Source organism: Anaerobacillus alkalilacustris (genome assembly GCF_001866005.1).
GTDB lineage: Bacteria > Bacillota > Bacilli > Bacillales > Anaerobacillaceae > Anaerobacillus > Anaerobacillus alkalilacustris.
This window is the reverse complement of record NZ_MLQR01000020.1, coordinates 57,672-115,342: the sequence shown is the minus strand read 5'-3', so window position 1 is coordinate 115,342 and position 57,671 is coordinate 57,672. Positions and strand designations below refer to the sequence as shown.

The window sequence follows — 57,671 nt, the reverse complement described above, 5'->3', positions numbered from 1 at the left end:
GAAATTTTTTCTTCATAAATAATATCCATTCCAATTTCGTTCAATTGCTGAAATTGTCTTGAAGGATTTTGGCTAGTCGAGCTGACGCGTATATAACCGATTTTCTGCAAAATTTCACCCCGTTTTTGAGACAAGTCTTATGAGACACTCTTAACTATGATTTTATCAGTCTACTATACTTGTATCAATAGAGTACACTCTATTGATATCTAATTGAACTAATAAATTGAAAAATACAGAAACGGGATGATGCTGAATGAAAATTGCGAGAGGTAGAGAATTGTTTACACCGGAACAGAGACAGTCTTTTATGCAAATCCCTGAAGATGAATGGATATTGGGGACCTACTTCACTTTTTCCAAACGTGATTTAGAAATAGTTAATAAGCGAAGGAGGGAAGAAAACCGTTTAGGGTTTGCCATTCAATTAGCTGTTCTTCGGTATCCCGGTTGGCCATACACTCATATCAAAAGCATCCCAGATTCGGTCATACAATATATATCGAAACAGATTGGTGTTAGTCCATCCTCGCTTGGTCATTATCCTCAAAGAGAAAATACACTTTGGGATCATTTGAAAGAAATTCGAAGTGAATACGACTTTGTAACTTTTACCCTGAGTGAGTATCGAATGACATTTAAGTACCTTCATCAATTAGCTTTGGAAAATGGTGATGCCACTCATCTACTGCATGAATGCATAGATTTTCTAAGAAAAAACAAAATTATACTGCCTGCTATCACTACACTTGAAAGAATGGTGTGGGAAGCAAGGGCAATGGCTGAAAAGAAGTTATTTAATACGGTTAGTAAATCTCTTACAAATGAGCAAAAAACAAAGCTTGAAGAGATTATTACTTCGCAGCATCCATCTGAATCTAATAAAACGATATTGGGTTGGTTAAAGGAACCACCGGGTCATCCCTCACCCGAAACATTTCTAAAAGTAATAGAACGACTCAAATATGTACGAGGAATGGAATTGGAAACGGTACAAATTAGTCATTTGCACCGCAACCGCCTGTTGCAGTAGTCTCGCTTAGGTTCTAGATATGAGCCTTATGCATTCCGTGACTTTCAAGAAAATAAACGATATTCGATATTAACCGTCTATTTATTACATCTTACTCAGGAGTTAACGGATAAGGCTTTTGAAATTCATGACAGACAAATACTCAGTCTGTTATCAAAAGGCCGTAAGGCTCAAGAAGAAATTCAGAAACAAAACGGTAAAAAGCTGAATGAGAAGGTTATACACTTTACGAACATCGGACAAGCTTTAATCAAAGCAAAAAAGGAAAAATTAGACGTTTTTGAGGTTTTAGAATCCATTATTGAATGGAATTCTTTTGTTTCTTCGGTGAAAGAGGCCCAGGATCTTGCACGTCCTGCCGACTATGATTATTTAGACTTACTGCAAAAACGGTTTTATTCACTAAGAAAATATACGCCAACGTTATTAAGGGTATTGGAATTTCACTCCACAAAGGCAAATGAGCCACTTTTAAAGGCTGTTGAGATCATCCGAGGAATGAACGAATCCGGAAAGCGAAAAGTACCTGATAACTCACCTGTGGATTTTATTTCAAAACGTTGGAAAAAGCATTTATATGAGGATGATGGCACAACAATAAATCGTCATTACTATGAAATGGCTGTTTTAACAGAACTTCGGGAGCATGTTTGGGCGGGAGATGTTTCCATTATTGGCAGCAAACAATATAGAGATTTTGAGGAATATCTGTTTTCGGAAGATACATGGAATCAAACGAAGGAGCATATGAGATTATCAGTCAGTTTATCAGTCGAAGATTATATGATAGAGAGAACCAAGAGCCTTAATGAAAGATTAAAGTGGTTAGCTGCCCCTGCCAATTCCAACAAGTTAGACGGCGTTTCTCTTGAAAAAGGAAAGCTTTCACTTGCACGCTTAGAAAAAGATGTTCCAGAAGAAGCAAAGAAATTTAGCGCAAGCCTTTATCAGATGCTACCAAGAATAAAATTAACTGATTTACTCATGGATGTGGCTCATATAACAGGATTTCATGAGCAATTCACTCATGCTTCCAATAATCGAAAACCAGATAAGGAAGAAACAATCATTATCATGGCTGCCCTTTTAGGAATGGGAATGAATATTGGCTTGAGCAAGATGGCCGAAGCCACATCCGGACTTACATATAAGCAACTAGCCAATGTAGCTCAATGGCGCATGTATGAAGATGCCATGAATAAAGCCCAAGCCATATTAGTAAATTCCCATCATAAATTAAAGTTGTCCTCTTATTGGGGCGACGGTACAACATCCTCGTCAGATGGTATGAGAATGCAGCTAGGTGTTTCATCACTTCATGCTGATGCAAACCCACATTACGGGACTGGAAAAGGAGCCACCATCTACCGTTTTACTAGTGATCAATTCTCTTCTTACTACACAAAGATTATTCATACAAATTCAAGGGATGCGATTCATGTTTTGGATGGATTATTGCACCATGAGACGGATCTAAACATAGAAGAGCATTATACAGACACCGCCGGTTACACAGACCAAATTTTCGGACTGACTCATTTATTAGGATTTAAATTTGCTCCGAGAATAAGAGATTTATCTGACTCAAAATTATTTACCATAGATAAAGCAAGTGAGTATCCAAAATTAGAAGGTATTTTACGTGGACAAATAAATACAAAGGTCATTAAAGAAAATTATGAGGGTGTTTTGCGATTAGCTCATTCAATTAGAGAAGGAACAGTCTCAGCATCTCTTATTATGGGGAAACTAGGCTCCTATTCAAGACAAAACAGCCTAGCTACAGCATTACGTGAGATGGGCCGAATAGAAAAAACAATCTTTATTCTAAATTACATTTCGGATGAATCTTTAAGAAGAAAAATACAAAGAGGATTGAATAAAGGCGAAGCCATGAATGGATTGGCAAGAGCTATTTTCTTCGGAAAACAAGGCGAGCTTCGGGAACGAACCATACAGCATCAATTGCAAAGAGCCAGCGCCTTAAACATAATTATCAATGCCATCAGTATCTGGAATACTTTACATCTAACAAAGGCAGTAGAATATCAAAAACGGTCAGGTAGTTTTAATGAAGAATTATTGCACCATATGTCACCTTTAGGTTGGGAACATATTAATTTACTAGGAGAATACCATTTTAATTCAGAGAAAATGGTCTCATTAGATACTTTAAGACCACTAAAGCTTTCTTAACGTTGTTAAAAACGGGGGAATCGTCAGGGAAACGGGCTTAGCGTTGTAAATCCGCATTTTCCTGACGCTACCCCTATTAAGACACTGAAGTTTATACGATATTAGATCATCACCATAAAACTCGAAAAGGCCACGGTATCGCATATGAAACTCTGAGCTGATGGTCATCTTCTTTTTCATTTCTTCATGTTCATTCGGATTGTTAACAGATATTGACCAGACCCTTGTATGTGTTGGACAACAAAACTCTTTATACTTACCACTACCACAATCACAGATTATTAACTTTTTCATTTCTAGCACACCTTTCTTTTAACTTTGTGTTGGAAGTTCGAATGAGGTATTACATTAGAGGCTGCAAGCGAGGTTTGTTTGATTATATCAATCCTTAGAAAATAATGTAAATGACTTTACATGAAATTTCTTTATTTCGTCGAAATCGTACAATGAAAACGAAATCATTTATTCCTAATCAGTAAAAAAACTTACCAAACAATGGTAAGTTTTTTTACTGATTAGTTTCTTATAACGAAAAATTTAAACGTTCAATTGCTTGTTTTCGTGTATGATCTTGCACATGGGCATATACTTGCGTTGTTGCAACCGATTCATGACCAAGTAAACTTTGAACCGTCAACACATCAACACCATTCTCAATTAATGCAGTCGCAAATGTATGTCTTAACTTATGTGCGGTTATTGGCTTGTCTCTTAAAATAGGAACGTCTGCTTTTGCTCGCTCAATCGTACGTTGAATCATTTTCTGTAACGCACTTAAAGTCACTGATTCTGTATATGAATTTGTTTTAAAGTCATAGCCGATAATTAGTGAATCGCTTGAATTTTCTCTTTTTGATGAAGAGGGAAGTGACGATAAATAAAATTCGATCGTCATTATCGTTTCACACGTAATTGGAATTGTTCTCTCCTTATTTCCTTTTCCACGTACAGTTAACGTTTGGCGCTCAAACTGTATATCTTTCATTTTTAAAGCAGTAAGTTCAGAAATTCGTAGTCCTGTTGTTGTTAACAAATAAAATACAAGATAGTCACGTTGCTTTAGTTTTTCATGGTAAAGTTGTTTTCGCCGACTTTTATCAGGTTGTTCAGTTTTTATATATTCTAGTAATTGTCGCACTTCTCGTTGTGTTAAAAATACAGGTTCGCGTTTTCCTATTTTCGGTCTATTCACATTTGTAACTGGGTTAGTTACTGTTTTTTCTGTTTCAATGAAATAATCAAATAACGATTGTAATGCTGATAGTTTTCTATTAATCGTCCGCGCTTCATTTTCAACTTCTAAAGATAGATAACTTACATAAAGTTGTACAGAGGACGTTTCTAGTTTTAAAAAATCTTCTAAATTAAGTTTAATAATATCTTCAAGTTTACTTTCAGTTTGTTTCATTACATATGTAAAAAAATCACAAAAATCATAAATATAACGTTGAATCGTTGCCTTTGAATATCCAAGTGTAATTCTACTAATTAAATAATCTTGAATAAAGAACGGTAAATACTCAACTCGGTTATATTCATTTTTCAATGCTTTATGTTGGAAATGATTCGTATTTTTTTCTTCCGATCGAATCGCATTTAATTTTGCAAACAATGACACTATTATCACCTCAAGTCTAGTTTATCGTAAAATTAACGTTCTGTGAAATAGTTATTTCACAGAACGTTGAGGTCGTGTTTGTAACTATGTAGTAAGTGGCGTTAATAGGTGGGTTGGTTTTTTCTATGGTTTCAACAAATTAGGGGAGCTGGTGACCATGAAGGTTTAAAAAGTAGCCAATTTTGTGGAGATAGCGGAACCACTGAATTTGAGCCCATAAATTCATTTTCCAATCCCCTTCTTAAATCGTCATTGATCGTTGTTTTTTAAACTAGCTATTTTATGGATACAAGATAGAACAAATAGTGAAAGGGACAAATTGTAAAATATAAGAATAATAGGTTAGATTATATTACTATAATCATGATTTAAGGTAAAATAATGATATGATATAATTAAAAGGGAGGTGAATGAACATGGAAGAATTGCTACTAAAAATTTTAGATGGACAAGCAAAAACAGAAAATCAGTTAAATAGCCTACGATCTGAAATGAAATGTGAACTCCATAACATAAAAGGAGATATCAACAATATTAAAGATGAAATCTTTATTATGAAAGGCGATATGAGAAATTTACAGACCGATTTTTCTACTATAAAAGGCGATATGAGAAATTTACAGACCGATTTTTCTACTATAAAAGGCGATATGAAGAATTTACAGACCGATTTTTCTACTATGAAATGCGATATTAAAGAAATTAAAACAGCGGTTTTCCGCATCGAAAAGCATCAGGAAGAAACAATTGTTGGCATGTTACTGCATGTAAAAAAACAAGTAGATCAAAAAGATTACCAAATAAAAGTATTAAACCAGAGATTATTTGATGTTGAAGTCAAGACTGAGACTTCTCAATGATTTTATTAGTAAGTACTGTTATTTACCATTTTCACTCTTACGAAAAAAATTCAAGCTTAATTAATAAAATGTTTTATTCCTCGTACTCTCTTCATTTAAACCGAACCCACCAACCTAAATTCAATATTTATTTCATTGTTTATTAATGTATAATCTATATTCACAATTAAGGATGTGTAAATGCTTAGGTTCAAACAAATTTAAGAAAAATTATTAAATTTGACCCAAGAATGAAGATAATTTATTACTTTTCATGTCTAGGTAAGTTCCTTAAGAAATCCCTCGAATAAAAAAATAACTCACTCTCCTTAACAGTTCCTAGATTTCCTTAATTAAGTTAGTGACAAGCACCAACCATACATTGATTGGTGCTCTGAATGATGATTAGACCTCCCTATTGACTTTATACCCCCTTAGGTATAAAATGAAAATATCACAAATGACGAGAGGAGTAGTTATCCAGTGATCAAAAAATATTATCATTTGATTTTATTATTTTTACTATTAGGGTTATTTTTTGGCTATAAGCAATTCCAAACGATAGGAATTGCGCAAATTAATACTGATCAATTAGCTGAAATGCGCATGAACGATGATCAAGAAGATATAGTTTATATTGATGTTCGTGAGCCGCATGAATTTAAAAATGGACATATTAACGGCATGGTGAATGTTCCGCTAAGTCAGTTAGAAAATAACTATGACATAATTCCTAAAGAGAAAACAGTTGTTATCTTTTGTCGTAGTGGAAACAGAAGTTTGCAAGCTGCTAATATATTAAAAGATATTGGTTACAAAGATTTGGTCAATGTAAAGGGTGGGATTCTTGATTGGAAAGGTGAAGTGGTGAAATAAGGGAAATAGGTGATTAAATGATGTATTTCACGATTATTAGTGTAACTATTTTACTTACGGTTTACTATCTATACAGAAGACATTTTCCGGTTAAAGGGATAGAATGTATCGAATTAGATAAAATAGTTAAAACAAACAATGCATACATTCTTGATATTAGAGATTATCAATTGGCTCATCATCATCATCAAATAAAAGGAACGATAAATATTCCTTTGGCTTACTTAAAGAGGAACTATCGAGGGTTAAACTCAAAAGGTGTATACATTATTGCTTCAAATATTGTAGATGTAAACATAAGTAGTCGCTTCTTACTTAGAAAAGGGATTAAAATAAATGGCTTCTATTTAATTCATCATCCAAATAAAAAGTCCAATATACAAATTTGTACGAAGAGGAGGGACATACATGGACTACACGGATAAAATGAAAAATAGAATTAAACGAATTGAAGGACAAGTAAAAGCTATTTCAAGAATGATGGAAGAAGGGAAAGACTGTAAAGAACTAGTCATACAAATGTCTGCAGCTAGAAGTGCTTTAGATCGAACGATAGGTTTAGTCGTTAGTTCAAATTTGGAGCACTGCGTCAGACAGCATGTTGAGAAAGGTGAAGAGACTGAAGCGTTTATTCAAGAAGCCTTTAACCTACTCGTAAAAAGTAGATAAAGGTTAGCGGTTTCTTGGAAAGTGGATTAGTAATGTAACTAATTTACTAAACTAAAATTTTTTTTCGTCTACGAATTACCTATACGAGTATAGGTTAAAGAAAACGAATGAGAAGGTGTGAAATAAATGGATGTAATTATAAACGTAGTACTCGTTGTTATTGCTGGTATATTTTTATTCAATCGATTCGTACCGGTTAAGGGTGTTAATCAAATTACAACGGAAGAATTAAAAACGAAACTAAAAAGAAAAGACATTCAATTTGTTGATGTTCGCACTTTAGGGGAATTTACTAGCAACCACATAAAAAGATTTAAAAACATTCCACTTCATGAATTAACTCTAAAGTCCGAAAAATTAACGAAAGATAAAGAAGTTGTTGTTATCTGCCAAAGTGGTATGCGAAGTAATAAAGCAGCAAAATTGTTAAAGAAAATGGGTTTTCAACAGATTACAAATGTTAAGGGCGGTATGAGTTCATGGTACTAATTTTATATATAAAGGGTGTGTTTTCATGAGGGAAATCAGATCAACAGAAGTTAACAAATTAAAAAATCCAAGTATCATCGATGTTCGAGAGACTGACGAAGTTCTAACAGGTAAAATACCTGGTAGCATCAATATCCCGCTTAGCATTCTTGAATATAATATGCAGGACTTAGATAAATCGATTGAATATATCATCGTTTGTCATTCAGGGGCTAGAAGTTCATTAGCTACACGGTTCCTCTCTAGTCATGGATACAATGTCATTAATATGGCTGGTGGTATGCTAGATTGGAAAGGGAAAGTGGTTTGATTTTTTTTAGTTTTTATTATACCCATACGTGTATAGCGTGGAAAATGAAATTTGAAGGAGGAACAACAAATGAGTAAAAAAATCGTCATTGTTGGTGGTGTCGCAGGTGGCGCAACAGCTGCCGCTCGCTTAAGAAGATTAGATGAAACGTCTAAAATTATCATGTTTGAAAAAGGTGAACATATTTCTTTTGCTAACTGTGGATTACCATATTACATTGGTGAAATCATCACAGATCGAGAAAAATTATTAGTTCAAACCGTTGAAGGAATGTCTAATAAATTTAAATTAGATATTCGAAACTTAAATGAAGTTATTGATATTAACCGTAACAACAAAACTGTAACTGTCAAAGATTTACGTACAGGAGAGCAATATGAAGAGGGCTACGACCAATTAGTTTTATCACCAGGAGCTCGCCCGATTGTCCCACCTATACCAGGGTTAAAAGAAGCAAATGCAATTTTTACGTTACGAAATATCCCAGATACTGATCGAATTAAATCGTACGTTGATCATAAAAATCCGAAACGTGCTGTCATAGTAGGTGGTGGATTTATTGGCCTAGAAATGGCTGAAAATTTATATGAACGTGGCCTAGACGTGACTATTATTGAAATGGCCGATCAAGTGATGGCACCTCTTGATTATGAAATGGCATCGATCATTCACACACACTTAGAGGAAAAAGGGGTTAACCTTATTTTAAGTGACGGAGTAAACTCTTTTGGAAATGAAGGAAAAAAGGTCGTGACACAAAACGGAAAAGAAATTGAAACAGATATGATCATCCTTTCTATTGGTGTACGTCCTGAAAATGAACTAGCGGTTCGTTCCGGGCTACATGTAGGAGAACGTGGTGGAATTCAAGTTAATGATTATTTACAAACAAATGATTCCAACATTTACGCGATTGGTGATGCAATTGAAGTGAAAGATTATATTAACGGACAACCAACGATGGTCCCACTTGCTTGGCCAGCAAATCGTCAAGGAAGAATAGTGGCAGATAATATTTATGGGAAAAACGTTCAATACAAAGGTACTCTTGGTAGCTCAATTGCAAAAGTGCTAGATTACACCGTAGCTACGACTGGAAATAATGAAAAAACGTTAAAACGTTTGGGTATTCCTTATCAAGTTGTCCATCTTCATCCTGGGTCGCATGCAGGTTACTATCCCGGAGCAAGTCCGATTGCCTTAAAACTTATTTTTGATAAAGAAACGGGAAAAATTTACGGGGCACAAGCAGTTGGAAAAGACGGCGCCGATAAACGAATTGACGTAATTGCTACTGCCATCAAAGGAAATTTATCAGTAATGGATCTTGTCGATTTAGAGTTAGCCTATGCACCTCCGTATTCGTCTGCGAAAGATCCAGTTAATATGGCTGGTTATGTAGCGACAAATATCGTTGAAGGAGTACTTGAAACAGTTCAATGGAATGAGATCGATGAAATTGTTACTAATGGTGGAACTTTAATAGATGTTCGTAATCCAATAGAGCTAGAAATGGGGTATATCAAAGGTTCAAAAAATATACCGCTTGATGAGTTACGTGATCGGTTAGCTGAACTACCAAAAAATGAAACGATTTATGTCAGCTGTCAGGTTGGATTACGTGGTTATTTAGCTACTCGAATACTACAGGAAAATGGTTTTAACGTGAAAAACTTGGACGGTGGATGGAAAACTTATTCTTCAGTTTTCAGTCATACTAATGTTGCCAATCATGTTACTATAACGAACGATGAAGGTGTAGCTATTAGACAAAAAGAATTAGAGGAAATAGATGTTTCAATAGATGTTACAGGTATTCAGTGCCCAGGCGCGATTATGAGTGTATCGAAAGCAATGAATGAAATGATGGATGGACAAATTTTGGAAATAACAGCTAGTGATGTCAACTTTATAAAAGATTTATCTACTTGGTGTGAGTACAATGGTTATATAATTTTCAAGCAATTAAATGAAAAAAAGATGGTGAAAACGTATATTCAAAAAATAGATTAATATTACAGAATGGTGTTCGAAATAGGAAGAACAACAGAAAATGGGACCCCATGTAGTCTGATTATATAATACTAAGAAAACGCTATATTTTAGCGTTTTTTTGTTTATTAGGTAATTAGACTTAATACTAAATTAAAGTATTTATAATATGTATATTTTGGTTTTTTTTAAATAAATATTAAAAGAGTCCGTAAAGTGGGGGGGGAATAATGTTGAAAATAATAATTGCTAAAAGTACTGATACATTGAGGGAAATTGCTCATTCACAAAATATAGATATGCATTCATTATTAAGAGTTAATGCTCATATTGGTGATCCAGATGGAGATATCACGAATATGAAAGTGTATATTCCCCCTGAAATAAATAATCATTTCAAAATTCCTCCATTTGGCTATCCGAAAATGCCAGAAGAATTTATTAATCATTGGATACCAACGACTTCAATTGAAAAAATGGTACTTGAAGAATATGACGTTCTTATCGTAGGTAGTGGAGCTGGTGGGTCAGCAGCACTATACCGTGTATGTGAACAATGGAGTAAAAAAGGGAAAAAAATTGGAATGATAGAAGCTGGTGGATTATTACTACCGACACACGCGCATAATATTTCCACCTTGGAAAATGAAAGATTTCCTAAGTACTTCTTAAACCCGAATATTAGCACCCCGGTAGGTTGGGAACTTCCCGAATTTCCTGGAGCGAGAATCGTTTATGCTTTAGGTGGAAGAACCTTATTTTGGTCTGCCGTTACACCAAGAATGCATAAAATAGAATTTCCAATTAATGATTGGCCAATTTCTTATGATGATTTAATTGGGTATTATAATAAGCTTGAGAGGGTTATGGGGGTAACTAACGACTTTACAAAAGATGCTTCTATAACAGATATTACATTAAAAAGACTAAGGGAAAATGGTTTCCCTCAGGCTACTGGAGTACCGATAGCCACTGACATTTCAAAGACAAAGTTTGGTACAATCAAATCGGATGTATACTTTAGTTCGATAGATTTTCTTGCAAGGTCACTTGAACTAAATCCATTTGATCTCTCAATTAATACTAAAGGAGTACGTGTTATCGTAAATAATGACAAAATATCTGGGATAGAAGTTGTAACTCCAGAGGGTCAACCCTATATTATTCGAGCAAAAAACATCATTTTATCAGCTAGTGCACTTGAAACTCCAAGAATCTTATTAAATTCAGGAATTGAAGGAAAAGCAATCGGGCATTATCTAGTAAATCATTCTTTTTTAGAAGTTAACGGTAGTTTTAATCGCTTTGACTTACCGGAAAATTTTGGGAATCTCGGAATTTTAGTTCCACAGACGAGGGAAATTCCATTTCAACTTCAATTATACGGTTTAGGTGGCTTTTTTTTCTATTATAAAAATCAATTGCCTGAGCAAGATAGAATTCCTTTTTTTCTACAAGGTTTCGGAAAAGTTGAAGCTAGGTACGAAAATAAAGTTATGCTACATTCAACAAAAAAAGATAGATTTGGCTACCCGACAATTGATGTTAATTTTTCATATAGCCAAAAAGACTATCGATTAATTTCTTATATTCATAACCAAATGGAATACGCTCTAAAAATCATAAATGGAAAGAAAGACGAAGAAATATCTTTACGACCACCTGGGCTTGACTATCATGAGATGGGAACTTGTAGAATGGGGGATGATCCTGAAACTTCGGTTACAAATAAGTACGGGCAAGTTCATCATGTTCGTGGACTTTTTGTTGCTGATAATAGTATATTACGAAACACTGGGGCCGCAAACCCAGTTATAACAACCATGGCATTAGCTCTTCGTACAGCTGATTATATTACACAAACTAATTAATAAATGGGAGTTGGAATTAGAAACATGAAAAATCCATGAGTAGTTTCTGAGGGGATCGTGTACGATCTAAAAGATGAACGTTGGATAAAAAACTTGAAACAGGTAAAAGAAGCTAATAAGAAAGTTGTACTTACTTTTGATGATGGTCCGAGCAGGCACTTAAATACGATATTGAATATCTTAAAAGAGAAGAATGTTCAAGCAATATTTTTTTGGCAATCCAAATTATTGTATCAAGAGAGACCGTGGCAGCGGGTGATAGATGAAGGCCATATGATTGCTTCGCACGCTCACAATCACAAAAATCTAGTGAAATTAACCCGAGGTGAACAATTTCGTCAAATAAATAATAGTATAAGGATTATAGAAAACGTGACTGGATCAAAGGTAGGATATTTCCGCCCGCCATTTGGTCAATATAACGAAGATACAATGGAAATTTTAAAAGAATTTGAATTAACGCCAATTATGTGGGAAATTACCTCTTATGATTGGGAAAATAAACACACTCCTCATAAAATTGTTTGTAATGTCGTTGATCATATCATAGATGGCTCAATCATTTTACTTCACGAATTGGAACAAACTGTTTCTATTCTTCCGGAGCTTATTGATAACATTAGAGATAAAGGGTTTGAATTTACTTTATTATAGACCAAATTGGTGTCAGGTAAAAAATGAAAAACAGCTAAAGGACCTATTTTTATAGTCGTTTAGCTGCTTTTTTCATCAGTAATTTGATATAGAAACTGCTCCATCTGAAGTACTATGTCATTAGAGGAATGGTGAAGGCATACACTTTGTTTTCTAAAAACTCGTTTTAAAAGTAAATTAGCAATTTTTATTGCTTCAGGACCATGATTTGGATTTCTTTTGATGCGAATCAAAGCTAAATGGAGTTGATCTCGTAACTTTCTCAATGATAGTAAATAATCTGAAGCATGAAAGAAGCTTCTGGTCATTTTTTGATCTGATAATAAATAGTACACCAAAATTATTTGTTTCTTATTATCTTTACGATTTTGTACTATTAATTGTTCAAACGAATTGATATTATCACCGAATATTATTGTTTTTTCTTGTTTTACTTGTTTTATAAAAGTTTCAAGGTCCATAAACTCTCACTCCAAATAGGTAGTAGTCATGTTTTTTCGTGTTATCACAAGAAAAGCGCAAGGCGCCCGCCTATCGGCGACAAACACTGGAAGACCTGCTCGTAGCGGTCGGGTTTTTGACCGAAAGAGAAGGTCTGAAGTGATCGAGCCGATGGCGCCTGGAGCTAGACAGTTTCCAAGTTAGAAATTTATAAATTCTGATTATATTAAAAATATCAAACCTCCCCTTTATTAGATTTTTATTAAAATTTATTGGACAATATACCGAAAAGGATTGAGAAGTTTAACAATATAGAAAAATACATACTTAGAAAAGTGAAAACTAGGATATACAGCCCCATAAGTCAATCATTAATGATAAAATTGAGGGATGAAGCGTAAATCATTTTTTTAGAATTGGCTGGTGTTTATATATTATGAAAGAGAAGAAAAAGCTATTAGAAGTTGACTTATATAAACCAATCCAAACGTATTTTATAAAAGAAGGATATGAGGTTTATGGCGAAGTTAATGACTGTGACATTGCCGCTGTCAAAGAAGATGAATTAATTGTTATCGAATTAAAACTCACCTTAAATGTTGATCTCCTTATCCAAGCCACAAAACGGCAGCGGTTAACGGAGTTTGTCTATGTCGCAGTACCTAAACCGAAATACAGCTTGCGATCCAAACGTTGGACAGATCTATGTCATTTAATTAGAAGGCTTGAGCTCGGATTAATTATTGTATCATTTACTAGTAATCGTAAAAAAGCAGAAATTATCTTTCATCCGACTCCATTTAGTCAGAGTAAAAATACACGTCAAAACAAACAAAAAAGAAAAAGTTTACTAGCCGAAGTTAACGGCAGAAGTGCAGATTATAATGTAGGTGGGAGTAATCGAACGAAAATTATGACTGCCTATAAAGAGAACTGCATACAAATTGCATGTTATTTAGAAAATTTCGGACCATTATCGCCGAAAAGATTAGTTGAAATGGGGGCGGGAGCGAAAACTTCTTCTATTTTAACAAAAAACTTTTACCAATGGTTTGAAAGAATTAAAAGGGGTACATATATCATTAGTGAAAAAGGAAAACAAGACATAAAAGAGTATCCTGAGCTTGTTACTTATTATCTAGAAATAATGAATAAGACCGATGTGAATAAAGGAGAAAATTAGTGTGGTTTTATAAATAAAGGTGATAAAAAATTAAAAATTAACGAGAGATCGAACAGGAACACAAAGTGTGTTTCTGTTTTTTTACATAATCAGAATTTATAAATATCTAACTTGGAACCTGTCTAGCGCAAGCAGCCTACGATCTCGGTCACTTCTTACCTTTTCAGAAGCAAAGAGAGGCTTCTGTCAAAGGCCTTCCACTGCGAATAATATACGAAACTAAAGAGCTAAAGCCTAAATAGGTATCTTGTTCTTTTCTCACTAATGAAATAGAGTGTTAGATTTTCTAATGGAAATGTAGTTATCGTTACTTTTTTTGTACTATAATCATTTCAACAATTAACAAAGTTACAAGTTGTGTGAGATTATTTACAAAATGTATTGAGATTTAGTAGTGCACTAATTTATTAATGTTAATGGACAGAAACCAAAAAAATACTAGGAAATATCACTCACTTTATTACATATCTCGAAGAAAAAGGAGTCCTTGCTATGATGAAATACAAAATAGGCTTTCGAACCATCAAAACAGCTGCTGCAGTCTCTATTGCGATTACCATTGGTCAATATTTTGATTTGCAGTTTTATGTTTTTAGCGCAATCATTACGATACTTTGCGTTCAAACATCCAAGAAAAAATCATTAGAGAGCGCCTCAGCTAGGTTTATGGCCTGTATGCTTGCGATTCCTTTTACGTATGTTTTTTTCGAAGGTATAAGTTTTTCTCCTCCAGTTATCGGACTCTTACTACTATTTTTTATCCCTACAACTGTTTTTCTTAAAATTAATGAAGGAGTGGTAACGAGTACGGTTATCATTTTGCATATTTATCTGACTGGGCAAGTTTCTTGGTCAATTGTATTAAATGAAATTGCCTTGGTATTGATAGGAGTAGGATCGGCGTTGTTAGTAAATCTTTATATGCCAAACTTAGAAAGGGAGTTACAAAAGAAACAAGAAGAAGTTGAAACGAACATTCAACATATTATTAGTGAGATCGCTGAATATTTAAGGACCAATCAAAAGCTTTGGACAGAACAAGAAATTACGGATTCTGTAAAGGGAATTAGAGAGGCAAAATCTCTTGCTTATCGAAATTTAGAAAATCAACTTTCTAAAAAAGATGATTATTATTATCGGTATTTCACCATTCGAGAAAAACAAATGGAAATATTAGAGAGATTAATACTTAATATGGAACATATTCACCCAATGGTAGAACAACGATATCTTATTGCCGACTTTATTGAATTTGTTAGCTCTTATTTTCACTCAAATACAGACAAGACTATTTGTCTAAAAAAACTCAAACGAGTGGAAGAAGATTTCAAAAAAGTTCCTCTACCAGAAACTTGGGAGACATTTGAAGCTAGAGCGCATTTACTACTAATAGTAAGAGAATTAGAGTATTATCTTTCTATTACAACCAAAATGAATGCCAGTCGTAAAAAAATGGCATATAATTAAATAATTTTTAATATAATTTACAAGGTAATGGTGCAGAGATTTCTCTGTACCTTATTTTACATAATCATAATTTATAAATTTCTAACTTAAAAACTGTCTAGCTCCAGGCGCCTTGCGCTTTTTCTGTGAAAATAAAAAAGCTAAAGTCGTGTTATTAAGGAAGTAGGTTAGGCTTGAAAGAACTTTTTAAACAAAAAAGGCAATAGGAAATAAAGGGTGCTTACAATGTTTTTTTTAAGACACCCCTAACAGCATATTCGTTCATAGTTACTAGTTATTTAGCTAATCCGGGTTCTGAATAATTCTGCTTATTGAGTAGTAACGTGTATATAATTCTTAGAACTTTATGTGCAATTGCTTGTAAAGCCTTTTTCTTTCCTCTTCTTGCAGAGAGAGTCCAAAAAACTGATGACATAGCTGTTTTCCTTGATCTTGATATTGCCCAGGCTACTTCACAAAGTGCTGTTTTTATATGTGGGTTTCCTTGAATGTTTTTAGAACTTTTTTTTACCAGCACTTTCATTGTTTCCAGGACTTACTCCTGCCCATGATGCAAGGTGTCTTGAGGAAGGAAATTGAGTCATGTCTGTACCAATTTCGGCAATAATGCTGGCCACAGTATGATCTTTGATACCTGGTATAGTTAGAAGTATCTCTTTATCTTCCTGGTAATTTTGAAGGAGAAGTTCAATTTGTTTTTCTAAGTCTTGAATTGATTTTTCTAAAAACTCTATATGGTGCCAAGAACATTNCCAGACTTACTCCTGCCCATGATGCAAGGTGTCTTGAGGAAGGAAATTGAGTCATGTCTGTACCAATTTCGGCAATAATGCTGGCCACAGTATGATCTTTGATACCTGGTATAGTTAGAAGTATCTCTTTATCTTCCTGGTAATTTTGAAGGAGAAGTTCAATTTGTTTTTCTAAGTCTTGAATTGATTTTTCTAAAAACTCTATATGGTGCCAAGAACATCTAATCATAAAAATTTGATGCTCATTTAATGTACCGAAAAGAGATTCTGAAATAGTATCAGCTTTTTTTCTTAGTGAGTGGTGGATGTTAGCGTTGATGTCGTTTGCATCAAGATAACCCTTATCAACTAGTTGATTTAGTAGTTTGCGTCCTGAGACACCAAAAATGTCTGAAATAACAGAGCCAAGTTTGATATTAGAACATTCAAGCACTTTGGAAATTCTATTTTTTTCGGCAGTTAAATTTCCAATCCATTTTTTTCTTAAACGAGTTAAATCACGTAATTCTCTGAGATCTTGGCTTGGAACAAAGCTCTTTTCAATTAGACCATGCCGAAGAAGTTTAGCAATCCACTCTGCATCAGATACATCGGTTTTGCGGCCAGGAACATTTTTAATTCGTTGAGCATTAGCCAATGTAATATCAAAGTATCCTTCTAAGATGTTATATACTGGTTTCCAATAGATACCTGTGCTTTCCATGGCAATGTGAGTGACTTCTTTTTCTTCTAACCATTTTAGAAGATCAAATAAGCTTTTAGTAAGTGTAGAAAATGTTTTAGTTTCTTTTTGGATGGAATCATCATTTGTACCTGTCAAAGTACAGACAACAATTTCTTTTTGATGAACATCCATTCCGGCACAATGAGTGATAATTGTGTCCATAACTATTACCTCCAAATTAGTGTCTATGAAAAGTGGAATAAGCTTGAACAAACAGTATTTTTCTGTACGTGATCTTCTTCAAAATGAAGAGTCAACAAAGGGGGGTACACAAAGCAAATTCCAAACAGTTTCTTATTCAGGGTCGAACCACCACAAAAGCGCACGTGAATTGTACTTTCCATAGCATTAATCATTATAGGTAAATGGGTAAACGGGAAAACCCCGGAGAAAATTAATTTTCATGTCCGGGGTGTGAGTAATAAATCATGTGTGTTTCTTAATGGTTTTTGCATATATTTTTACGGCTTATTAATAGGCTTCTAGCGATGAAAATGGTAAAATTAATAAAACTAGTGAAAAGGGAGAACAAGTATGATCAATAAAAAAGACGTAATAGCACGTAGAATATTTGGATGGAGTCTAAATAGTTCAGGTAAATGGTTCGACCTTGAAAAACGGACTTTCATTAGCGATTCAGAATTTAAGCCTGATCAAAATCTAGATCAAGCGATACTTATCGTAGAAAGACTACAACAGTTCGGATTTACATACACTAAGAAAAGTGATTTTGAGGTTGGTTTTAACGACATATATGGAACAGGAGACACACTAGCAGAAGCGATTACAAATGCAGCGTATCAACTAGCAGAAAATAGTTCAATATCTGATGAGTGGCTATAATCATACAGGAAACAACATTAACCAAAACTCATTACACCTTTTTTAAAACGTGTGAGAGTTTTGGTTATTTTTTACATAATTATAATTTATAAATTGCTAACTTGGAAACTGTCTAGCACAAGCAGCCTACGAGCTCGGTCACTTCAGTCAAGTTATGACTTCACTGACTTCCTGGATTGCTTCTTTGATGATGCTTTGCTCTTGAGCAAACGGAGTGGTACAGGAGCAGCTGCTCGTGACCAAGGCGCTTGCGCGTTTCTTGTAAAGTTAATTTGTGTCTATAGTCATAAATTGTTGGCGATTACGCTTTATTTTTAATCGGATAATGATTACAAAAGGAGAGTTAGATGGGAAGATCTATAGAACAAAAACGGAAAAAACTAAAAAGAAAACAACGATTAAAAGACGCCAAAAAGAATTGGCTAACACAAACAATAACTTCAAAAAATATCTTACCATCCTATTGTCAGTGGTATGGAGTTGATAAGCTTTGTGCATTAATTGAGTTAGAAATGCTTGGTCACTCTTTCAGTGAAGAATATAAACAAAATATTATGAAAGAAATAGAAGAAAAAAGATCTCAAAAGAAAGCTCGTAAAAGAAAACATCAACAACATTTGGAGGATAATTTTGATTCAGACGAATCGTTTGCCTTTATCGTAGACTATACTGAAGGGGGAGCGCCTATTGGGATTACTCACGAGGAATGGGACGAAATGGAAAATTTGAACCGTGTTCCGCCTAATTTGCTTAATAATGAGGTTATGATCAAGTTGCCAAAAAACACAAGTGAATTAATTCGGCAACTTGATCATAACCAACCCCTAGAAAATTTAGTTCAATATTCAATCGCTATTACTTTGTATGTCTCGAAACTTCTTTCCTTATCGGAGGCAGCGACTGTAGCTGGGCTTAACTTTACTGACTTTATTAACCTATTAACTTCGAATCATATCCCTTGGAATACAGATTTAGAAGACAGTCATTTTGACCATCAATCAAGTTTACAGTCATTAATATTTGAGGAAGCCAGTTATAACAATAAAGAAGAGTAGCGGCTAAGATAGATTAATAAATGGACGATAAGAAAAATAAACAAGAAAACATGAAAAAGATATTCTTGATCAATATTATTAAAAGTTAACTGATGAACAGAAAGAAAATTCCTGACTATCGTTAGATCGATGAATATAGTTAAACATGTATAAACAATAATAAGTAGTTAATTCTATATAAAAAAGATAAAAGGTGGTTAATCGTGGATCAATACAAAATCAAACAAATGATTATTGATGATCATTTTGATGGACAAGAATACGTAACAGCTGATTTTTCCTATAATAATAAAGATTATAGTGTAACATTCAATAAATCCGACCTTGAAATAATCAACACGTGGCTTTTTGAGGAAAGCAAATCAATTCCAGCAAATTTATCAGAAAGCGTAATAGATGCAATAAGGGATGACGTTAGAAAAAGGATCTAGTGAAAAAGCTAGATCCTTTATGAATTATATGGAAATTACGCTTAAAGTTCTAGTTTGGGTTGAAGTGATTTTATTATTCTAAAATATAAAATTCGATCTATAACCCCGAGTATTTTTTCATATTACAGAAAAATAACTATATTAAAATACATCTTGTACTAAGGCTATTCATAGTTCTTATTGCGATAAAAACTTGTTTCTGTAATTACTTAACGTAAGTAGAGGCCAAATGTAGCGATAGCTATGGTAATGAATGTAGAAGGCTCCTGGTAGACCTGCTCCCGTTGGATATTCTGTCTCCCAGCTGTTTTTGTGAACACTTTGAATAAGTTGTTCTATTCCTTTGTTGATTTGGGGAGTTGGCTGATCGAACACGGAAATGAGCGCATCCAATGCCCATGCCGTTTGCGAAGGTGTACTTGCATTAAGAGGAACGTACGTTTTATGTGCGTCACTATAGCAAGACTCTCCCCAACCACCGTCCTTATTTTGAATAGAGTGTAACCAATCTATACCTTTCGTAATGGAAGGGTGATTCTGGCTAATGCCAACAGCTCTTAACCCTGTAATGGCTGCCCACGTACCATAAATATAACAAATGCCCCAACGACCATACCATGAACCGTTTTCTTCTTGATTTCGAACTAACCAACGAGCGCCCATTCGTATTTGTGGATAAATCACATTTAAATTCACATCATTACCTAAAAATTCTAACGTTCTTCCAGTTAAGTCCGTTGTTGAAGGATCAATAAATGTTCGCTCCGCCTCATCAATTGGTATGAAGGTAACTATGAAGTTATCAGTGTTTCTTTCAAATGCAGCCCAACCACCATCATTATTTTGCATCGATAATACCCAATGTACACCTCTAGACCAACTATTTGCAAAATTTCCATAGTTACTCGCAAGTTCTTTTATTGCTCTCAACGCTGCTGTTGTATCATCAACATCAGGATTAATGGTATTACTATCTGAAAAACCCCAACCACCCGGAGGTGTATTCGGATTGTTAAATGCCCAGTCCCCGTATTTCGTTTGCTGTCTTGATAAAAGATAGCTACCTGCTTTTACAATCATCGGATCAAAATTTTCAACACCAGCTTTTTGTAACGAATGACTAATTAGAGCAGTGTCCCAAACGGTTGAAGTAGAATTTTCAGTATGATACCCATGTTTTGTTTTGCAAACAAAAGTTTTCAAGCCGTTAATTGCATTTACAATTGCTGGATCCGTTTTTGAATATCCAAGGGAAAGTAGAGCAAATATCATAAGGAAAGTTGCACTAAAATAACTATATAGCGTTCCATCGGGTTCGATTCGCTTCAGTATGAATTGTTTTGCTTGTTCAAAAGCAAGACTACGAATCTGTTTCGGTAAATAGATAAGTTTTTTAATTTCCCTTTTTATCGTCTCAATAATGCTTTTTGAAAAATCAAATGGACGGTCATTGATGTGTCGACCTCCAAGCAATTCAGATAAATTCGGAGTTTCTTTCGTTTTTAGATGAAAATCCATATTTGAGGCGATAAGGATCGGTACATAGTGAACCCGAGCATATCCGACAAGGTCATATAAACTAATTGGAGCAGAGCGAGGTAACAAGATAAATTCAATCGGAACTTGGAAAGCGTTGGGCCATGAAATTTGTCCAGTTAAAGATAGGATAACCTTTGTTAAATCATGGGCATTAGCAAGACCACCTTTTTTCATGATAAACGTTTTAGCTTTAATCATATGGTTCTCATTTTCATTGGCATATCCTGAATAAAGTAATGCAAAATAAGCTTCAATCGTTGCAGATAGATTACCTTCTTCTTCGTCATAAAATTCTTTCCAGGCACCATTAGTGCTTTGAATTGAAAGAAGTCGCTTTACTAATTTTTTTATTAGCTCCTCATCTTGATGGTTTAAAGATTTTAATAATATAATCATATAGGCATCTGTCTTTACGCCAGTTTCAAAGCAAAATCTCCAAGATCCGTCAGCCCTTTGGTGAGTGCGTAATTTATTAATTAGATCATTTATTGTGTGGTGAATTTTCGTTTCCAAGTTAACCACCTCCTACATACAAACGTATAGTAGTAGGACGGCTATTATGCATATTTAAACAGAAAAATTAATCTCAATATACTAAACATTTTAAAGAAAAAAGTAGTTTTATTATCTATTCCTTGCAAAACGATAATAAATATTATTTAATAGATTTAGAAAATTTAATAATTTCATTTAAAAGTGCTTCATATTAAAATGTGAAGATAATAGGGAAATCGGTTAGAGTCCGATGCAGCCCCCGCTACTGTATTCGCTGATGAACTTGTCTATAACCACTGACGTATAAGTTGGGAAGGAGACAAGAGTAGAAAGAAGCGTAAGCCAGGAGACCTGCTTTTAAAGTTGTTTCTTTATTTTTCGGTGGGAGGGATAGAATTCATATGATATCGTATAATTTTATGCCTATACATATATGTATTCAAAATCCTTAACGTCAAGTTAAGGATTTTTTTATACTTTAAGAAAGTTTAACTTAGCTAAAGGATTAAAGTATAAGAAAACTAAGGCTTTCGCTATAGTACTTGGCGATAAGCCAAGTTTTTCTAAATACACACTTTAAGATTTATTAAGCAAATGAAATTTAATTAGTTTTAGAAGTCTAAATGTTTTTTGTCACATTATTAACTATGAATAAGAAAACAAAAAGATCGAGTTCATATTTTAAAAAGAAAGGTAGGAAAGAAATTGACAGAAAGACGAATCGTTATTGCAGGTACTGGTAGTGGGGTAGGAAAAACAACGATTACGATTGGAATTATGGCAGCATTAAAGAAAAAGGGCTATGTAGTTCAAGGGTTTAAATGTGGACCGGATTATATTGATCCAACTTACCATACAGCAGTAACACAGAGAGAATCTCGAAATCTAGATAGTTGGATGTTAAAAGAGAATGTTGTAAAAGGGATATTAGTAACTGGTAGTAAAGGCGCCGATATTTCAATCATTGAAGGTGTCATGGGCTTTTATGATGGGAAAGATCCAAGAAATAATAAAGGAAGCACGGCAGACATTAGTATTTTAACAAATAGCCCAGTGATCCTTGTCGTTAATTGTGCCAGTATGGCTCGCAGTGCTGCAGCGATTGTAAAAGGATTTCAGTGTCTATCAAAAGAGGTAAACGTTGTTGGTGTGATTGCTAACCGTGTCGGTAGTATTGGACATTTTAATCTTGTTAAAACAGCGATTGAACAAGAATGCCATGTTCCGGTTATTGGTTATTTACAGCGAGAGTCAGATATTGAGATGCCTGAAAGACATTTAGGGTTAGTCCCTTCTATTGAACGTGGTGAGCTTGATGACTTTTTTGATCAACTTGGTGACCTCGTTCTAAAAACAATCGATATCGACAAATTGCTAGAAATTTCAATAACAGAACCTCTTGAAGTCGATGAGACGTATTCACTTTTTGAAAAAAAAGAGGTGCAGGTGTGCCGGATAGCTGTCGCCAAGGATGCAGCTTTTAATTTTTATTATCAGGAAAATTTAGAGCTACTTGAAGCATACGGAGCAGAAATCGTCTATTTTTCACCTTTACAAGGTGAAGTTTTACCTGAGAATATTGACGGTTTATACCTCGGTGGCGGGTTTCCAGAGGAATTTGTTGATGAACTTTCTAACGATAATAGTGTAAAACAATCAATAAAAACAGCGATTGAAGCAGGAATGCCTACCCTTGCTGAATGTGGTGGATTTATGTATTTAACCGAAGCTATTGAGACAACAAATAATGAAGAATATGACATGGTAGGGATCATTCCAGGTAAAGTTACGATGCAAAAAAGGTTAGCTGCTCTTGGATACCGAGAAATAACTGGAAAAAGTGGGAACTTCCTTTTACCAAACGATTTACAGGCGAAAGGACATGAATTTCATTATTCAATCTTTCATTCGAAAAATGAAATCCCTTATGCATATGAAACAAAAGGAATGCGTGGTATCGCATCTGAAGGTTATATGAGTGAAAATCTAATCGCTGGTTACACGCATTTTCATTTTGCTTCTTGTCCTGAAATGGTAGAAAATTGGATACTAAAATGTAAGGAGACAAAACGATATGAGTAAAGCTCTCCCACTCATGATTCAAGGGACTCATTCAGATGCGGGGAAAAGTGTAGTTGTAACGGCTTTTTGTAGAATATTTAAGCAAGATGGATACCATACAGCTCCATTTAAATCACAAAATATGGCTCTTAATTCATACATTACTTTGGATGGTAAAGAAATTGGCAGAGCTCAAGGCGTTCAAGCTGAAGCAGCCGGTGTGTTAGCTACAACCGATATGAATCCGATCTTAATTAAGCCAAATCGAGAAAACGAGTCACAAATTGTCGTTCATGGAAAGCCATATAAAAATATGCAAGCAGGTCAGTATCGTAGTGAATTTTTTTATCAAGGGTTACAGCTGATCGAAGAGGCACTTACATCTTTATCTGAAAAATATGAAAGAATTGTCATAGAAGGGGCTGGTAGTCCTGCTGAAATTAATTTAAACGATCGTGAACTTGTCAATATGCGTGTGGCAAACATAGCAGATGCACCAGTCATTCTTGTTGGTGATATTGATAAAGGAGGGGTTTTTGCTAGCTTAGTAGGAACCCTGCAGCTTTTATCTTCTAGTGACCGTGATCGAGTCATTGGGGTGATCATTAATAAATTCCATGGAGACATCAAGTTGTTAGAGCCTGGCTTAACTTGGTTTGAAGAATATACTGGTAAAACTGTTTTAGGAGTTATCCCATATTTACGAAACTTGAATATTGACGCTGAGGATTCGGTTATTCTTGATCGCTATAAAGCTGATGAAGATAAAACAAAAGACATCGATATAGCCGTTATTCAATATCCGAAAATTTCAAACTTTACAGATGTTGATCCTTTTTTTGTTGAGTCAGACTGCCATGTTCGTTTTATTACAAAAGCTGATCAATTAAAACAGCCTGATCTCATTATTTTACCAGGAAGTAAAAATACAATTGAAGATTTACTATTTTTGAAAAAAAACGGATTAATGGACAAAATTTTAGCTTTACATAACGATCATAAGCCTATCATCTTTGGTATATGCGGTGGCTTTCAAATGCTTGGCTTATCGATTGAAGACCCTGACGAAATAGAATCAACTCACTTAAAGGAGAGTGGATTAGGTTTATTACCATTAAAAACAACGATAACAACGGAAAAAACAACAATTTTATCGGAGGGAACACTCTCTTTTGGAGATACGCTTACTCATGTTACTGGCTATGAAATCCATATGGGTAAAACAGCATTTGTAGGAGATTATGAACCGTTCATTCAGATGGAAGATAAAGAAGAAGGTTGTAAAAATGCAGATGAACGTGTTCTCGGTATGTATTTTCATGGCATTTTTCACAATGATGAATTTAGAAAAAATCTTTTAAACAAAATTCGCTTAGAAAAAGGATTACTTGAACTAAATGAGCGAATTTCATTCCAACAAATTCGCGAATCAGCTTTTGATCGACTAGCTGATCATGTTCGTAAGCACGTCCAATTAGATAAAATAAATGAGAAAATGAAGGAATTTCATTTGAGGAGGAAAAAAATGACAAAGTTTACTAATTACTCTATACCTGCACTTGATAAGGATACTGGCCACCAGGTCAATGAATATATGAATACACTAACAAAGCCCCCTGGGAGCTTAGGAAGATTAGAAGAATTAGCAAGAAATTTAGCAGAAATGACGTCAAATCCATTTCCAATCGTTACACCACCTGGGGTTATTGTGTTTGCAGCCGATCATGGTATCACTGATGAAGGCGTTTCAGCATTTCCACAGGAAGTAACAGGCCAAATGGTGAAAAACTTTTTAACGGGCGGTGCGGCAATTAATGTATTTAGCAAGCAAATTTCAGCTCAATTTGAAATTGTCGATATTGGTGTTGCAACGGATATTGAAGGCGAAGCATTAATATCAAAAAAGGTTCGATACGGAACTGGCAATTTTTCTAAAGAAAATGCAATGACTAGGGATGAAGCTAAAAAAGCGCTTGAAGTGGGTTTCACTGAGGCAGAAAAATTAATTCAAAAAGGGGTCAAATGCCTTATTTTAGGTGAAATGGGTATAGGAAACACGACAACGAGTAGTGCGATTTTAGCAGCAATTAGTGGGAAGGACATCCAATCGCTCGTAGGTTTTGGAACGGGTATTCCACAAGAAAAAATCATTCATAAGCAACAAGTCATTGAAGAAGCATTAAAGGCAAGAAAGCCTGATCCTACAGACCCAATCGATATCCTATCTAAAGTTGGTGGTTTGGAAATTGCAGGTATGGCAGGAGCAATGCTTGCTGCAGCGAGTAATCGAATCCCAATTTTAGTAGATGGATTTATTTGTACCGTAGCTGCACTAGTTGCGAAATTGATTAGTCCTGACGCGGCAAATTATATGATCGTTAGTCATCGTTCCGTTGAACCAGGTCATCTAACGGCAATTAAGCTTTTAGAAAAAGAACCTTTAATTGATTTAAGATTACGTCTCGGTGAAGGCAGTGGTGCTGCGGTTGCCTTTCCACTCTTGGAATCTGCCACATTAATGCTTAAAGAAATGGCCACATTTACATCAGCAGGAGTTAGTGATAAAGCATAAATCTAAAGGAAGGGAAAGAATCAAATGGAAAATTGTGATAAAGGATTGACGTTAGTCTATACGGGTGATGGAAAAGGTAAGACAACTGCAGCTATGGGGCTAGCCATTCGAGCAAAAGGCCAAGGAAAAAAAGTGTTGATGCTTCAATTTATTAAATCAAAGGACCGTACATACGGGGAGAAGATCATGTTTGATGAAATTGGGATTGAGATGCATCAACTAGGGATAGGTTTTACGTGGACGAAAACGCCTGAAGAGCATCGCGTTGCATTAAAAGAAGCATGGGCGTTTGCAAAAGAGAAGATCTTATCAGAACAATATGATGTGATTATTTTAGACGAATTAAACAATGCTCTAGCTATTACTAGTTTTCCGGTAGATGACGTCCTACCGTTAAAAGAAGTGGTTGATATCATCCGAAATCGTCATGAAAAAATACATCTCATTATTACGGGCCGCTCCGCTAAAGAGGAAATATTAGCAATCGCTGATTTGGTAACCGAAATGAAACCGATCAAACATTACTATAATGAAGGCATTCCTGCCGTTAAGGGAATTGAATTTTAAGGTAATATAGTTTTAATTAAGAAGGTGTCAAAATAATGAAAATAGGCACAGGCTACTGTCACGGTACATTTGGTGAGCTTGTTCAGGGGATTATTAATGAAAATGATCCGTTTCTAATACCATTACCAATACAACTTTATAGTAAAGCTGTTTTCTTGCCAAGAACTAACGTAAAAGAAATCGAAGCAAATAATAATAAATGTAAGGCGAGAAAGGCATGTCAACTCCTGCTAGATAAATATCAAATAAATCAGGGGGGTACATTAGTGATCCAATCTCAAATCCCTACTGGTAAAGGGATGGCAAGTAGCAGCGCTGATATAGTTGCTTCCTTACGTGCAGTAGCCAACTGCTTTTCTTTACCACTAACAGAAAAACTCATTTCAGAAATCGCAACAAAAATTGAACCAACAGATGGAATTATGTATGATGAAATCGTAGCGTATGATTATCTAAATGGAAGACAAATTGAAACATTTGGATCGTTTCCGGAGCTAGTTCTAGTTGGTTTTGATACCGGTGGCATTGTTGACACTCAACAATTTAATCAAACTCGAAAAACTTATACTAATTATGAAAAACAACAACTCAGGAAGGCTTACCAATTATCAAAGAAAGGGATTACCGAACATCGTCGTGAAAGTATTTTTGAAGCGGCAACGATAAGTGCTAAAATAAACCAAAAGGTACTCCCAAAGAAACATTTTGATGAAATGGAACAATTAGCAGAAATCTATCAGGGCGGTCTTGTTGTTGCACACAGTGGTACGGTTATTGGAATTTTAATGGATCCAAACCAACAAAATCTTAATCTGAAAAAGTTGCTAATAGATATACATGCGAAAACTGAGTGTCCTCCAGTTACTATGAAAGTTTTAACATAAAGGAATGTCTGTGAAAACAACAAAGGCAACGTCCGAAGTGAAAAAACCAAAAATATCCAAATTAAACTAGCCATTTCGGAAATGAATTGGTTGGTTTATTTTTTTAGTGTACAATAATTTATGATATATTTTAGTGGTCATTAGGTTTAAATATAGATAGATCATATTATCTGATGATATATTTAACCTTTTTCATACAGTGTTCACTTTTTATAAAGTCACATCTATTTAGTACCAAATAGGACAATTATTATTATACATACATAGTTTTTCTTTAAATTTTAAAAGGGAAGCGTACAAAATCTGAGGATGGTTTTTAAAGAGATGAAAATCTTAACGTGTAAGAGGAGAAGAAGATGAAGATCGAAAACATTTTAGTAGTTAGTCCAAAGTTTAAAGAAATCGAAGAAATCATCAACAAAAAAGAAATACAAAAAAACATTAGATATTTACCTGAACAGGAAATGAATGAAACTCACCTAGATTGGGCCGATGCATTTGTAGCTTTTAATCTAACATCTACTTATGATTATAGCAAAGTAAAATGGGTTCATTCCTTTGGGGCTGGCGTCGATAGCTTTTTATTAAACAAACAATGGCCTGACAATGTCTTATTAACGAGAACCATTTGTTCTTTTGGGCAACGAATAGGGGAGTATTGCCTAAGTTATATTTTAAAAGACGTTCAATTCCATGAGCTATTCCGTGATTTTAAAAAACAAAGAAAATGGCAGCAAAAAACTCCTAAATTATTAAGTGAACAAAAAGTATTAATTTATGGTACAGGAGAAATTGGTACGAAAACTGCACAGATTCTTGCTTCCTTTGGGGTAGTTGTATACGGTGTATCCTTGAGTGGAAAACAAAAGCATCCATTTACTGAAGTGTTTTGTGTAGATAATCATTACTCTATATTAGGTGAGGTAGACTATATCATTAACACGTTACCGTTAACTGAAAAAACGGCAATACTATTTAATAAGTCTTTGTTTTCTCGTGTATCAAACATCGGGTTTTTAAATGTTGGTAGAGGGTTATCACTCGATGAACATGCATTACTCGACGCGTTAAATAATGAAGATGTTCGATTTGCTGTTTTAGATGTTTTTACTACTGAACCACTACCTGACGAGCATCCGTTATGGAGTCATCCAAATGTTTGGATAACACCGCACATCTCAGCTGTAACAACCTCAGATGAAGGAGTTGATTGTTTTATTGAAACACTTAGAAATATTGAAGCAAATAAGCCACTTTTGAATAAAGTTGATACAAATAAAGGGTTTTAAAAAGTTTGTTAAACAAAATGACTTGGTTTCTTAAGGATTTGACAAAACCTAGAAGAGGGATAAATATGGATAAGATCATTTTATTTGATGGTATATGTAACTTTTGTCGTCACAGTGTTCAATTTATCATCAAAAGAGACAAGAATGCTGTTTATAAGTTTGCTTCTATTCAGAGTGATATTGGACGAGAAATAGTATACAAGCACAATATTTCTACAAATATAGATAGTTTAATCCTTATTGAAAATAATCAATGCTACTATCAATCAACAGCAGTATTAAAGATATGTAAGCATTTAAAGGGGGAATGGAAGTTACTATATTGTTTGTTAGTAGTTCCAAGACCAATCAGAAATTATCTTTATGAAATAGTAGCGAAAAATAGATACAAATGGTTCGGGCAAACAGATAGTTGTTCACTACCGTCGCCCGAGTTAAAAAATCGATTTTTATAAACCTAATAACCCTTATTCTCGCTTATATTGATCGAGCATTAACTATTTTGATACTTATTACTAGTTGTAAAAATATAACATATTTCATAAACGTTTATCAATAATAAAGCTAGTTAAGCTGCTAATGATGGCACTGCCAATTATATCTGAAGGATAATGGTGTCCTACCCAAATACGCGAGATCCCAGTTAGGACAGATAACCCCATTAGAATAGAGCCGATTGTTCGTTTATAAAGAATAATTGAACTAGATACAATAAACGCAAACAAAGTGTGTCTACTTGGAAATGATGACGTTTGCTTAGAGGGGATAAGGATCCCAATACGGCGTTTCACAAACGGACGGGGCTTATAATAAAAAAAGTTTATGAACGAACAAATAGAAAAAGAAACCGAAATGGATAATATTATGTTACGTATTATTTTTTTATTATATAAACTACGTAAAAAGAAAAAGACTAAAATGATCGTAAATAAGAGATTAGATTTTTTGGAAACTGCTATCATAAACTTGTCCACTAATGGGTAACGTCCTGATAATCCATTGATGGCTTTAAATATTTGGTCATCCATAAGTTGATCTCCTTATTTTAGTATGTATTAAAAATACTCTTTTATCTTTTAAAACATGAGACTTTTCAAAACTCTGTTGATAATAAATTAAAAGTTTGACTCATTTGGTCAGGTTTAAATTAGTTAAAAATAGATTGATCGATGTTTTTATAGTGAAAAAATAAGGTCTATTTTCTTCATCAAAGATTAGTAAATAAGCTTCTTCATCTTTCGGCATGATAATAATCACTTCATCTATTAAATGGTTCAGCCACTTATTTTCTACTTTAATAGCAGGGGCTAATGGGATTTTCACCATAAAACCACTGGCTGGGATTGGTTTGAATTTTCTAAAGACATCGTCTATTCCTTCTACTATTTTTTTAGCTTCATCTTGTATGTCTATATGTAAAGGGACTGTTTTTGTTATTTGATCTTTTTCAATATCAAAGATTTCTATAGTTTTTTCTTCAGCATTAACGATTGGTGTAATATGAAGAGTTAGTAGAAATATAAGTAATGTTTTACGTACCAATGAAACCACCTCGGTAGTAGTATTACCTATATTTGTTTTTATTTTCATCAAAACACATGGGTAAATTTTAGAAGATAAACTTAACTGAATCGATATAGAGTAGGGAGCGTATGTTAACTTTTACTATAGAGTGGAACTTATGATTTCCAGTTAATGGTGTAAAGCAATATTACATTCTTGTATGATTTTGGTGATCAAATTGACATACATCAAAAGTACGTGTAGTTAAAAATGTTGTCGTTATCCAACCATAATTATGCCTGATGATACTTTTATACAAGAGTAAAGTGGGCTAAACTAAATAAGGATATAGTAGATCAGAGAGGAGTATTTTATGGTTAAGATTTTACTTTTTTTTCAAATAATCTCATTATTAAATCTTAATTTATCTCCTAGTGATCGTATTACTTTTTTTAATGGGGAAGAGTCTCTGACAACTATTACTCTTGAAGAGAATGATTTTACCTTTTGGAATGACAACACACATGACCAATTTAGCATACATGTTTTTAATGCTGATGAGAAAACAAGTATACCCCATCCAATGAGTCTTTGGTTATATTCTTCAATACCTATTCTTAAAATCAATAGGTTATTAATGATCGTAAAATTTCAATCCACTTTTTTTCTCACTTCTTCCCTATAGTAAAACAAAAAAGGAGGAAGGTTCGATGGAAAATAAAAATTTGAAGAACAATGATGACTACGTAATTAAAGAAGCAATACGTGGTTTAATTATTGGTCTTGGCCTCATGGTAGGTGTATTTTTATTTATGCATTATGTATTAGGAATTCAAGCTTTTTTACAATAATTAAAAAAAGCTTTACTAAAAGACAACCTAATTTGGTTGTCTTTTTTTGTATGATCTTTCAGTGTAATAATGAATAATAATGTATAAAAACGAGAGTTTTGGTATTGATGAAGAATAAATAGTTAATAATAGATAGATCAGATTAATATATTGAAAAGTGGTGATATAATGGCAATTATTGTTATTTGTAAAAATTGTCATGGTGTTGGAAAAATGAATAAATCTATCTTTAAAATTTTCAAAATTAAAAGAAAATGTACGTGGTGCAAAGGAGAAGGAAAAAAAGATATATCCAATCATCATTCATTTCATTTTTGATTTGTATGAAGACTTACACTAAAGCAGAGTTGATAAGATTGAAATACAGTCGCAATAGTTAATTTTCATTTCTTTACGAAAAAATGAGAGTTTTATACGTTCAATGAAGAGTTTCGTACAGTAGAAGAAGTAGTTTAATTTTTAGTGGTGCATTTAGATGGAATATATAACTTTTAAAAAGGAAAGCACCATTATCATAATGATTTAGGTAGTGTATGTTTTCTTAGTTGATAAACATGATTAGCAAAATCATCTGCTTCTTTTTCGAACCATAAATTTCTGTAAGCTAAATCTAAGTCTTCTTTAAAGAGTTCACCCCGACAGTACTGGCCATATAATTGATTAATCAATTCCTCAGTTTCTTCTCTTTCGTCCAAAAATCCATCATAACCTTTTAAACGAAACGTTCTTTGAAGTTGATAGATATGACCGTATTCATGGTATAGCATCCAAAAAAACAAATGGTCTGAATTGATTTTTCCTTTTTCTAGAACCATTAAATCAATAGTATCTAATTCATGTTCTTCATCCAGTACCATAAAAATTGACATTTCGATTGTATCAAACGATATCTTTTCCATTACGAAAGCATCTATCTCTTTTTCTTTATATTTTTCTTGATGACCATTTGCATACTTTTTATTATAATCTTTGCAATTGTAGATGTTTAATTTTTTTAATTTAAAATCTTTAATCGGGTAAGTAGTTTTCAACCAATCATATTCCTCTAGTAATCTGTTTTTATAATCTTGGAAGGTTAAAGCCATAGCAAATTCACCTCTGCTTAGGTTTTTGTGAAAACCTTCTTGGGTTTGGTGGATATTTTTGATGGTTAAAATAAGAGGTAGGATGATTAAATAAAAGTGATAAAAAAATTAAAGATACCAAAACTCCACGGCTAAAGCCGTGGTTTTTGGTATGGTTACTATTTATTTTTTCTTCTTTTTGGTCTCTTCTTTAGCTGGTTCTTTTTTTGCCACTTGTTCAATTTCTAGTTGTACACGAACAAGATTATCATCAATTTTATTAACGCTTAAAACTTTTGCTTTACGCCCTTTAACCTTGATATTTTCTCCTACTGAAGGAATAAGGTGGCGTAATTGACTTAAAACGATTGAATTCTTTTCATAAAAATGAACAACTGTCATTGTTTGATTTCTCCTTTTTATTCAAATTTTTACTAGAATAGTTGCTATAGAAGAAATATATTCTTTGAAAAATTGAATAATTCATAGAATTGGACAAAATATATTAAAAATTTTTCTAGTTCGAAGGTTAAACGAAACTAGATAAAGTATTTTAGTGGAGAAAGTATTGGATAAAAATTAATCAAAATCTGAAAGTTACATTTATAACGTCATATAATTCAAGGGAAATTTAAGTAAATAGGATAGAGAGGAACAAGTAAAGACCATCGCTATTGTTTCGGTCAGGAATACATAAATGAAATTTTTTTCAATTAATAGAGAACTCCCAGAAGTAGGTTTCTAGATACGTATAAGATCATTAATTGGTCAATAAATAAAATTCCTGTACGAGCGTTTACTGCACAGGAATTTTTAAAGCAAGCGGGATTAAGTTAGCGTTTAGTTAAGATAACTTGCACCTACAATGACTAATAAAATAAACAACACTACAATTAAGATGAAATAATTAGTATGGCGAGTAGGAGCTACATAGCCATAACCATAAGCAGGAGCTGCATAAGTTGGCGAAACATTTGGAGGAATATTTGCTCCGAGAGTCGGAGGGACGTTAGAATACATTTTTACACTTCCCTTCTTCGTGTTAGTGTGGGTCTACTTATATAGTACTCTCAAAGATAAAATTGGAGCCCGTCTATACAAATAATGGGTGAGTGTAATGGATTATGCTAGGACCTAGCAAATAATTTAATAGGCTCATGCCATGCCCTTGAATAAATATGGAAGAAAACTAAATTCATCATTTGAATTCTATTTATCTTCTTTTTCATTAATACCATTAGAAAGATAATATAGGTGCTGTACATTTGATATGGAACTTTTGTTATTCTCTACAATAGCATGTTGCATTTTGTATGCTTTATGACTTGTTTGCTGACTGCCTGGTTTTCTAAATTCATTGAGAGCTTGAATCATTTGTTCCAATGTCCTTATCTAAAATCCATGTCCGAAAAATCTACCATGGTTGAGAAGTACGGCATTAAGACCTTTAAACCATGGTGTGTTCGCGTGAAAGTTAGGATTATTAAGATAAACAACATCACCGGCAAAAAAATGATTGGAATAAAAGGTGGTTATAGCAAGGTCAGGATCATTATGACAGCTATAGAGATAAAGATTTTGAAACAGAGAATTAAATAAATAGCTGCCAATACTTTACAAAGTGGCATGGTAATAGATAATTACAGCCGCAGTTGCACATTAGGTCTTATCAGAAGCCCGCGTTGCGTTGTTAATTACCAGTAGTCAGGGTTGCATTGGGCATATTCAAAAGTTGTAAACTGAGCTTGACTTTGATCCATTGCTTTTACACTTTTGATTAAACTGATTTGTACTTAAGGATCATAGACCCCCACCTCTAAGCGTAGTGTAGGTGGGAACTTCCATTCAGGTACAGTTGAGACTCCATCTGAATTTCCGATGTTCTAGCGAAGCTAGTACGAGTTCTCTCATGTTTTTTCGTACTTTGATTTCAAACAATAATTCATCCACGGTATATTTTCGATTAAAAAATCGTGATATACGGCTATTTGTCATACGTACTGGAAAGGTGAGCTTATTTTTATATTTCAGGCTTAGGATTTAGGAGATAAATAGTTAAATTTTTAAAAAAGTCTTCTCCTAAAATGATAGAGCATTCGCTCGTATATATTAAAATGACTAAAAAAACATTATTAAAGCAAAATGCGAATAATTAAGTATGAATACAGATGAAAAGTAAACTTAGAATGGAGAATTGTATGATACAAATTTCAGGAGTCCCACTTCAACCTAATGAAGAGTGTAATCTAGAATGTATTGAAAGAACAATCATTCAACACATGCTTGATTGCTCCCGTCTTATATTCTTACTAAACTCAAAAAATAACAAGCAGATATCAAACAATTCGGAAGAAAAGAAATTTGGTTTCTTCATCCAATAAAAAGTAATGATTTACTAGTTGTTATAGAAAATAAACCCGCTAAATCTCGATGAGGATAATACGTAAGCAAACTAACCTAATATTAATCACTTCTAGACATCTGCCATCATAGACTAATTCAGATAACTAAGAAGGAGGAAGTACAGTGACTCAACATTATAACGAAGATTCTAGACATAAGAATTATGCACAACATCATAAAACTCCTTACCAGCAGGCGAATGTTTCACAACCCCAGTTTTATTCATTATTTGAACCCTATTTTTTTCACAACCTTCGCTCTTTGGTAAGCTGTCTAGTGGTTATTGAAACAATACGCGGGACACTCCGAGGGAGACTGACTGATGTTCACCCTGACCATGTTGTTCTTGAAGTAAGTGGTATTCCTTATTTTGTACGAATTCAACAAATTAATTGGGTGATGCCTACTCATACGCATTCATCGCTTCCTCATGTTACAGCGCCTAAATAAATTTATAGAACAGATATCATGAAACAAACTCTCATCATCATAAGCTTACTAAACAAATAGAGATTGGGAGGGAATACCATGATTAAGCGTTTTGATCGAATTGCTATTGAATTGCCTAAACCAGATCATCCAGACCCTAATGCAGCTGCAGCGGTTCAAGAGCTGCTTGGAGGGCGGTTTGGTGAAATGTCTACCTTAAACACGTATATGTTCCAATCTTTTGGCTTCCGTCAAAAAAAGAAGTTAAAGCCATTTTATGACCTAATTTGCAGTATTAGTGGTGAAGAATTCGGGCATGTGGAGTTAGTATCTCATACTATTAATCTTATGTTAGTGGATACCACATTTCCTGCAGATCCTGATCAAACACCAATGCGTGAAGGTAAAGATAAGCGTAATTCCTACCATTTTATTGACACCGACCAAACCGCAAAGCCATTCGATTCTATGGGAGCACCTTGGACAGGAGACTATGTATTTAAAAGTGGTAACCTAGTCCAGGATTTACTTCATAACTTTTTCTTAGAGATTGGTGCTCGTACTCATAAAATGCGTGTCTATGAGATGACTGATCATCCTGTCGCACGTGAAATGATCGGATATTTACTTGTCCGTGGCGGAGTTCATATTAATGCTTATGCCAAAGCGCTTGAAGTTCTTACTGGTGTTGATATGACGAAGATGGTACCTGTTCCTAATGTGAGCAACAGAAAATTTGATGCAGCCAGAAAATGGGAGGATGCAGGGGAACATCGAAGATTATATACGTTTAGTGATCAAGATTATAAGGATATTATTCACATTTGGAAAGGAACACATCCTGAGGATGGTTCACCACTTGAAGTAATTCAAGGTGCACCTAAAGGAGCTCCTGTTCCAGATTTACCTGAGGTTCCTGAAACATTTGCTCCCGGTATCTCTCAAGAAGACTTTCTTAAAATTTCGAAACGGTTACAAAGGTTGGCAGGTATGTAGAGTTAAAGTTTGCTTGTTATTTTTTTAGCTAGCTCGTGATTTATTTTATTTAATTTCATTAATAAGAAAAACGCAAGACGCCTGGAGCTAGACAGTTTTCAAATTTATAAATTCTGATTATATAATAAAAGCAGCTAGTGAGATTGAATCACTAGCTGCTTTTATTAAATTTAAATAGGTTGATTTTCACTTTGTATAGGCATTTGAATTTGATCCAGTAGAGTAAATTAGAAACTTTGCACAAAAACGGCAGTTGAGTTAAAGAATATTTGAAAGAAACTCAACATTTTGGTATCAAGAGTTAGAAGACAGCATTCACAATTATATTAAAAAAATTTACTATTAATTGTCTAAATCCTCTACTGGTATTATATCTGCAATGTGTAGATTATCTACAGAGAAAAGACAATATAAGTCAGTAACAACATTTTGTAATTTACAATTTACTATTAAAAAACCTTCATACCCGTGACTAATAAGATTGTTACGAAAATTTGCATTGGCTTCGTCTTTATTTAAAAGAATAGCCATATCTTTCCAGGATATGTTTCTTTTTTTTGCACTAAAATAATCACAGTATTTGTCACGCTCTTTCATAAACAAATCATACGTATCAACGGTGTTAGATTCATATATCTTAAGGTGGGGTTCATCAATATATACTTTGTATACAAAGCCATTAACTGGCCTTTCCATTTGAACCACTTTAGGTTCACCATCTTCCCAAAACTCTGTATTCGATTTTTCAAAAATGGTGTCGCTTCCCATAGCATAAGATTTCGCGGAATTGATATCAGAAGTAAACCAAAATCCAATCGTATCAATATCGTTTTTTATATTTTGAACCATTTTTTCTTTATTAAAATTTTCGAATTTTTTAAGAGCTCCAAAATAAACGATCATATACATTCCTCCCTTTCTTAGTTTTGTCCAAATAAGAATGTATCATTTATGGAGATGCAGATTAAACTTCCTTCTTAGATACAAAATTAATCTTTTTCAGGAAAAACTACAAAAAAAGAGAATTTTTTAGATTATTCTTAAATTAAACATTGACTGATAGCTAAATCTAGGTAAGGATATGAATATATAATTTTTTTCTTGGAGGATGTTATGAAATATATTAGTACACGCGGAAATGTAAATGAAATTGGTTTTATTGATGCAGTCTTAATGGGACTAGCTACGGATGGTGGACTTTTAGTTCCTGAAAAAATTCCACAAATTCCGAAAGAAAAGCTAAAGGCAATCTCAAAGTTGTCATATCAAGAATTAGCATACGAAATTATTTCCCATTATGTTGATGGAGAAATACCAGAAAAAGACCTCATGGAATTAATCGAGAAAAGCTATGGAACCTTCCGTGATCCCGAGGTAACTCCTGTTAAAAAGATCAAGGATGATATGTATGTACTTGAACTGTTCCATGGTCCCACTTTTGCTTTTAAAGACGTTGCTCTGCAATTTTTAGGGAATTTGTATTCCTATATAGCAAAGAAGAGGGAAGTATCGATCAATATTCTTGGAGCTACTTCAGGGGATACAGGTGCGTCAGCAATTGAGGGTGTAAGGGGAAAAGAAGGAATTCGTATTTGTATTTTGCATCCTCATGGAAAAGTAAGTAAGGTCCAAGAACTACAAATGACTACTGTTCATGATGAAAGTGTTTTGAATTTAGCGATAAAGGGAACATTTGACGATGGTCAAAAAATTATCAAGGAAATCTTTGCAGATTTGGAATTCAAAAACAACTATCATCTGCGTGCGATTAATTCCATTAACTTCGCTCGTATTTTAGCGCAAACTGTTTATTATTTTTATGCATATTTTCAAGTGGCAAAAGAAAGAGATATAGAGAGCCTCAACTTCAGTGTGCCAACTGGGAATTTCGGGGATATTTTTGCGGGTTATTTGGCGAAGAGAATGGGCCTTCCAGTTGGTAAACTTATTGTTGCAACGAACGAGAACAATATTTTAGAACGTTTTATTAATGATGGAGTGTACGAGCCTGGCGAGTTCCGTAGTACTTATAGTCCTTCTATGGATATTCAAGTAGCCAGCAACTTCGAGCGATATCTGTACTACTTGCTTTCTGAAAGTCCAAATGCAGTCACTGCTGTCATGGAGAACTTCAAGACAAAGGGAAAAATTGTTGTAGATGAAGAGCAGCTTCGTCAAGTACAATCGGATTTTGCTGCATATGGAGTAGAGGGAGAAGAATGTCTACAGACTATCAGCAAATACTATACAGAAACGAATTATTTACTTGATCCGCATACATCATGTGGAGTTGCTGCATATGAAGCACGTAATAAAGCTAGCGAAGTATGTGTTACACTTGCAACTGCACATCCGGCAAAATTCAATGAATCGATTGAGCTTTGTAATATTGAACAGACATTCCCAAAAGAAATTAGTCAATTGTTTGATCAACCACAATATTTAGAAGTCGTCGAAGCTGACAATGATGAAATTATTCAGAAATTAAAGAGACATTTCAGTTCTTCTGAACCGTTACTAGAGAAATAAAACCATATCATGACTGAATCCACCACGCCTCTTAACAATGCGGACCACGGTGGATATTTTTAATGGATTGCTCTAATGATGATGCTCGACCACTAAACAGGTCCACAAATATTGTACGTAAAGCTTTCTTCAAAAGAAAGTTAATCTTGAGATGAAGCTATTAGAAAGAGAAAATGAAAGATTAAGAGCAGAGAATGAATTCTTAAAAAAGTTAGAGGAACTCGAAAGGAGGCGGTATTAAATCAAGTTCGCTTTAAAGATAAATATGTGGCTATTCAAGAGATCCACCAATAAGGGAATTTCTCCATTCTCCTACTTTGTAAAATAGCAGGAATTGCACGTTCTGCTTATTACAAATGGCTAAATCGTACTCCATCCGACCGAGAAACAGAAACTGAGGAAATATTAACTGAAATGAAGATTCTTCATGAAAAAGTCGATGGCATTTATAGTTACCGTCGTATGATGTTGAACATGAATCGAAATTTAATAAGAAGCTCAATCATAAAAGAATTTATCGATTAATGAAGGTCGCTGGATTAATGTCTGTCATTCGTAAACCGAAAAATCGTTATCGCAGTCATTGACGTTGCATTAAACACCTACATCCGTTCTATCGATGTAGGTACGTTTCCGACTAGTTTATTCGTTACGCCAGACGGAACAAAAGCTTATGTTTCCAATGCAGGAGACAATACGATCTCTGTAATTGATACGAGAACGGATACGGTAACTACTACTATTTCCGATCCTCTTTTGATTTTCCAACCAGTGCTACTTTTCCCCAGACAGTACAAAAGCTTATGTTCTAAATTTTTCACAAAATTATCTTACAATTATAGACGTGACTACGGATACAGTCACTGGGACGATTGCAGTAGGTAATGCTCCAGTTTTGCACGATTTACACCAGGAGGGGCAAGGATATATGTTCGATTTCAGGAGATGATTCCATATCCGTTATTGAAACGGCGACGGATACAGTTATTCAAACATTCCACTTTTACCTGGCAGTTTCCCTTGGATTCATGCTTTTACTCCGGATGGAAAAAGAGCTTACGTTACAAACAGAGGGTTAAATTCAGTATCCATCATCGATACGACAACGAATACAGTTTAAGGTTCTCCAAATCCAGTTGGTGCTGATCCGATTATTATTGTTATTGGAGTAGTAACGATTTGTTAAAGATAAGAGCTTAATAATATCAACCTCTTGTGTCGCTAACGAGGAGCTTTAGTACAACAACGAAGATCGTCATGGTGATTATTTTTGCTAACAAAGCAGTTATGCTCAACAAGGGTTATTATTTTTTATGGTAAATACATAAGAAGAAAGGAGGAAGTGTAATGAAGGTATATAAAATCACTAGTGTTGCACTAATTTAGTTTGTACGAATAAAGGATGAAACTGTTGATAAATTTAGATAAATACCCTTATAAAATAACGTTAAAGAAATGGAAAGACGAAAAAGAGGAGTATTTTGTTGCAAAAGTTCCAGAATTAGAAGTTGTATTTCTAATGGTCTAACGATAAAAGAGGCGTTAAGAAATATCAAGGAGGCTATGGTTGGCTAAATTGAGGTCAAACTTGAATTTGACGATAAACTACCAAAGCCAATCAACGACAAACTCATTGTAGAAAACTTATCTGAATGCGTTATTCAATTAAAATGGATGCTTATGTTATGTTTAAGAAGAACAACTAACAAAACAATGACATTTACTGCGCAGTGGGAATAAAGGATGAAACTGTTGATAAATTTAGATAAATACCCTTATAAAATAACGTTAAAGAAATGGAAAGACGAAAAAGAGGAGTATTTTGTTGCAAAAGTTCCAGAATTAGAAGTTGTATTTCTAATGGTCTAACGATAAAAGAGGCGTTAAGAAATATCAAGGAGGCTATGGTTGGCTAAATTGAGGTCAAACTTGAATTTGACGATAAACTACCAAAGCCAATCAACGACAAACTCATTGTAGAAATACAAGGTAAATACACCGAAGAAGAAAGACAAGAGTGCTACAATGCAGTAGAAAAAATGAAAGAACTAATTGAATAACTAAATCTTTAATACGTAGTAGACTAAATACTGCGTAACTATTAAATTCGTTTTTGAATGGATGTCCCCCTCAAGGATTGAGGGGGAGGAGTTCGGTTTAAATTTGTACAGATGTCAAAAGTTGGGCGGGTGTGGGCGACACTCAAGTTCTAAGTTTTGCGCTTCTTGGTGCGCTCCGGTGCCGAAACGAAAACCAATTGTAAAAGCAAGTTGATTATTGGTTCTTATTATTCATGATTTTATAGATGTTGAAGATTAATCATCTATTACAGCTTTTCCTTGTTCACGTAACTTTTTTAAAGATGTAAGCATATGATTTATTTCTTCATCGGAATGTCTTTCCCATGAGCTTAATTCAGAGATTATTTTCAAAGGAGATTTAGACCTATAAGAACGTGTTGGGTTTCCAGGAAATTTTTTGTCAGTTAAGTTCGGATCATTTTCAAAATCACCTAATGGTTCTACAATGTAAATTCTTTCTTTTGAATTAGATGTTGCTAATTCAGCACCCCATTTTGCCGCATCTAATGTTGCAGTGAAATATATATAGTTAGATTTTTTGTCTTGGTAATTCGATAAGTGTTGCGGTTCTAATAGATCTCCAATTTTTAGTTCTGCTTTAGTACCATGAAAGAAAGGACCATTTTCTAAGACATCTTTTTTGTCATTCATACTGATACACCTCTTATATTTTTAGGTTTATATAAAACAGTATAGGACAGGAACTTTAGAAAGTGTAGTCTATAAATAATTTATAATTGATAGTATAATGTAAGTAGAGAGAATGATCTCGAACGATAAATACCTATTATCTACGCTTTAATTAGCAATCAAAGTTTATGGTTGCAGGGGTTTTATGGACTGATATATGTTTTGTATAAAAAAACGGTATTTAAACAATCTGCCCCTATAATTGAAGAACGTTATTAAATTTTTCTTTTGATCATCTTTACTTGGTTTTGAAAATATAGGGGATAATTAAGTGAAAAGAATAAGAGGAAAAAAGCCACCTTTAATCAGGTGGCTTTCAGTTTATATACTAAGATTAAGTGATTGGGTGCTATTATCTGCAAAGAAGATAAAAAAAGCTTTATTTAATGTACAGTACAAATATACTATTCAATAGAAAATGTAGATTCCGCAATAAGTTTGATTGGGGAAGACCAAAGCCTAATTCCACCGTAAAGGTAAGGATGATTAGGCTTTTTTACTTGAAAATTGTTGATGTTCTTCTATGGGTAAAATAACAGTAGGAAGTTAAAAGTACTTTTGATCACATACAATAAATTTTATGATCATTTAGGTGAGACATTTATTGAGTAAAATGGAAGAGAAATAAACGTATTAAATATATATTGGACGATCCATATGCTCCGGAAATCGAGCTAGTTAAAGGAGTTTACGTAATCAATAAGAAAGCGATACTTGAATTGCTTGAAGGACGAATTCATTCGATTAATAGCTATGAATTTAATATCCTAAAGAAAAAGAGTAGGAATATTTCAGACGAAGATATAGAATATGTACTAGAGATGGCGACGGTTGTTGTCCTTGCAAGTGAAAAGAACCAAACACTTACAACATATTTTATTGCTGGTACAGGAGAGAAATTGAACAGCATATTAAACTTATGCCTTGGCTACTCTAAAGATTTAGAGAATAATAAATTTAAACTTAGTTTGCAAAATTTTATTGATGATGTTGAAGTAGTTAAGCAGATGGGATAATTAGAAAAAATAATCGGATCTGAATGGGGTGGAAGTCGAAGGTGAATCTGTGAAAATTTTATTCCTAAGCAGCATACCAAAGAATTAAAAATGCCCTAACAATCACTAAAAATTGTCAGGGCATTTTGTGTTTTTATTAGGAGGGGAAATTTGTGTGCTGTAGGCATTAACAAAAGAAAATTTAGTTTAGACTTTTTTTGTTCAGGAACGAAGTAAGTGAACTCTTGTTCTATTTTAGTTTCAACCTAGTTTACATAATATATATTATGATGACCAAAAGAGCGAAAGTGAAAATGGTCTCAAATAAGAAGTAAACTTTTAGTTTTGAGACAGAAAAAAATTGAGAAACTTTGTATACTAATGAAATTCGCTAATGTAAAATAAAATTCTAAAATTTATAAGCGTTGCAGATTATTTAGGAAAATCAAAAATTTATAGCTTGCTCTAAATTTATTAACCAAAATCATGACGCCTTACTAATTCCAATAAATTCCGTTACTTATTATTACTATTCATTCTCGTTGGTTCAAATCGTAATTGTTTCGTTTTGTGTAAATTCGCTTTTCAATTATTTTAATTTTGTTTCAAATACCTTACAAACATTTTGGTTTAGCCAGTTCCCACTCTAATATCTTTAATTCAACATCTGCTATAAGATACTTGAAACTACTAATACATCATGCTACGGTTCCAAACAAGTACTTTAGTTACCGTTTTTCTAACTAAAGCAATAAAAATAGGCATCATTCATCCTCTTGATGCCCTTGCCTCCTATTTTCATCAAACTACGAAAACATTCGAACTAATAGATGAGCATTTTTGAAGTCAGGTGGCTATATTATTTACCTAACTTCATATAGTAATCTCTTGTAGTTTTATCCAATTTTTCGATCGCATAACGTAATGTAATTCTCGGCATTGCTACTGCGTGTTTATTTAAAAATTTTTTCAAAGCGTCTTCATCTTTTTTCCCAGCTTCTCGTATCCAACTTCCTACTGCTTTGTTAATCATTGCTTCCTTATCGTTAACTAATAACTCTGCAATTCGAAATGTATGTTCTGTATCACCATTTTTAATAAAGCCGTATGTGTTCACAATTGCAGTTCTGCGTTCCTAAATATTTCTTGAAAGCGCTAATTTATATAAAATTTCTTTAGGTTTATCAAGGAGATAAATACCTACTACTGAGGGAGCTGCTCTATCAACAATATCCCAATTGTTAATTCTATCGTGTCTACAAATAAATCAAAAAGATCTTTTCGTTTTTGTTTGGTCACTTTCTTTTTTTTAGCTTGAAAATCCATAATACTAATAGCACCCATTCTTGCATCATAATATGGACTTTCAAGTACTTTTTCCACTTCATCTAAGGGCATATCGGTAAATAACTTAGAAAGCTGAAATACCGTTCTCATATGGAGACCTAAACATTCAGTCGTGCTGTCTTCCCCTTTAAAATATTTTTGTGCTTTCTTTATATGCGTTTCACCCTTAAACTTCTCAAGTTCACTGATAAAATGTTGTGCAGTTAAACCAGTAAAGTCTAAATATTTCATAAAATCCTCCCGTTTTTATTTCATTTCGTTACTATCTGAAAAATATGTGAAAAATAAATTCAAAGCTTTAATTGCCACATTTAATTACAATTTTGGTTTCTCCACTATATAAAAAGTTTATCTATTGTAGTTTTAAACATATTAACGGTTCTTTGATTACTCAATATTTACTTCCTTATGAAAAAATAATTAAATTTAACCCTGCTAATGAAACAATAATCATCGCAACCTTTTTGATCGTTTCACGTGGTAATCTATCGAACATTTTCAAACCAAGTGTTGTTCCAATAATAACTGTGACAACTCCGACTATAAAATATAAAAGAAACGATGAATTAAAATCTCCATTTAAACCATGTAGCAATAATGAAAAGGTATTATTAACAAAAAATACTACTTGTAAATTTGCACTATATCGATATTTATTATTAAAAATCAATAAAAAGTAAAATACAAAAAAAGGTCCACCAACAGCAAATATTCCACCAATAAAACCACCGAAAAATCCAAAAATTATTGGAATAATATGTGTTTTTAACATAGCTGCAGAAGGTTCCTTATTACTCAGTAACAGATAAAAAACTATAGATATTAAGAATAATCCCAATACCTTTTTCATAAAATCCATTTCCCCATAGGCATTTAAAATAAAAAAGGCAATTATTCGCCCAGTAAGTGATGCACTTAAAATAATTAGAAGTGATTTTACGAGAATATGTTTATAGTTTCTAAAGATAATACTAGCCGAAACAACTAATGATAGGGCCATAACAAACAACGCACTCTCTTTTACTGAGAAAAAAAGAGGTATAAAGCCCATGGCAAATAATCCAAAGCCAAACCCACTAACACCTTGAATAAAGCTTCCAATAAGTATAATAATGATGATAATTAAAAGTTCAGTTAACATTATGATTGCTCCTCTTTCTAGTCGAAACGTTTAATATTTTCTTTTTTATAGTACCTAATCTTGTTTGAATCATTATGTAATCTTATTTAAATTTTAATGACGTATCCTTCGTTGCTAAAAGTGCATTCTTTCAAGCAATTTCTATTATAGAAACTTTTAATACGACTATTTTTATTTTGTTAATTCATTTTCGTCCTGCTCCCTTCACTTTTTTAAATAAAGAGGTAATAATTCCAATTATACTTAACAGTCCCTCTATTTGATATTCTTTTACCTCTTTTCCATCCTTATTTTTCAATTTTATAAAGTGTATTCATAAATTCAATAACCGGTGCTGACATCGATTACTAGATGAAAATGAAATAAAAAATCTAGTTCTAGTTATCTTAGTCGCGTATACCTGTATTATTCCTACAGAAATTTCTATACGTCGAAAATATACTATACTTAAATGAAACAAAGACGCTACCCTTAAAATGGGAGAGCGTCTTTGTTAAAATTGTAATTATAAGTTAAATAATTCGAACTCCAATAGTACCTGCGATTTGTTTGATTTTCTCTTCTAGGCTAGGAATAAGGTCATTGTCTACCTTGTTATCAATGTCAATCATTGTGTATGCATAATCCCCGCGGCTGCTGTTAATCATGTCTGCGATATTTAAATTATAGTTAGAAATAGCAGAAGTGATTTGACCAACCATGTTCGGAACGTTTTTGTGGAATGCAGCCACACGGCGTTTTCCTGTATATGGTAGAGAAACATTAGGAAAGTTAACTGAATTTTTAATGTTTCCTGTTTCAAGAAATTCTTTCAATTGACGAGCTGCCATAACTGCACAATTTTCTTCAGATTCTTCAGTAGATGCACCAAGGTGAGGAATTGGTACAGCATTTTTCATTTTTACTACATCTTCATTAGGGAAGTCAGTAATGTATTTCCCAACTTTTCCACTTTCAAGTGCAACAGCAATATCTTTTTCATTTACAAGTCCGCCGCGTGAGAAGTTTAAAATATAAACATCGTCTTTCATAATTTTAAATGTTTCTTCATTAAACATACCTTTTGTATCTGCAGTTAATGGAACGTGTACAGTGATATAATCAGACTTTGCAAATAACTCTTCAATTGACATAGCACGGTGTACATTACGCGATAAATTCCATGCCGTATCAACAGAGATGAACGGATCAAAACCAATCACATCCATATCTAAATCAAGTGCATCATTGGCTACAAGCGCACCGATCGCTCCTAAACCAATAACCCCTAAAGTTTTCCCTCGAATTTCTTTCCCAACGAAATTCTTTTTACCTTCTTCTACAAGCTTTGGAATTTTTTCTCCTTCAGCTTCTAATGTTTTTGCCCAAGCAACACCTTCAAAAAGGTTACGAGATGCAGCGATTAAAGAAGTAAGTACAAGCTCTTTTACAGCATTTGCATTTGCTCCTGGAGTATTAAAAACAACAATACCAGTTTCTGTACATTGGTCAACTGGTATATTATTAACACCTGCACCTGCACGTGCAATTGCTTTTAATTCATTATTGAATTTAATTGAGTGCATATTCGCACTACGAACAACTATAGCATCAGGATTTTCACTATCGTTATCAATAGTATATTGTTCCTTGTTAAATATTCTAAGTCCACTTTCAGCAATATTATTTAATGTTTTAATTGTGTTTACTTTGTCTACAGTAATTGTGCTCATTCTGTTTAACGCCTCTTTCTTTTTGATAGTTTTAAATTTTCTAAATTATTATTTTATCATAAAGCAGATACTATTAAAATAATAGTATTTTTTAAAAATTTTAAAAAAATCTACAAATTATTTAACATTTTTCAACAAAGAAATACGTAATCTTTCCAATTATATCATGCCCAACAACATATTAATAAACTATATGAAAATTTATATTAAGTTAAAGCTCAAGTTATAGTAACATGATATTGTTTTACTTACATACAATTAATGTTGAATTATTCTCTGGTTGTTTAGCTATCTCCTCCTATATGCATAAAGAGGTAAGGGAATAAATCCCTTACCTCTGCCCAGGCGAACGGCTATTCGATACTATGTGCTCCCTTACGGTTATCCGTTTTCGCCAGTTACACATAGCCTTTAGTTTCTTTAATATTATCAGATTGTTTTTAAATCTTCAACTATAAGTTTATAAGTTATTCCTTATGATTTTATATACTTTATCAATGAAGCTTGTTCGATCTAATTAAACAGTGCCTTTTGCGTCTTATACGATCGGTAGGCGGATACTCCTTGGAGAGTCAGCTTTTTCAAGATTTGCATCGACCTGTATTGTCCTGTTTTCAGATAATTTATCTTCATTTTCAAATTCACTGCTCTCCTCTTCTGTTTCAAAATCTTCGTCGGTAGTGTTAACGAGTTTTTAGTAGGATCATCGCTTATGATTACTCTCAATGGAAGTAGCTATCATCAAAATTCTGACCCATCTGATTTATATTACGACCCAGAAAGTACATATGTAGAAGAAGAGAAAGATGTAATATAAGTTTTATTCATACCTCTTTCCTCCTAAATCTGAAACTCTAGTTTGTACTAAGTTATGTTTTAATAAAATAAAGGAGGAGGTTTCAACCATTCCTATAATTACGATTTTAGAAATTAATGTAAATACTTCTTCACTTATATTTAGTTACACTTATAGTTTAGAAACCATCCTACTTTAAAGTCGGTAAACTATAAGTGAAAGAAATTTTCACTTTAAAGCTTCTCCTTCTTTAATGAGAAATTCTACCATTTTCCCCACTTTTTCATAAGCATATTGATAAGAAGCTGCCTTAATTTCTTCAAAAATTAGTAGATCAATAACCTCATCTCTATCAACCTCTGCCCATTTATTTTCTTTATCCATTTGTGCGAGTTGCATTTTAATTCTATCCAATGCTTTTTCCATTTCAAACCCTCCTAAAAATTATTCTCTACTCTCACATTTGAATTCATATAAAAAGTCCACGTTTCTAGCTTAAAAATTTTTATAAACAAAAAATTATATTAAACATATTGTAACATAATTAATAAAGACCTTCCGGCTGAACAGGGTCCATAAAGAATGACAAAAACTGCTGGTAAATTTAGTTTTTATCAATGTATAAGTCAGATGCAAAAAACAGTCTGTTTACAGGTATAGTATATTTTTTGAAAAGCAAAACAAAACTACTTTAAAAGGAGTGAGCATCATGGATAAAAGAAAATTAACCATTGCTGGGACAAATATAAATGAAGTTAAACGGCTGAATAAACAATCAGGGTTATCTTATAATGAGGCAAAAATTATCCTTGCCAAGAAAAAGGGATTACTTAAAGAAACAGAATAATAATTTAACTACTTTAGTTATAAGAGTGAATTTCACAATGACCAAAAACGGGTCGCATTAACCTATAATTAATCACAAACGATTGATAAAGTATCTAATATACATAAATAATGAATTATGATATTTATAAAAATAATAATGAGAATGAAAACCTTCATTTCTTACTATAAAATACTAACAATCAGTGGGTATTGTTATCGCTCGTTGATTGTTAGTATTTTGTCCTACACAAGCATTAAATAAGATAGTTATCATCTAGAAAATCCTCATCCACAGGTATAACTGACCTAAACAAAACATTCTTAGATCAAGTTAATTATTCGCTCCTCTTTCCCATCTAGAGATTTCCTCTCGAACTCTCGGCGCCACTTCCGTTCCTAAAAGCTCGATAGTTTTCATTACATCATCATGTGGCATTGAGCCGACTGGTACATGTAGCATAAAACGTGTTATACCTACTTTCTTTCGTAGATGTATAATTTTATTAGCAACCGTTTGTGGGTCTCCTACATATAGTGCACCTTCAAAGCTACGTGCCGCATCAAAACTCGATCGATCATAATGACCCCAACCTCGTTCTCGCCCAAGTACGTTCATTACGTATTGTGTCGATGGAAAAAATTTATCTGCAGCATTCTCAGTATCTTCTGCGATAAAGCCGTGCGAATGTGATGCCACAGGCAAATTAGATATATCATGGCCTGCCTTTGAGGCTGCTTTCTTATAGATCTGTACAAGCGGCGCAAAATTTACTGGATTTCCTCCAATAATCGCTAATACTAGAGGTAATCCGAGTACCCCTGCACGGATGACTGATTCTGGGTTACCTCCACTACCAATCCACACAGGTAATGGGTTTTGTACTGGGCGTGGGTAAACACCTAAGTTGTTAATAGCTGGACGATGACCACCTCTCCATGTCACTTTTTCAGATTCACGTATTTTTAACAACAATTCTAAGTTCTCATTGAACAGTTCATCGTAATCTTGTAAATCATAGCCAAACAACGGAAAAGATTCGATAAAAGATCCCCGGCCAGCCATAATTTCTGCTCGACCGTTTGAAATACCATCTAGACTTGCAAAGTCTTGAAATACACGAACCGGATCAGCCGAAGATAACACGGTTACTGCGCTAGTCAACCTTATTCGTTTCGTCTGTGAAGCAGCTGCTGCCAAGACGATAGCTGGTGAGGAGGCTGCAAAATCTTCTCGATGGTGTTCGCCAACACCAAATACATCTAACCCAACTTGATCAGCAAGTACGATTTCTTCTACAACCTCACGTAATCTCTGTGCATGACTTATCACCTCGCCAGTCTGAACATCTGGTGTCGTCTCAACAAACGTACTTACACCAATCTCCATCAATCATTCCTCCTATACATTATGTCAACAAATAGTTAAATAAACCCCAAAGTATATCTTTATTCTGAAGCTTTCCCCTCTTCATTTCAAGTTTCGTGAACTATCTTCATCGATTAGACGTTCCTATATTCTAATACGGATATAACAAAAACAAGTAGGATGTTCCAATAACATCTCCTCGGTTTATTTTCAACCTCAAATAATCTATGTCTAATATTTAACCGCCTAAAAGATCATTTAACTTACACTAAAAAAAGCTAATCATATATATTACCTTGAAGAATGGAAAGGCTCAATAAAATAAGAAAAGCGCAAGCGCCTTGGTCACGAGCGAAAGGCACTGAAGCTAGACAGTTTCCAAGTTAGAAATTTGTAAATTCTGATTATAAAACAAAAAACCGAACATATGAACGTCCGGTCAAAAAATACAACTTCATAATGCAGTTAGAATAACTTATGAAAATCTGCTGTCTTTGTTTTAGTAGTCCTAAATAATATTATTCTGGCAATTTTTCTTGTAGTAATAATAAGAAGGTAGCTAACGGACCAAGAAACAATGAAATTAAAAACCAGTTAAGACCAGATCTGTTCTTTCCCTGTGCTAATCCAGCATTAATTAAAGCAAGTGTACCCCAACCAACAAAAATTTGTTTCTCCATTTCATCCCCCTCTCAAACTTAGCATAGTTATATCTCTTCACTATTTTACTACTGTAGCTTTGTACTTTTTCCAATGAAATTAATCAAGTTCTTTAGCGATAATGTTTTCTATATGAGTGAATTCATATTTGCAAAAAATGTGTTGCATGAAACTATATAGAGTTACAAACGCTTCATCGAGTCTATATACAGTATCCTAGTGACAAAAATTATGAATTTTCATTAATACTTTTGTTATTAATTTTCATAAATTTTAACTCTTGGGTTTAATCCATAATAATTATAAACGTTTATATAAGAAACTTCGGTTACTTCGTCTGCATCAAGTGCTAATACAAATGTTCTTGGGGTTGCATCATCCGTACAAGCACGTTCGGTTTCTGCTTTAAGATGAATAATCAATTCCGACTTATCAGTACTTAATTCAACAGTATAAAACTCAAGTGGACATGACCCCGATTCAATAATCCCTAGAAACAGTATAGCTTGACTATCCCAATCAACATCTTTTGGAACTCCTGTTAACCCAAAGTAATCCCAATGCTCATTAAAAGCATCTTGATTTGTTACTTTGTACGCTAACGTACCTTGCTCAGCTAACTCGTAAAAGGAAGCTGGTAATGTTTTCTCAGTTTTTATTACGTTACTAGACAAAGATAAGTCTTGGTTATCACTGATCCCACATCCCGTCACTCCCATTCCAAAAAGAAACAAAGTAAAAATCATTATTGAAATTTTAAATCCCATCAATATCCCTCCTTAAAACTACTATTCATTCTTTAGACGGTGAATCAAAAGATAAGTTACACTTCCATTTTGTTTTATTTGTGGAATAAACGAAGATATCGTGTTCCTTGCACAACTAAATGAATAACGGAATATTTTAATTTGAATAAGTAAGGAGTGATTTTATGGTTCAAATTGCTGTTGTAAGTAGTGGAGATTCGCTTTGGTCGATTGCTAATAGTTATGGTGTCCCTCTGGAAATCTTAAGTAATGTAAATGAAATTAGTCCAGAAACACCGTTAGTTCCAGGCCAAACACTAGTTATCCCAACAACTAATCGTTTTATCAATCCGTTTTTTTATCAAACTCCGATGCATTATCGATATCGACCAATTGAAGTAAATGCTTATGTTCGTGTGGATGATCCAAATGCAGTCAATATTGTTTATAAATACGCACCATATTTGACTTACTTCAATGTTTCAAGTTACCGTGTAACCTTTAGCGGTGAGCTTACTCCAATAAATGACGATGAAATTTTGAATGCAATTGAAGATACTGATGCCGTACCGATCTTTGTCATAACTAATTTTACTGGCGAGGAATTTTCACCTACTATCACTAGAGAATTATTTACGAATGAAACAGCTAGAGAGCGCTTTGTATCAAATTTAGTAGCTATTTTAGCAGAAAAGCCGTATTTTGCTGTAAATATTGATTTCGAAGAGAATTATCCTGAAGATCGAGAATTATATAATGAATTCCTACGGCAGATTACACCGAGAATTAAAGAACAAGGAGTGTTAGTTTCTACTACGTTAGCCCCAAAAGTTGGGCCTAGTGAACCTGTTGCTTGGTTCGGAGGGCTTGATCACGATTATGCAGCCCATGGTCAAATTGTTGATTTTGTTAATTTGATGACATATGATATTGGAGGTTGGTTTAGTGGTCCACCAGGGGCCGTCTCACCTTTACCAACCATGCGTGCCGTACTAGACTATGCAACATCGGTAATTCCTAACGATAAAATTATGTTAGGACTCCCACTATACGGATACGATTGGCAGTTACCATTTGATCCAACTGTTGATTTTGCAGAAACAATCGGACCAAGAGAAGCAGTAAATCTAGCAAGAGAAGTTGGAGCCGTCATCCGATATGACTACAACGTGCAAGCACCATTTTTCACCTACTATGACACAGCTGGTAATGAACATATCGTATGGTTTGAAGACGCTCGAAGTATGAAAGCAAAACTAGATCTTATTAATGAATATTCACTCAGAGGTGCTAGTTACTTTATACTAGGCCGTAGTTTCCCGGAAAATTGGGAATTACTTTCGGAAATGTTTAAAATCCAAAAGATATTGTGATGTAAACTAGCTCAAAAGAAAAAGCCTCGATCTTATAGAAGAGGCTTTTTACTGTTGGTTATTTTTTTATAATTTATAGCAGTAAACATCAAGTATATCAAATTAAATTTTAAATTTATTAATCATTCGCTCTAACTCTAAAATTGTATTAGACAATCTTTCTGATAAGTGACCGAGTTCTTCCGCCGCAGCAAATTGTTCTTCTGTTGTAGCTGTAACTTCTTCTGTTGTTGATGATGAAAGTTCTGCTACACTAACCATTTCTACAATTGCTTCCTCAACTTTCTCTTTGCTTACATTAATTTTCGCAATAGAATTTCCGATTCTAGAAACATCATTAATAATGACATTCGTATCATTTAATATATGCTCGAAAGAATCTCTAGTTTTATTTATTGAATTTGTTTGAATATCAAATAATGTTGTTGAGGACCTAACTAAATCTACCGAACATTCTGTTTGGTGTAAAATTTGATTAATAATTTTCTCTATATTCATTGTTGACTCTTTTGATTGTTCTGCAAGCTTTCTAACCTCATTAGCCACTACAGCAAATCCTCTTCCGGATTCTCCAGCTCTTGCAGCTTCAATACTAGCATTTAATGATAATAAATTGGTTTGTTCACTTATATCTTTAATAATTTTTATTATTCCTTGAATACCGGTAACATCTTTACCTAGTTTTACAATTGTTTGCTCAATCTCATAAATTTTTTCTTGTACATCTTTATTAAGTGTGGTTAATTCATTCATATTACTTATTGAATTACTACTTAAATCCTTTGTTTTAGCAGTGGCTATTGTCACATTCTCTACATTATTAGTTACGTCTAAGATTTCTTGAGATAACCCTTTCATTTCTTGGTTTGTTTTTTCAGCATAATCAACTTGTTCCACTGACCCTTTTGCGACTTCTTCAATGGCCGTTGCAATTTGTTCTGCTGCTTCGGATGATTCATTAGAAATCTTCTTTAAATGATCGGCATTTTCGACAGCGCTTTCAGCTACCTTTTTATTTTCTTGTATAATATTCTTTATATTTGCTAGCATATTATTAAAACTTTGTCCTAATCGACCAATTTCATTGTTTCGAAGGTAATCGGTTTGAACAGTTAAATCTCCATGTTCTGCTTTACTCATCAATGCTACCATCTTACTTAACGGTTTTGTTATGCTATATGTAATCTTAATGCCTACCAAAATAGATATAACAATACAAATGAAAACAATTAAATAAATTAAATACACAACACTATTAATTTCTTTCATTAAATAAGACTTTTGTGTAGAAATAACTACTTGCCAACCATTTGATAATTCATTATGTGAAATTAATTCACTACTATTGTTATTCGTATTTAAATGCCCTGTATACCGATTTCCAACTTCTTCATAATTATTACTTGCAATAACTTGATTTTCCTCATCCACAATATAAATTGTTCTCTCTAAAGTTACGTCCGATCCTACAACATCGTTAAAGATATCGCTACTTATTGTATAAATAAATACTCCCCGATCTCTCCCTGAATAGTCTCTAGCACTTTTAAATAGGTAAATATTTTCATGATCATTTTGAAAGCCATGACTCCATAATAAGGTACCATTGAGTTCATAAGCCTGCTTCTTAATGTCTGAATTAATGAATTCTTGTACATTTAAATAAATATTTTGCGGACCGTAACGAACTCCATCATTCCGTACAAATTGTATATTTTCAAGATTTCTATTAGTATTTGTGATTGCAGTTAATCCATCTGTCGCATTTCTGTTTTTCTGAAATATATCATATTCTGTTAAGTTTTGTTCACTTCCAACAAGGTTATCTAACAATTCAGAGTTACCAAAAGGAATTAATGTAGTTTGTACGATTTCATTAATCATTGTATTTATATTATTTGCTAAATGAAAGCCTATTTCATGAGTCATCTCTGATACTTTATCTTCTATAGTGTTCCTGGAAACTGAAAATACAAAACTAGCGATAATAATGCTTGGTATCACACCAAGTAGTATAAATGATACTATTAATTTCGTTTTTAATGTAGCATTATTAAAGATAAAATTCTTATTATTCCTCTTTCTTAATTGCGCACTTTTTTTTCCTTTTTTCTTAAGCATAATCCTCCTCCTAAGATATCAACTATGAGAAAAATACTTCTATCTCTAAATCTACCACCTCCTAATTAGTTTTTCACAGTTAAAAAGGCCTAGTTGAATAAAAGGGCTTACATTCTCTATTTTATACCAATTTTCGATATTGTAAAGTTTTCTATTACCCAATATTAAATATTTTTGTTTATTTTTACTTCTTTTTTACTTTTGATAAAATAAATATAGCACATTAGAAAAAAATTTATAAATGTTTGTTTTATGGAGGAAGAATGAACGACCTAAAATCAAATATATTCATCTATAAGGTTGTTGCCTCTGTGCTTCATATACAATTTTATTTTTGAATTTAATACAAAAAAGGTAAATAATAAACTTCTTTTACTAAAACTTTACCTTTTTTATTGAATAAAAAACTTAAATATTTTGTCGGGAAATTGTTTTTCCATCCAGGAAGCTCCGTAAAAAACGATTCGGATAGCATTCTCTACTCACCAGCATTTAGAGTTTTTATATGATATTTGTCTTGGATCTTTTTAGCTAATTTATATCAATACTGAGCCAAGAATTAGAAAGGTAATTGTGGTTGATAGCGAGCGGAAAGCTAACATTGAAGGAACTTGGGCAGCTTAAACAATAGCTGTTGTTCGTGTTCATACGATCATTACAGCAGGTGACGCTGCAAAGTTGCTATAAATGCTATTAGCCATCTAAACAGCAGTGAACGATACGTCGACCATGATATCATAATCAATGAAACTATAAAAGAACGCACAGTATGCGTTCTTTTATTTAGAAATTAGAGTTTATCAATTTTGAACTTAAAATGATTTCTAGCGCAAGTGCTTATCGACTAGAAAGGCTTCCTTGCCTCCATAACGATAACCTAGTGTCATTCAGCTCCCCTTTATCTCACTCGACTCGAACAAACTTATTACGTTTAAAGTTGTGTCGATTGCCCTTTTTTACAATATCCGAGAAGATAATGTCTTGTCTATTAAACTTTATGCACTTTTATCATAACCTTCTTAGTTTTCTAGCCATTTAACAGTCTATACATTATAGTTTGTCTATTTTTATTAAGCATTTTCAATTAACTCTAAAATTTGATTATAACAACTTGCATACTGATCTGGATTTGGATCTTCGCCCATTATTTTTGGTACTTCAAAATCAGATAGTACAAAATGATGCTTTGGTTTAACTTCATGTCTAGATAAACAATTTTTGCAACAAGCTAAAGGGCAACCATCAATAGCTATTATATCTCTCCCTGATTTGGCCGTTTTAACAAGTGGTTTTACATCACCACCTACTCCAGCAATACAGGACATTTCGGCAATTTTTTCTCGATCCATTTTTATTGCAATCATGTTAGCAGTTTGTGCAGCCGAGGAACAACCGGAACATGAATAGACAAGAGGTAAATTGTTTTTTGACATTCTTGTTCATCTCCCTATTTCATTCGATCAGAATATTTTGTTTTTTCACAATTTAAATTAGTTAGTATTATAACGTAAACTCCTAGATTAAAATGTGATAAACGCTACAAAATTTCAATGAAATTATCCTTGTCCCCTTTACCAAACGAATTGATTTGTTTGAAAAAAATAAAAGTTAGGTGTATCTATTCCACGTTCAAATTATGAATCATACTATACTCCCATACGTTTCATAAATACATTTCTCCAACTTGTAGACAACTCGTCTACTTCTAAAATTTTATTAATACCCTCAATATTGATTTTATCGTGATACATGATTTTGTTTGCAAAAGATATTGTTACGCTTTTAGAATTTCTTTCTAGTAGTTTCATAGGTTTAACTTTTGTTACTAAGCCTTCTTGTAACACTCTAAAATAAAAGCCCGTATAACCTGAATTTTGAACCCACAATGGAAGTTCTGGCTCATTATATTTTTGAGCCAATTTGTGACATGGTTGTCGTGGTTGCGTAACTTGAACAATCGCATCTCCCAATTCATAAATGTCTCCGATACACACTACCTCTTCTGTGAGGCCATCTATAGTTAGGTTTTCTCCAAATGCACCGAATGAAAGTGGTTGCTGTAACCTTTTCTGCCAAAATGGATAATACTGATAAGAATATACACAAACTGCCTTATCTTCTCCACCATGATTATCAAGGTCTGCTTGACCGTCACCTTCGAACGTTTCTTTATATAAGAAGATCGGTTTATTCACTTCTTGTTTATTTATCCCAGTAAATAAACTTTTCTCTTGAAAAGTTATACTCTTTGGCATTCCAACATTAACAGATATTATTTTGTTCGTATGATTAGGCATGTTTTTCCTCCAAATTAGTTTAATAGGCTTTGCTATAAAGCTAGTTCACTTTTTGTCCGAGTTTAAAAAATTAAGCTGATTTTTCTTTCAAATTTTGTTTCTCTTTTGTATCTTTAGAATAATAATTTAATGATATGACTCCAATAATTACCATTACTAATACTAATGTACGAAGTCCTCCTACGACCTCTTTAAATAAAACGATTCCTATAATAGTAATAAGCAATGTTCCTACTCCGACCCAAATGGCATAAGCAATAGTAAGTGGAAGTTCTTCCAGAGAACGTGCAAAAAAGTAAATGGAACATAACACACCTACTACTACAGCTAGATTGTACTCAATAATAGAAAATCCTTCTGAAAGTTTAATGTTAGTAGTAGCAAAAACTTCAAAAAAGATTGCAAGTAGTAAATAGCACCTCTTTTATTTTTCATCGTCAGGCTCATGCTCCTTAAATATTTAGTAAAACCACTCCTATAATATTTACGAACATTGATGTAACAGCCTTCAAATTAAGTTTCTCTCTGAATAAAAACTCTCCAGCTAAACTTGTCAGAACAACCCCAAGACCACTCCATGTAGCATAAGTAACGCCTACAGATATTTCTTGTACGATATTTGACAACAAATAAAATGTGAATAAATAGAAAAGGACTCCTACTATAGCTATTCCTTTACGTCTAAAACTTTTAGATTTTTTCAAAGCAATATCTCCAAAACTGCTAATAATGATTGCGGTAAATAATAGAAGATAAATCAACTACCTCACTCCTTTGTCCATCTAAGAAGTTCATGTAATACACGTTCTCTAACGTCCTTTTCAAGTGGTGCCAATCCAAATATTTCCGCAAACCATAGTCCATCGACAGCTAGACGGGCTATAGTGGAGTGT

At 33.5% G+C, this 57,671-nt stretch carries 58 protein-coding genes, 8 pseudogenes and 2 riboswitches (2 of these 68 cut by a window edge); of the genes and pseudogenes, 36 read left to right on the top strand and 30 right to left on the bottom strand.

Annotated features, from left to right (window positions below):
* Window positions 1-110 carry the beginning of a recombinase family protein gene (locus BKP37_RS08645; protein WP_071309210.1) on the bottom strand. 466 nt of this gene lie to the left of the window's left edge, so only the first 110 of its 576 coding nucleotides appear in the window; its start codon is at window positions 108-110; its stop codon lies beyond the left edge, outside the window.
* Between the two features lie 146 nt (window positions 111-256).
* On the opposite strand from BKP37_RS08645, the pseudogene BKP37_RS08640 reads away from it, so the two are divergent.
* Window positions 257-3,229 (top strand): annotated as a pseudogene (locus BKP37_RS08640) (Tn3 family transposase).
* Between the two features lie 523 nt (window positions 3,230-3,752).
* Here BKP37_RS08640 and BKP37_RS08630 read toward each other — a convergent pair.
* Window positions 3,753-4,847, bottom strand: a complete 1,095-nt coding sequence (locus BKP37_RS08630) for a tyrosine-type recombinase/integrase (RefSeq protein WP_071309208.1) — start codon at window positions 4,845-4,847, stop codon at window positions 3,753-3,755.
* Between the two features lie 416 nt (window positions 4,848-5,263).
* Between BKP37_RS08630 and BKP37_RS08625 the strand changes: the two genes are divergently transcribed.
* The 9 genes from BKP37_RS08625 (at window position 5,264) to BKP37_RS08585 (ending at window position 12,547) form a co-directional block, all read left to right on the top strand.
* Window positions 5,264-5,707: a hypothetical protein gene (locus BKP37_RS08625; protein ID WP_071309207.1), complete on the top strand. Its 444-nt coding sequence runs from the start codon at window positions 5,264-5,266 to the stop codon at window positions 5,705-5,707.
* Window positions 5,708-6,169: 462 nt separating this feature from the next.
* Window positions 6,170-6,562, top strand: a complete 393-nt coding sequence (locus tag BKP37_RS08620) for a rhodanese-like domain-containing protein (protein WP_245712475.1) — start codon at window positions 6,170-6,172, stop codon at window positions 6,560-6,562.
* Window positions 6,563-6,582: 20 nt separating this feature from the next.
* Complete coding sequence (locus BKP37_RS08615) at window positions 6,583-6,987, top strand: rhodanese-like domain-containing protein (protein WP_071309206.1); 405 nt, start codon at window positions 6,583-6,585, stop codon at window positions 6,985-6,987.
* Window positions 6,971-7,231: a metal-sensitive transcriptional regulator gene (locus BKP37_RS08610; RefSeq protein ID WP_071309205.1), complete on the top strand. Its 261-nt coding sequence runs from the start codon at window positions 6,971-6,973 to the stop codon at window positions 7,229-7,231. Before BKP37_RS08615 ends, BKP37_RS08610 begins: the two co-directional genes overlap by 17 nt.
* A gap of 126 nt (window positions 7,232-7,357) precedes the next feature.
* Complete coding sequence (locus tag BKP37_RS08605; RefSeq protein WP_071309204.1) at window positions 7,358-7,720, top strand: rhodanese-like domain-containing protein; 363 nt, start codon at window positions 7,358-7,360, stop codon at window positions 7,718-7,720.
* Window positions 7,721-7,745: 25 nt separating this feature from the next.
* A complete protein-coding gene (locus BKP37_RS08600; protein WP_071309203.1) occupies window positions 7,746-8,030 on the top strand; it encodes a rhodanese-like domain-containing protein in 285 nt (94 codons plus the stop codon).
* Window positions 8,031-8,099: 69 nt separating this feature from the next.
* Window positions 8,100-10,043: a CoA-disulfide reductase gene (cdr, locus tag BKP37_RS08595; protein ID WP_071309202.1), complete on the top strand. Its 1,944-nt coding sequence runs from the start codon at window positions 8,100-8,102 to the stop codon at window positions 10,041-10,043.
* A gap of 209 nt (window positions 10,044-10,252) precedes the next feature.
* Window positions 10,253-11,893, top strand: a complete 1,641-nt coding sequence (locus BKP37_RS08590; protein WP_071309201.1) for a GMC oxidoreductase — start codon at window positions 10,253-10,255, stop codon at window positions 11,891-11,893.
* A gap of 57 nt (window positions 11,894-11,950) precedes the next feature.
* Window positions 11,951-12,547, top strand: coding sequence for a polysaccharide deacetylase family protein (locus tag BKP37_RS08585; protein ID WP_071309200.1), 597 nt, complete (start codon window positions 11,951-11,953; stop codon window positions 12,545-12,547).
* A 59-nt stretch (window positions 12,548-12,606) separates the two neighbouring features.
* Here the strand turns inward: BKP37_RS08585 and BKP37_RS08580 are convergent, their stop codons facing one another.
* The gene (locus BKP37_RS08580) at window positions 12,607-13,008 is read right to left on the bottom strand and encodes a hypothetical protein (protein WP_071309199.1); all 402 of its coding nucleotides are present in this window, start codon (window positions 13,006-13,008) and stop codon (window positions 12,607-12,609) included.
* Window positions 13,009-13,036: 28 nt separating this feature from the next.
* Here BKP37_RS08580 and BKP37_RS20015 point away from each other — a divergent pair, with 28 nt between their 5' ends.
* The 3 genes from BKP37_RS20015 (at window position 13,037) to BKP37_RS08570 (ending at window position 15,638) form a co-directional block, all read left to right on the top strand.
* Window positions 13,037-13,192 (top strand): hypothetical protein, encoded by a 156-nt coding sequence (locus tag BKP37_RS20015; protein ID WP_169823107.1) that lies wholly within the window; start codon window positions 13,037-13,039, stop codon window positions 13,190-13,192.
* Between the two features lie 232 nt (window positions 13,193-13,424).
* Window positions 13,425-14,171 carry a DUF2161 domain-containing phosphodiesterase gene (locus BKP37_RS08575; RefSeq protein ID WP_071309198.1) on the top strand — a complete coding sequence of 249 codons (747 nt, stop codon included), beginning with the start codon at window positions 13,425-13,427 and terminating at the stop codon, window positions 14,169-14,171.
* Window positions 14,172-14,663: 492 nt separating this feature from the next.
* Complete coding sequence (locus BKP37_RS08570) at window positions 14,664-15,638, top strand: aromatic acid exporter family protein (protein ID WP_245712474.1); 975 nt, start codon at window positions 14,664-14,666, stop codon at window positions 15,636-15,638.
* Window positions 15,639-16,132: 494 nt separating this feature from the next.
* Here the strand turns inward: BKP37_RS08570 and BKP37_RS20010 are convergent, their stop codons facing one another.
* Together BKP37_RS20010 and BKP37_RS08560 are read right to left on the bottom strand one after the other, a co-directional pair.
* Window positions 16,133-16,255, bottom strand: a complete 123-nt coding sequence (locus tag BKP37_RS20010) for a transposase (protein ID WP_169823106.1) — start codon at window positions 16,253-16,255, stop codon at window positions 16,133-16,135.
* A gap of 139 nt (window positions 16,256-16,394) precedes the next feature.
* A pseudogene (locus tag BKP37_RS08560) lies at window positions 16,395-17,276 on the bottom strand (IS110 family RNA-guided transposase); the annotation flags it as partial.
* Between the two features lie 372 nt (window positions 17,277-17,648).
* Here BKP37_RS08560 and BKP37_RS08555 point away from each other — a divergent pair.
* The 3 genes from BKP37_RS08555 to BKP37_RS08545 all read left to right on the top strand — a co-directional run bounded on the left by BKP37_RS08555 (window position 17,649) and on the right by BKP37_RS08545 (window position 19,443).
* Window positions 17,649-17,957 (top strand): BC1872 family protein, encoded by a 309-nt coding sequence (locus BKP37_RS08555; protein WP_342707774.1) that lies wholly within the window; start codon window positions 17,649-17,651, stop codon window positions 17,955-17,957.
* A gap of 347 nt (window positions 17,958-18,304) precedes the next feature.
* Window positions 18,305-19,012, top strand: a complete 708-nt coding sequence (locus BKP37_RS08550; RefSeq protein ID WP_071309196.1) for a UPF0175 family protein — start codon at window positions 18,305-18,307, stop codon at window positions 19,010-19,012.
* A 203-nt stretch (window positions 19,013-19,215) separates the two neighbouring features.
* On the top strand, window positions 19,216-19,443 hold the full coding sequence (locus BKP37_RS08545) for a hypothetical protein (RefSeq protein ID WP_071309195.1): 228 nt from the start codon (window positions 19,216-19,218) through the stop codon (window positions 19,441-19,443).
* Between the two features lie 177 nt (window positions 19,444-19,620).
* On the opposite strand, the gene shc is transcribed toward BKP37_RS08545, so the two are convergent.
* Window positions 19,621-21,504 (bottom strand): squalene--hopene cyclase, encoded by a 1,884-nt coding sequence (gene shc / locus BKP37_RS08540; protein ID WP_342707773.1) that lies wholly within the window; start codon window positions 21,502-21,504, stop codon window positions 19,621-19,623.
* 155 nt (window positions 21,505-21,659) lie between these two features.
* A riboswitch (cobalamin riboswitch) is annotated at window positions 21,660-21,850 on the top strand.
* Between the two features lie 332 nt (window positions 21,851-22,182).
* Here shc and BKP37_RS08535 point away from each other — a divergent pair.
* The 7 genes and pseudogenes from BKP37_RS08535 to BKP37_RS08510 all read left to right on the top strand — a co-directional run bounded on the left by BKP37_RS08535 (window position 22,183) and on the right by BKP37_RS08510 (window position 29,305).
* Window positions 22,183-23,559: a cobyrinic acid a,c-diamide synthase CobB gene (locus BKP37_RS08535; RefSeq protein ID WP_071309193.1), complete on the top strand. Its 1,377-nt coding sequence runs from the start codon at window positions 22,183-22,185 to the stop codon at window positions 23,557-23,559.
* Window positions 23,552-25,045: pseudogene (locus tag BKP37_RS20470) on the top strand (cobyric acid synthase); the annotation flags it as partial. The gene BKP37_RS08535 and the pseudogene BKP37_RS20470, both read left to right, overlap by 8 nt.
* Complete coding sequence (gene cobT / locus BKP37_RS20465; RefSeq protein ID WP_342707776.1) at window positions 25,034-26,110, top strand: nicotinate-nucleotide--dimethylbenzimidazole phosphoribosyltransferase; 1,077 nt, start codon at window positions 25,034-25,036, stop codon at window positions 26,108-26,110. The pseudogene BKP37_RS20470 and the gene cobT, both read left to right, overlap by 12 nt.
* 24 nt (window positions 26,111-26,134) lie before the next feature.
* Window positions 26,135-26,677 (top strand): cob(I)yrinic acid a,c-diamide adenosyltransferase, encoded by a 543-nt coding sequence (gene cobO / locus BKP37_RS08525; RefSeq protein WP_071309191.1) that lies wholly within the window; start codon window positions 26,135-26,137, stop codon window positions 26,675-26,677.
* Between the two features lie 35 nt (window positions 26,678-26,712).
* Window positions 26,713-27,561, top strand: coding sequence for a GHMP family kinase ATP-binding protein (locus tag BKP37_RS08520; protein ID WP_071309190.1), 849 nt, complete (start codon window positions 26,713-26,715; stop codon window positions 27,559-27,561).
* A 356-nt stretch (window positions 27,562-27,917) separates the two neighbouring features.
* Window positions 27,918-28,850: a D-2-hydroxyacid dehydrogenase gene (locus tag BKP37_RS08515; RefSeq protein ID WP_071309189.1), complete on the top strand. Its 933-nt coding sequence runs from the start codon at window positions 27,918-27,920 to the stop codon at window positions 28,848-28,850.
* A 65-nt stretch (window positions 28,851-28,915) separates the two neighbouring features.
* Entirely contained in the window at window positions 28,916-29,305 is a 390-nt protein-coding gene (locus tag BKP37_RS08510; RefSeq protein WP_071309188.1) for a thiol-disulfide oxidoreductase DCC family protein, read from the top strand.
* An 84-nt stretch (window positions 29,306-29,389) separates the two neighbouring features.
* On the opposite strand, the gene BKP37_RS08505 is transcribed toward BKP37_RS08510, so the two are convergent.
* Window positions 29,390-29,878 (bottom strand): phosphatase PAP2 family protein, encoded by a 489-nt coding sequence (locus BKP37_RS08505; RefSeq protein ID WP_071309187.1) that lies wholly within the window; start codon window positions 29,876-29,878, stop codon window positions 29,390-29,392.
* 100 nt (window positions 29,879-29,978) lie between these two features.
* On the bottom strand, window positions 29,979-30,392 hold the full coding sequence (locus BKP37_RS08500; protein ID WP_071309186.1) for a hypothetical protein: 414 nt from the start codon (window positions 30,390-30,392) through the stop codon (window positions 29,979-29,981).
* 671 nt (window positions 30,393-31,063) lie between these two features.
* On the opposite strand from BKP37_RS08500, the gene BKP37_RS20005 reads away from it, so the two are divergent.
* The gene (locus BKP37_RS20005) at window positions 31,064-31,204 is read left to right on the top strand and encodes a hypothetical protein (RefSeq protein WP_169823105.1); all 141 of its coding nucleotides are present in this window, start codon (window positions 31,064-31,066) and stop codon (window positions 31,202-31,204) included.
* Window positions 31,205-31,716: 512 nt separating this feature from the next.
* On the opposite strand, the gene BKP37_RS08490 is transcribed toward BKP37_RS20005, so the two are convergent.
* The 6 genes from BKP37_RS08490 to BKP37_RS20705 form a co-directional block, all read right to left on the bottom strand.
* On the bottom strand, window positions 31,717-32,289 hold the full coding sequence (locus BKP37_RS08490) for a hypothetical protein (protein ID WP_071309184.1): 573 nt from the start codon (window positions 32,287-32,289) through the stop codon (window positions 31,717-31,719).
* Window positions 32,290-32,451: 162 nt separating this feature from the next.
* Window positions 32,452-32,670, bottom strand: coding sequence for a hypothetical protein (locus BKP37_RS08485; protein ID WP_071309183.1), 219 nt, complete (start codon window positions 32,668-32,670; stop codon window positions 32,452-32,454).
* A gap of 438 nt (window positions 32,671-33,108) precedes the next feature.
* Window positions 33,109-33,288 (bottom strand): YjcZ family sporulation protein, encoded by a 180-nt coding sequence (locus BKP37_RS08480; protein WP_071309182.1) that lies wholly within the window; start codon window positions 33,286-33,288, stop codon window positions 33,109-33,111.
* Window positions 33,289-33,477: 189 nt separating this feature from the next.
* Entirely contained in the window at window positions 33,478-33,642 is a 165-nt protein-coding gene (locus tag BKP37_RS20000; RefSeq protein WP_169823104.1) for a hypothetical protein, read from the bottom strand.
* A gap of 18 nt (window positions 33,643-33,660) precedes the next feature.
* Window positions 33,661-33,855 (bottom strand): hypothetical protein, encoded by a 195-nt coding sequence (locus tag BKP37_RS20710; protein WP_281243027.1) that lies wholly within the window; start codon window positions 33,853-33,855, stop codon window positions 33,661-33,663.
* 107 nt (window positions 33,856-33,962) lie between these two features.
* Window positions 33,963-34,028 (bottom strand): hypothetical protein, encoded by a 66-nt coding sequence (locus tag BKP37_RS20705; RefSeq protein WP_281243026.1) that lies wholly within the window; start codon window positions 34,026-34,028, stop codon window positions 33,963-33,965.
* 438 nt (window positions 34,029-34,466) lie between these two features.
* On the opposite strand from BKP37_RS20705, the gene BKP37_RS08470 reads away from it, so the two are divergent.
* The 3 genes from BKP37_RS08470 (at window position 34,467) to BKP37_RS08460 (ending at window position 36,096) form a co-directional block, all read left to right on the top strand.
* Window positions 34,467-34,649: a hypothetical protein gene (locus tag BKP37_RS08470; protein WP_071309180.1), complete on the top strand. Its 183-nt coding sequence runs from the start codon at window positions 34,467-34,469 to the stop codon at window positions 34,647-34,649.
* 145 nt (window positions 34,650-34,794) lie between these two features.
* A complete protein-coding gene (locus BKP37_RS19185) occupies window positions 34,795-35,121 on the top strand; it encodes a YuzF family protein (RefSeq protein ID WP_084034603.1) in 327 nt (108 codons plus the stop codon).
* 78 nt (window positions 35,122-35,199) lie between these two features.
* Complete coding sequence (locus BKP37_RS08460; RefSeq protein WP_071309179.1) at window positions 35,200-36,096, top strand: manganese catalase family protein; 897 nt, start codon at window positions 35,200-35,202, stop codon at window positions 36,094-36,096.
* 342 nt (window positions 36,097-36,438) lie between these two features.
* Here the strand turns inward: BKP37_RS08460 and BKP37_RS08455 are convergent, their stop codons facing one another.
* The gene (locus BKP37_RS08455; RefSeq protein ID WP_071309178.1) at window positions 36,439-36,999 is read right to left on the bottom strand and encodes a hypothetical protein; all 561 of its coding nucleotides are present in this window, start codon (window positions 36,997-36,999) and stop codon (window positions 36,439-36,441) included.
* A gap of 210 nt (window positions 37,000-37,209) precedes the next feature.
* Between BKP37_RS08455 and thrC the strand changes: the two genes are divergently transcribed.
* The 6 genes and pseudogenes from thrC (at window position 37,210) to BKP37_RS20700 (ending at window position 40,494) form a co-directional block, all read left to right on the top strand.
* Entirely contained in the window at window positions 37,210-38,625 is a 1,416-nt protein-coding gene (thrC, locus tag BKP37_RS08450; protein WP_071309177.1) for a threonine synthase, read from the top strand.
* A 503-nt stretch (window positions 38,626-39,128) separates the two neighbouring features.
* A pseudogene (locus BKP37_RS20990) lies at window positions 39,129-39,212 on the top strand (hypothetical protein); the annotation flags it as partial.
* Window positions 39,193-39,360, top strand: a pseudogene (locus BKP37_RS20985) (YncE family protein); the annotation flags it as partial. The pseudogenes BKP37_RS20990 and BKP37_RS20985, both read left to right, overlap by 20 nt.
* Before the next feature lie 61 nt (window positions 39,361-39,421).
* Window positions 39,422-39,574, top strand: a pseudogene (locus BKP37_RS20980) (hypothetical protein); the annotation flags it as partial.
* Window positions 39,575-39,619: 45 nt separating this feature from the next.
* Window positions 39,620-39,745, top strand: a complete 126-nt coding sequence (locus BKP37_RS20975; RefSeq protein WP_084034609.1) for a hypothetical protein — start codon at window positions 39,620-39,622, stop codon at window positions 39,743-39,745.
* 623 nt (window positions 39,746-40,368) lie between these two features.
* Window positions 40,369-40,494 (top strand): hypothetical protein, encoded by a 126-nt coding sequence (locus BKP37_RS20700; protein WP_281243023.1) that lies wholly within the window; start codon window positions 40,369-40,371, stop codon window positions 40,492-40,494.
* Between the two features lie 446 nt (window positions 40,495-40,940).
* On the opposite strand, the gene arr is transcribed toward BKP37_RS20700, so the two are convergent.
* On the bottom strand, window positions 40,941-41,357 hold the full coding sequence (arr, locus tag BKP37_RS08445; RefSeq protein ID WP_071309176.1) for an NAD(+)--rifampin ADP-ribosyltransferase: 417 nt from the start codon (window positions 41,355-41,357) through the stop codon (window positions 40,941-40,943).
* 683 nt (window positions 41,358-42,040) lie between these two features.
* On the opposite strand from arr, the gene BKP37_RS08440 reads away from it, so the two are divergent.
* Window positions 42,041-42,412 (top strand): hypothetical protein, encoded by a 372-nt coding sequence (locus BKP37_RS08440; protein ID WP_071309175.1) that lies wholly within the window; start codon window positions 42,041-42,043, stop codon window positions 42,410-42,412.
* A gap of 838 nt (window positions 42,413-43,250) precedes the next feature.
* On the opposite strand, the pseudogene BKP37_RS20695 reads toward BKP37_RS08440, so the two are convergent.
* The 5 genes and pseudogenes from BKP37_RS20695 to BKP37_RS08420 form a co-directional block, all read right to left on the bottom strand.
* Window positions 43,251-43,589, bottom strand: a pseudogene (locus tag BKP37_RS20695) (DNA alkylation repair protein).
* Window positions 43,590-43,594: 5 nt separating this feature from the next.
* Window positions 43,595-43,969, bottom strand: a complete 375-nt coding sequence (locus tag BKP37_RS20690) for a DNA alkylation repair protein (RefSeq protein WP_281243022.1) — start codon at window positions 43,967-43,969, stop codon at window positions 43,595-43,597.
* A gap of 175 nt (window positions 43,970-44,144) precedes the next feature.
* Window positions 44,145-44,879 (bottom strand): sulfite exporter TauE/SafE family protein, encoded by a 735-nt coding sequence (locus BKP37_RS08430; RefSeq protein ID WP_071309174.1) that lies wholly within the window; start codon window positions 44,877-44,879, stop codon window positions 44,145-44,147.
* Between the two features lie 512 nt (window positions 44,880-45,391).
* Window positions 45,392-46,591: a phosphoglycerate dehydrogenase gene (locus BKP37_RS08425; RefSeq protein WP_071309173.1), complete on the bottom strand. Its 1,200-nt coding sequence runs from the start codon at window positions 46,589-46,591 to the stop codon at window positions 45,392-45,394.
* A gap of 332 nt (window positions 46,592-46,923) precedes the next feature.
* Window positions 46,924-47,003, bottom strand: a riboswitch (ZMP/ZTP riboswitch).
* A 612-nt stretch (window positions 47,004-47,615) separates the two neighbouring features.
* A complete protein-coding gene (locus BKP37_RS08420; protein WP_071309172.1) occupies window positions 47,616-47,813 on the bottom strand; it encodes a hypothetical protein in 198 nt (65 codons plus the stop codon).
* Between the two features lie 283 nt (window positions 47,814-48,096).
* On the opposite strand from BKP37_RS08420, the gene BKP37_RS19995 reads away from it, so the two are divergent.
* Complete coding sequence (locus tag BKP37_RS19995; protein ID WP_169823102.1) at window positions 48,097-48,234, top strand: hypothetical protein; 138 nt, start codon at window positions 48,097-48,099, stop codon at window positions 48,232-48,234.
* Window positions 48,235-48,546: 312 nt separating this feature from the next.
* Here the strand turns inward: BKP37_RS19995 and BKP37_RS08415 are convergent, their stop codons facing one another.
* The 3 genes from BKP37_RS08415 to BKP37_RS08410 form a co-directional block, all read right to left on the bottom strand.
* Window positions 48,547-49,602: an LLM class flavin-dependent oxidoreductase gene (locus tag BKP37_RS08415; RefSeq protein WP_071309171.1), complete on the bottom strand. Its 1,056-nt coding sequence runs from the start codon at window positions 49,600-49,602 to the stop codon at window positions 48,547-48,549.
* Window positions 49,603-50,099: 497 nt separating this feature from the next.
* On the bottom strand, window positions 50,100-50,261 hold the full coding sequence (locus BKP37_RS19990) for a hypothetical protein (protein ID WP_169823103.1): 162 nt from the start codon (window positions 50,259-50,261) through the stop codon (window positions 50,100-50,102).
* Between the two features lie 237 nt (window positions 50,262-50,498).
* Entirely contained in the window at window positions 50,499-51,008 is a 510-nt protein-coding gene (locus BKP37_RS08410) for a hypothetical protein (protein WP_071309170.1), read from the bottom strand.
* Between the two features lie 164 nt (window positions 51,009-51,172).
* Here BKP37_RS08410 and BKP37_RS08405 point away from each other — a divergent pair, with 164 nt between their 5' ends.
* Entirely contained in the window at window positions 51,173-52,360 is a 1,188-nt protein-coding gene (locus tag BKP37_RS08405) for a glycosyl hydrolase family 18 protein (RefSeq protein WP_071309169.1), read from the top strand.
* Between the two features lie 102 nt (window positions 52,361-52,462).
* On the opposite strand, the gene BKP37_RS08400 is transcribed toward BKP37_RS08405, so the two are convergent.
* The 6 genes and pseudogenes from BKP37_RS08400 to BKP37_RS20970 form a co-directional block, all read right to left on the bottom strand.
* Window positions 52,463-54,481 carry a methyl-accepting chemotaxis protein gene (locus BKP37_RS08400; RefSeq protein WP_071309168.1) on the bottom strand — a complete coding sequence of 673 codons (2,019 nt, stop codon included), beginning with the start codon at window positions 54,479-54,481 and terminating at the stop codon, window positions 52,463-52,465.
* A gap of 1,070 nt (window positions 54,482-55,551) precedes the next feature.
* Window positions 55,552-55,914, bottom strand: coding sequence for a putative zinc-binding protein (locus BKP37_RS08395; protein WP_071309167.1), 363 nt, complete (start codon window positions 55,912-55,914; stop codon window positions 55,552-55,554).
* A gap of 213 nt (window positions 55,915-56,127) precedes the next feature.
* The gene (locus BKP37_RS08390; RefSeq protein WP_071309166.1) at window positions 56,128-56,778 is read right to left on the bottom strand and encodes an MOSC domain-containing protein; all 651 of its coding nucleotides are present in this window, start codon (window positions 56,776-56,778) and stop codon (window positions 56,128-56,130) included.
* A 70-nt stretch (window positions 56,779-56,848) separates the two neighbouring features.
* Window positions 56,849-57,181: pseudogene (locus BKP37_RS19165) on the bottom strand (DMT family transporter); the annotation flags it as partial.
* 49 nt (window positions 57,182-57,230) lie between these two features.
* Window positions 57,231-57,539, bottom strand: coding sequence for a DMT family transporter (locus BKP37_RS08385; RefSeq protein WP_071309165.1), 309 nt, complete (start codon window positions 57,537-57,539; stop codon window positions 57,231-57,233).
* A gap of 5 nt (window positions 57,540-57,544) precedes the next feature.
* On the bottom strand, window positions 57,545-57,671 hold the 3' portion of the coding sequence (locus tag BKP37_RS20970; RefSeq protein ID WP_071309164.1) for a hypothetical protein. It continues 98 nt past the right edge of the window; only the last 127 of its 225 coding nucleotides appear in the window; its start codon lies off the right edge, out of view — the gene reads right to left on this strand; it ends in the stop codon at window positions 57,545-57,547.

What these genes read in the sequence shown, in the direction of transcription:
- BKP37_RS08625 (WP_071309207.1), top strand. Translation starts at nt 5,264, where the DNA reads ATGGAAGAATTGCTACTAAAAATTTTAGATGGACAAGCAAAAACAGAA.
- BKP37_RS08615 (WP_071309206.1), top strand. Translation starts at nt 6,583, where the DNA reads ATGTATTTCACGATTATTAGTGTAACTATTTTACTTACGGTTTACTAT.
- BKP37_RS08610 (WP_071309205.1), top strand. Translation starts at nt 6,971, where the DNA reads ATGGACTACACGGATAAAATGAAAAATAGAATTAAACGAATTGAAGGA.
- BKP37_RS08605 (WP_071309204.1), top strand. Translation starts at nt 7,358, where the DNA reads ATGGATGTAATTATAAACGTAGTACTCGTTGTTATTGCTGGTATATTT.
- BKP37_RS08600 (WP_071309203.1), top strand. Translation starts at nt 7,746, where the DNA reads ATGAGGGAAATCAGATCAACAGAAGTTAACAAATTAAAAAATCCAAGT.
- cdr (WP_071309202.1), top strand. Translation starts at nt 8,100, where the DNA reads ATGAGTAAAAAAATCGTCATTGTTGGTGGTGTCGCAGGTGGCGCAACA.
- BKP37_RS08590 (WP_071309201.1), top strand. Translation starts at nt 10,253, where the DNA reads ATGTTGAAAATAATAATTGCTAAAAGTACTGATACATTGAGGGAAATT.
- BKP37_RS08580 (WP_071309199.1), bottom strand. Translation starts at nt 13,008, where the DNA reads ATGGACCTTGAAACTTTTATAAAACAAGTAAAACAAGAAAAAACAATA.
- BKP37_RS20015 (WP_169823107.1), top strand. Translation starts at nt 13,037, where the DNA reads ATGTTTTTTCGTGTTATCACAAGAAAAGCGCAAGGCGCCCGCCTATCG.
- BKP37_RS08575 (WP_071309198.1), top strand. Translation starts at nt 13,425, where the DNA reads ATGAAAGAGAAGAAAAAGCTATTAGAAGTTGACTTATATAAACCAATC.
- BKP37_RS08570 (WP_245712474.1), top strand. Translation starts at nt 14,664, where the DNA reads ATGATGAAATACAAAATAGGCTTTCGAACCATCAAAACAGCTGCTGCA.
- BKP37_RS08555 (WP_342707774.1), top strand. Translation starts at nt 17,649, where the DNA reads ATGATCAATAAAAAAGACGTAATAGCACGTAGAATATTTGGATGGAGT.
- BKP37_RS08550 (WP_071309196.1), top strand. Translation starts at nt 18,305, where the DNA reads ATGGGAAGATCTATAGAACAAAAACGGAAAAAACTAAAAAGAAAACAA.
- cobT (WP_342707776.1), top strand. Translation starts at nt 25,034, where the DNA reads ATGAAGGAATTTCATTTGAGGAGGAAAAAAATGACAAAGTTTACTAAT.
- cobO (WP_071309191.1), top strand. Translation starts at nt 26,135, where the DNA reads ATGGAAAATTGTGATAAAGGATTGACGTTAGTCTATACGGGTGATGGA.
- BKP37_RS08520 (WP_071309190.1), top strand. Translation starts at nt 26,713, where the DNA reads ATGAAAATAGGCACAGGCTACTGTCACGGTACATTTGGTGAGCTTGTT.
- BKP37_RS08515 (WP_071309189.1), top strand. Translation starts at nt 27,918, where the DNA reads ATGAAGATCGAAAACATTTTAGTAGTTAGTCCAAAGTTTAAAGAAATC.
- BKP37_RS08510 (WP_071309188.1), top strand. Translation starts at nt 28,916, where the DNA reads ATGGATAAGATCATTTTATTTGATGGTATATGTAACTTTTGTCGTCAC.
- BKP37_RS08505 (WP_071309187.1), bottom strand. Translation starts at nt 29,878, where the DNA reads ATGGATGACCAAATATTTAAAGCCATCAATGGATTATCAGGACGTTAC.
- BKP37_RS20005 (WP_169823105.1), top strand. Translation starts at nt 31,064, where the DNA reads ATGGAAAATAAAAATTTGAAGAACAATGATGACTACGTAATTAAAGAA.
- BKP37_RS08490 (WP_071309184.1), bottom strand. Translation starts at nt 32,289, where the DNA reads ATGGCTTTAACCTTCCAAGATTATAAAAACAGATTACTAGAGGAATAT.
- BKP37_RS08485 (WP_071309183.1), bottom strand. Translation starts at nt 32,670, where the DNA reads ATGACAGTTGTTCATTTTTATGAAAAGAATTCAATCGTTTTAAGTCAA.
- BKP37_RS08480 (WP_071309182.1), bottom strand. Translation starts at nt 33,288, where the DNA reads ATGTATTCTAACGTCCCTCCGACTCTCGGAGCAAATATTCCTCCAAAT.
- BKP37_RS20000 (WP_169823104.1), bottom strand. Translation starts at nt 33,642, where the DNA reads ATGATTCAAGCTCTCAATGAATTTAGAAAACCAGGCAGTCAGCAAACA.
- BKP37_RS08470 (WP_071309180.1), top strand. Translation starts at nt 34,467, where the DNA reads ATGATACAAATTTCAGGAGTCCCACTTCAACCTAATGAAGAGTGTAAT.
- BKP37_RS08460 (WP_071309179.1), top strand. Translation starts at nt 35,200, where the DNA reads ATGATTAAGCGTTTTGATCGAATTGCTATTGAATTGCCTAAACCAGAT.
- BKP37_RS08455 (WP_071309178.1), bottom strand. Translation starts at nt 36,999, where the DNA reads ATGATCGTTTATTTTGGAGCTCTTAAAAAATTCGAAAATTTTAATAAA.
- thrC (WP_071309177.1), top strand. Translation starts at nt 37,210, where the DNA reads ATGAAATATATTAGTACACGCGGAAATGTAAATGAAATTGGTTTTATT.
- BKP37_RS20700 (WP_281243023.1), top strand. Translation starts at nt 40,369, where the DNA reads ATGAAACTGTTGATAAATTTAGATAAATACCCTTATAAAATAACGTTA.
- arr (WP_071309176.1), bottom strand. Translation starts at nt 41,357, where the DNA reads ATGAATGACAAAAAAGATGTCTTAGAAAATGGTCCTTTCTTTCATGGT.
- BKP37_RS20690 (WP_281243022.1), bottom strand. Translation starts at nt 43,969, where the DNA reads ATGAAATATTTAGACTTTACTGGTTTAACTGCACAACATTTTATCAGT.
- BKP37_RS08430 (WP_071309174.1), bottom strand. Translation starts at nt 44,879, where the DNA reads ATGTTAACTGAACTTTTAATTATCATCATTATTATACTTATTGGAAGC.
- BKP37_RS08425 (WP_071309173.1), bottom strand. Translation starts at nt 46,591, where the DNA reads ATGAGCACAATTACTGTAGACAAAGTAAACACAATTAAAACATTAAAT.
- BKP37_RS08420 (WP_071309172.1), bottom strand. Translation starts at nt 47,813, where the DNA reads ATGGAAAAAGCATTGGATAGAATTAAAATGCAACTCGCACAAATGGAT.
- BKP37_RS19995 (WP_169823102.1), top strand. Translation starts at nt 48,097, where the DNA reads ATGGATAAAAGAAAATTAACCATTGCTGGGACAAATATAAATGAAGTT.
- BKP37_RS08415 (WP_071309171.1), bottom strand. Translation starts at nt 49,602, where the DNA reads ATGGAGATTGGTGTAAGTACGTTTGTTGAGACGACACCAGATGTTCAG.
- BKP37_RS19990 (WP_169823103.1), bottom strand. Translation starts at nt 50,261, where the DNA reads ATGGAGAAACAAATTTTTGTTGGTTGGGGTACACTTGCTTTAATTAAT.
- BKP37_RS08410 (WP_071309170.1), bottom strand. Translation starts at nt 51,008, where the DNA reads ATGGGATTTAAAATTTCAATAATGATTTTTACTTTGTTTCTTTTTGGA.
- BKP37_RS08405 (WP_071309169.1), top strand. Translation starts at nt 51,173, where the DNA reads ATGGTTCAAATTGCTGTTGTAAGTAGTGGAGATTCGCTTTGGTCGATT.
- BKP37_RS08400 (WP_071309168.1), bottom strand. Translation starts at nt 54,481, where the DNA reads ATGCTTAAGAAAAAAGGAAAAAAAAGTGCGCAATTAAGAAAGAGGAAT.
- BKP37_RS08395 (WP_071309167.1), bottom strand. Translation starts at nt 55,914, where the DNA reads ATGTCAAAAAACAATTTACCTCTTGTCTATTCATGTTCCGGTTGTTCC.
- BKP37_RS08390 (WP_071309166.1), bottom strand. Translation starts at nt 56,778, where the DNA reads ATGCCTAATCATACGAACAAAATAATATCTGTTAATGTTGGAATGCCA.